Source organism: Thermococcus argininiproducens, from assembly GCF_023746595.1.
Classification (GTDB): domain Archaea; phylum Methanobacteriota_B; class Thermococci; order Thermococcales; family Thermococcaceae; genus Thermococcus_A; species Thermococcus_A argininiproducens.
This window is the reverse complement of record NZ_CP080572.1, coordinates 1-57,671: the sequence shown is the minus strand read 5'-3', so window position 1 is coordinate 57,671 and position 57,671 is coordinate 1. Positions and strand designations below refer to the sequence as shown.

Below are 57,671 nucleotides of genomic sequence, written 5' to 3'. Positions count from 1 at the left end.
AGCTTTATCGCCAATGGCTTTGTTGTTCATAATACTGCAGCAGCCGTTAGGGATGAGTTAACAGGTTCTTGGGTTTTAGAAGCCGGTGTTCTCGTCTTAGCAGATATGGGTGTAGCATGTCTCCATCCTGATTCAAGAGTGCTTGTAAATGGGGAGTACGTCCCAATCAAAAAGTTATTTGATGAATCGAAGTCCTACAAAGCTAGATCAAATGGTGAATTAGTGGATATACAAGAAGAAAACCTTGAGGTTGTCTCATTTGATCTTGAAAAAATGAAAAGTGGCAAATCCATTGCAACAATTATTAGAAGAAAGCCATGGAAAGGGGAGTTAGTTAAAATAAAATTCCGGTCCGGTAATGAACTGGTTCTTACACCAGATCATTGGCTGATTGATGGGAAGACACTAGAGTGGAAAGAAGCTGGAAAATTCGAATCTGGGGATTTAATTCTTGCTCCTCTTAAACTTCCCGAAGTAAAAGATAAAGTCTATATTCTTGATATTCTCCCAGAAAACTGGAGGGTTAAATTAAACAAAGAAGAGAAAGAGGAGCTAAAGAAAGAGGTTTTAGCAAGATTTAAGAGCCTTGCAGAGTTTAATAGGTATTACGGTGTTTCAAAAGACTTTCTATCGGGAAAAGGTGCCATAAAAGTTGGTAAATTTAGAGAAATACTCAAGGATTTTGGCATCTATGAGGCATGGAAAAAGCGAACCTTGGCATATGGACCGTATGCAAGAAGAGAGAGACTCAAAACTTCATATGTAACCCCAGAGATGGCGTATTTCTTTGGTTTCCTGTATGGAGATGGATGGATTCAAAAAATTGGAGATAAGGTTCAGATAAGTATAACTCAATCTGTTGTCAATAAAAAGCAAATTGGTAGACTAAGGGAGGTTTTTGCTTCGTTCTATCCAATAAAACTTAAAGAGCATAAGAGAATCACCTCGAGCGTTCTGGCTGGAAACAAAATTTCTAGTGAAAAAACGATCTTCTACGTGAATTCTCCTTTATTGGGGTATATTTATGAGTATCTAACAAAAGAAAACCTGAGAAACGTATTTAAACTTGATGATGAAGCCCTTAAAGCATTCATTGCTGGAGTTCTTGATTCGGATGGATGTATCTCAATAAAAAGGAGTAAAAAGGGAGAGGTAGTTCATATTGAGTTCCTCATATCTAATGATCTCGAAAAAGACAAGGCATTCGCATTGCTTCTCAGAAGGTTTGACATATATGCAAGAGTCTTAAAGGACAAACGAGAACGTGTAAATAGAATTCAGATAACTGCTAGGAACGATGTTAGAAATCTTTTAGATGCTGTTAGATCATACAGTGTGAAGGTTAAAGAGATCCCTAGGATAAAACGCCTTGTACCTTCAAGAAGTGATAGAGCGCCCATGGAACCAGTTAAACGGCTCGCTAAAAGGATAGTAAACGAAGTTCCAACTTCAATTCTTTTAGAGAATGGGCTCTGGAGTACTCTTTATGCGTATTCTAAAGGCTCTCGTGTTCCTAGCAGAATGCAGCTTCGTAAGATTCTTGAGAGGCTTTCAGAATATTTAAAGCCAGACATCAAAATCAAACTTAAAATATTGGCAACAAGGGACTATTTCCTTGATGAGGTGGTAAGGATAGAGAAAATACCATATGAAGGTCCTGTCTATGATCTTTATGTTCCGGGTTTACATAACTTTGTAGCTGAAGGAGTAATAGTTCACAACTGTATAGATGAGATAGACAAAATGAGCGATAGAGATAGAAGTTCTATTCATGAGGCCCTTGAACAGCAGAGCTACCATAAGGATTTTGAAATTTTCTTAGGTAATGGTCAGAAGGTTAAAATAGGCCAATTCGTCGATAAACTAATTGAAGAAAATCGGGATGAGGTTATACTCGGTAAAGACACTGAAATACTCCCTGTTAATGATGTTTATCTTCTAGCTTACGACCTTGAGAAAAAGGAAGTAATAAAGGTCAAGGCCGATCGTGTAAGCAGGCACAAAGCTCCAAAAGAGTTTATAAAACTGCGCTTCTCAAATGGAAGGGAAATAACGGTAACTCCTGAGCATCCGATAATGGTATGGGAAGATGGGAGAATAAGGGAAAAACCCGCAGAAATGATAGAGAGGGATGATATTGCCATAGGTGTGGTAGGCTATTCATTCAAGGGTTCTTCAGAAGGTGGCAAAGAGCTGGCGTTGTCACTTTTTAGTGAGAAAAATCCATTTAGGTTTAAAAAAGACGTACAAATACCAAAAAGGGTATTCACACTAAAAGAGGAGGAGTTAAAGGAATTTATTCAAGTAATATGGGAACGCAGGAAATGCAAACTTGCCGGGCGGGAATGTATAAGAATACCCACGCGAAAAATGGCTGAGGACCTTCAGGATATATTGTATATTCTAGGAGTACCTACCAAGTTAAGGGAAATAAGGCCTGCTTATGCGTTAATTCCATACACAACTAGGGGTATTAGAAGGTTATCCGAAATACTTGGAGAAGAGGTTATGAGTAATGAAACTGAGTACTTCCCGGGAGATATAATAAAAGACCTTATAAAATCTGCAAGGCTCATTGGAGTAAGAGTCTCAATTAATGAGAGGAATAAACTCACAAGGAGTATAACAAAAAGGGAGCATGTTGAAAGTCTTTTGAAAAGAATTGAGGAAAAGATGGAAGATCTTCAAAGATCATTGGAAACAGATCCTGTGAAGGCATTAGAGATCCTTCCGCAGTCATACGTGTATTGGAGATACAGGATAAGCAAGAATAAATTGAGACGACTCGTAATAAAAAACGACCCATGGGCATTGAGAATACTAAGTAGCGAGATAGAAGCGAGGTTAGGGAAAGTTAGGAATATTGTGATGAAGGTTAAAAGACTCATGGAAGGAAACCTGGTCTTCCTTAAGGTTGTTAGAGTGGAAAGGATTCCAAACACAGACTCGGAGTGGGTATATGACGTTACTGTTGAGCCATATCACCTTTTTGTTTCTCATGGTTTGGTGCTTCACAATACCGTCAGTATATCAAAGGCAGGAATCACGGCAACTTTAAATGCAAGAACTACTGTTATAGCGGCCGCAAATCCAAAATATGGAAGATTTAACAGGATGAAATCTCTCCCAGAACAACTTGATCTTCCTCCTACGTTGTTAAGTAGATTTGATCTTATTTTCGTACTCCTGGATGAACCAGATGAGAAATTTGATTCAGAGATAGCGGAGCATATCCTTAAGGTTAGGAAGGGAGAAGCAGAGTTAGTTGCCCCTAAAGTCCCTTATGATCTTTTGAAGAAGTATATTGCATATGCGAGGAAAAATGTTCAGCCGATTCTTAGCAAAGAGGCTATGGAGGAAATAAAGCGCTACTATGTAAAAATGAGAAGAACGATAGGTAGGGGATCTGAGAGCGAGGGCATTAAGCCTATACCCATCACGGCAAGACAGCTGGAGGCTCTTATAAGACTTAGTGAAGCGCATGCTCGCATGAGATTGAGCGAAGTGGTTACAAAAGAGGATGCAAAAGCAGCTATAGAGCTTGTAGAGTATACTCTGAGGAGAACTGCAATGGATGAGGAGGGTAATATTGATGTCAGCATTTTAGAAGTTGGAAAGTCTTCGAGAAAAATTAACAAAATGGATAGAGTGCTGAGCATAATAAAAGAGCTCCAAGACCTTGAAGATTATGGTGCGCCAAGAGATGAAGTTATAAAGGAAGCTAGCAGGCAGGGGATAAGTAGAACGGAGACTGAGAAAATAATAGAAGAGCTTAAGGCAAATTCAATGATATATGAACCAAGATCCGGGTATTACAAGGTTTTGTGAAAAAGTTAATAAAGCAACTTCAGAAAGTATAGCAGGGTGAGGAAAAATGGAGCATGATTATCATGATTATGAAAAACTATTGGAGAAGGCTTATGAGGAACTTCCTGAGAACGTGAAACATCATGAATCTAGATTTGAAGTTCCTGCTGCAATTGTCACTATAGAGGGTAACAAGACTCTGATAGAAAACTTTAGAGATATCGCTGAGGCCATGAACAGAGACCCGAACCACTTACTTAAATTTGTCTTAAGAGAAGTTGCTACTGCTGGAGTTTTGGAGGGAAGAAGAGCAGTACTTCAAGGTCGTTTTACTCCCTACATGATAGCCAACAAGCTGAAAAAGTATCTTAAAGACTATGTTATCTGTCCTGTTTGTGGTTCACCAGATACAAAGATCACCAAAAAGGATCGCTATCACTTCTTGAAGTGTGAAGCTTGTGGTGCAGAAACTCCAATAGCACATCTCTGAATTTTATTTTATCTCTTCTTTGATCACATGTATTCTTTTGGACATTTTATGGCTATGAAAACTCTTTTAAAGGCCTTTACAAACTACAAAGTAGTTAACCAATGGTTATGGGGGCAGTCTTATGAGCATGGAAGAGAAGGTTAATGAGTTACATAAAAAGAAGGAAAAGATTCTGGAAATGGGTGGAGAAGCTAAAGTTCAAAAGCAACATGAAAAAGGCAAACTCACGGCAAGAGAAAGGATTGAGAAGCTTCTTGATCCAGGGAGTTTTGTTGAAATTGGCATGTTTGTGAAACACAGAAACACGGAATTTGGTCTTGATAAGATGGAGCTTCCAGCTGATGGTGTTGTAACTGGTTATGGTACGATTGATGGAAGATTAGTCTTTGTTTTTGCTCAAGATTTTACAGTGATGGGCGGTAGTTTAGGAGAGATGCATGCGGCTAAGATAAAGCGTGTCATGGAACTGGCTTTAGAAGCAGGTGCTCCGATAATAGGCCTTAATGATTCTGGAGGAGCGAGGATTCAGGAGGGGGTAGATGCTCTTAAGGGATACGGTGAGATCTTTAAGATGAATACTATTTTGAGTGGTGTTGTTCCACAAATAACCGCTATCATGGGTCCATGTGCGGGTGGTGCAGTATACAGCCCAGCAATTGGTGATTTTATTCTGATGGTTGAGAATCCAGCGACTTTCATGTTTATCACAGGACCCCAGGTAGTTAAAGCAGTCACTGGAGTAGAAGTATCTCCAGTTCAACTTGGTGGTGGTATGATTCATGCTCAAAAAAGTGGCCAAGCTCATTTGATCGCTAAAAGTGATGAGGAAGTTCTTATGCTAATCAGAAGGCTTGTGGGGTATCTCCCATCAAACAATATGGAGAAGCCACCAAGGTTTCCGACCAATGATCCACCATTTAGAAAGAGTGAAAAACTTTACGAGATTGTTCCGGATGATCCAAACAAGGGGTATGACGTTAGGCAAGTTATTTATGAAATTGTAGATAGAGATGCAAACGGAAACCCTGATTTCCTTGAAATTCTGCCATATTTCGCTCCAAATGCAGTGGTGGGTTTTGGAAGAATGAACGGTCAAACAGTGGGGGTCATTGCCAATAACCCAATCCACTTGGCAGGTGTTCTTGATATTGACAGTTCAGATAAGATTGCAAGGTTTGTAAGAACCTGTGATGCATTTAACATTCCAATAGTTACCCTTGTGGATGTTCCGGGATATCTTCCGGGAGTGCAACAGGAGTATGGAGGAATCATTAGACATGGTGCTAAGGTTTTATACGCTTATTCAGAGGCAACAGTCCCAATGGTCACAATTATCTTAAGAAAGGCTTATGGTGGAGCTTATCTTGCAATGGGAAGCAAACACCTTGGAGCAGACTTTGTTTTTGCCTGGCCAACAGCAGAGATAGCAGTTATGGGCCCAGAAGGTGCGGCAAATATCATCTTCAGGAAAGAAATTGCTAAAGCCGAAAATCCAGAGGAAGTTAGGCAACAAAAGATCAGAGATTACAGGGAGAGATTTGCCAATCCATACGTTGCTGCGAGCAGGGGTTATATTGATGATGTCATTGACCCCGCAGAAACTAGAGGTAAGATCATAATGGCCCTTGAGGCCTTAGAGAGTAAGAGGGTTAAACTCCCACCAAAGAAACACGGTAACATACCATTGTGAGGTGCAAAAAATGGTTACTTGGGAATTTTTCCTTGAGGGCCTTTATATTACTATTTTAGGAGTAACCGTGGTTTTCTTAGTGCTGAGCATTTTGGCATTAGCAATGTATGGTATTGGGTACTTGGAAAGGACATTAATTGAGAAAGAAAGGCAAGTTATTGAGACTCCACCAAAACCTAAGGAAGAAGTTAAAGTGGAGGAAAAGAGACCCTCTATCGAACCAAAGAAGCTTGCAATTATTACTGCAGCAATTTTGGCCTATGTAGCTGAGAAAAATGCCCAACTCAGGCCGTTACCCTTTAAGAAAAAACCTTCAGACGCTTGGCGTTTATATGGTGTTCAATCTCAAATAGAGGAAGTTGAAAACTTTAATTATGAAATGGGGGCATGGTGAGGATGAAAGGTAAAGTCAAGGTCATTGTTGATGGTGTTCTTTATGAAGTTGAAGTTGAAGAACTTGGAGGAGGAAGGTTTAAAGTCAGCTTTGAGGGAGAAAGCTATGATGTAGAAGCTAAAGATCTTGGAATTCCGATGGGTGTATTTCAAGCACCTGCTCAAAGTGTAAGTGTACCCTCTGCACCTGCACCATCTCTTCCTTCGGCCCCAACTCCCGCAGCTCCAGTTGAAGTGCCTAGCGCTCCTACACCCTCTGTTAGTGGGGAAGGCGTAGTCACTGCTCCAATGCCAGGTAAGATCTTGAAAATTCTCGTTAGGGAAGGAGAGCAGGTCAAATTGGGCCAAGGACTTCTTATTTTGGAAGCCATGAAAATGGAAAATGAGATCCCTTCCCCTAGTGAGGGAGTTGTAAAGAGAATTCTTGTTAAGGAAGGAGATACAGTTGACACAGGACAAGCATTGATAGAACTTGGGTGATGGAGAATGGGATTGGAGCAAGCAATAGTTGACTTTTTTACTAATATTGGTCTTTTTCATCTAACAATAGGAAATGTAATAATGATCTTAGTTGGGTTTACCTTAATGTATCTGGCCATAAGGTATGAAATGGAACCCTTGTTATTGCTCCCAATTGGGATTAGTGCTGTATTGGTAAACCTTCCATTAACAGGAATTTTGAGTGCTGATCCTCATCATCCAGGGTTGTTTTATCTTATCAAGCACTACCTCATCGATACAGAAATAGTGCCATTGCTGATATTCTTTGGATTGGGAGCAATGACAGATTTCGGACCAATGATTGCTGATCCAAAAACGGCTTTACTTGGTGCAGCAGCTCAGATAGGTGTTTTCATTGCAATGCTTACAGCCGTTGCTTTAGGTTTTAACCCCCAAGAAGCAGCTTCAATAGGGATTATTGGTGGAGCTGATGGGCCAACTACAATTTACCTTACAACAAAGCTTGCTCCCCATTTACTTGGAGCTACTGCTGTTGCAGCTTACTCTTATATGAGCCTTGTTCCAATAATCCAGCCACCGGTGATTAAGGCCCTAACGACACCAGAAGAAAGAAAAATAAGAATGGAGCAATTAAGGCCAGTTTCAAAGAGAGAAAAAGTTATCTTCCCAATTGCTTCAATGATAATTATCGGTCTTTTAGTACCTTCAGCTGCCCCGTTAGTTGGAATGCTAATGATAGGAAATCTCTTTAGAGAAAGTGGTGTCGTTGAAAGACTCAGTAAAGCTGCTAGGGAAGAGCTTATGAACATTGTCACGATCTTCCTTGGTCTTGGTGTTGGTTCTACAATGCAGGCAGAAAGCTTTTTGACCTTAAGTACTATAAAGATCCTCCTTCTTGGTGTTATTGCTTTTGCTAGTGCTACTGCAGGAGGAGTCCTCTTAGGAAAGTTCATGATGAAACTTAGTGGTGGAAGGATAAACCCAATGATTGGTGCAGCTGGAGTATCGGCAGTCCCGATGAGTGCAAGAGTTGTCCAAAAACTAGCGACAAAAGAGGATCCTGGGAACTTTATCCTCATGCATGCTATGGGTCCAAACGTTGCTGGAGTTATTGGAACTGCAGTAGCTGCTGGTGTGCTATTGTCAGTTTTAGGATGATTTTTCTTTTTCACTGTATTTTTTCACTAAATTGTCCTGTAAATTCGTTTTTAGAATCAATTAAGGTCTTTTAAAGTTTTAAAAAGAAGAATTGAAAGTAAAGAAGAGAAATCACATCATACCGGGCATTCCGCCCATTCCGCCACCCATTTCGCCGCCTTTACCTTCGCCTTTTGAGAGTTTTGCTGCTATGACATCGTCGATTCTAAGGATCATTATTGCAACTTCACTTGCACTCTTTATTGCCTGTCTCTTTACTCTTGCTGGTTCAATTACTCCTCTTTCGATCATATCTGCTGGTTCGCCACCGAAAACATCGACACCTATTGCCTTTCCTTTGTTCTTGTGTTCGCTTATTGCTTTGACGAGAACGTCGATTGTGTCAAGTCCAGCGTTTTCTGCAAGGGTCTTTGGAATAATCTTCAAAGCTTCTGCAAATGATTCAATGGCAAGTTGTTCTTTTCCACCGACTTGTTTGGCAAATTCATCTATCTTAATGCTGAGCTCAAGCTCAGTAGCTCCTCCACCAGGTAAGATTGCACCATCTTCCATAACATCTTTAACAACTTTTATTGCGTCCTCGAGGGCTCTTTCTACTTCGTCAACGACGTGTTCTGTTCCTCCTCTGATTAGGATTGTGACTGCTTTTGGATTCTTGCACCCTTCAACAAAGATCATGTTTTCTCCAGCAACTTTTCTCTCTTCAACAAGTTCGGCATAACCGAGGTCCTCACTTGTTAAGTCTTTAACGTTTGTGACGATCTTTGCACCAGTTGCCTTGGCAAGCTTCTCCATATCACTCTTCTTAACCCTTCTAACAGCCAATATACCAGCCTTGGCAAGGTAGTGCTGGGCCAAATCATCGATTCCCTTTTGGCAGAAGAGAACGTTTGCACCAGTGGCGGCCACTTGCTCTACCATTTCTTGGAGCATCTTTTCCTCTTGCTCAAGGAAAGCATAAAGCTGATCTGGGCTTGTGATGTTTATTTTTGCATCAGTTTCTGTCTTTTTAACTTCAAGTGCCTCATTAATGAGAGCAATTTTAGCACCTTCTATCTTTTTTGGCATTCTTGGGTGGACTCTCTCTTTGTCAATAACTACACCCCTGATAAGTTGGGTATCCTTAACACTTCCACCCTCTTTCTTCTCAAGCTTAATGTTGTCGATATCAACAACGTATTTGCTGTCAAGTTTTTCAGCAACTTGCTTAACAGCATTAACTGCGAGTTTTGCCAAAAGCTCTTTGTGGCTCTCGGCATTTTTACCTGTTACTGATGTTGAAGCTATCTTTGTGAGAGTTTCCTCATTGTCAGGTTCAACACTGATGGCTATTTTGTCAATTATCTCTTGGGCTTTCTCAGCTGCGAGTGTGTAACCTTTGATGATTATGCTTGGGTGGATATTCTGATCTAAAAGCTCCTCTGCCTTTGCAAGGAGCTCACCTGCAATAACGACAGCTGAAGTTGTCCCATCTCCAGCTTCCTTGTCTTGAGTCTTTGCAATCTCAATAATCATCTTAGCTGCTGGGTGTTGAACGTCAATCTGCTCCAGAATTGTTGCACCATCGTTTGTGATTACTATATCTCCAAGACTGTCAACAAGCATTTTATCCATACCCTTTGGACCAAGAGTAGTCCTTACGGTTTCTGCTATTACTCTGGCAGCCAAAATATTTAGTCTCTGGGCGTCTCTGCCCACATATCTTTGGGTACCTTCTGGAAGAATAACAACGGGTTGTCCTCCTTGTCCTACCATCATCTCAATTACCTCCTTTATTGAACAAGAGCCTTTCGTTAGGGCTCTATAAAAAGATTTCTATTTAAAAGTCAAGTATTAAATTAATTTGTAGTATATATGATAATGATTTCAAGTTATTTTGGACAAAATACAGGAAAAAGGTCCCAAAAGATTCTTAAGTTTAGCTTGTCCTAACTTCCCTTATGGGGAGTTATAAAACGATCAAGAGTTTTGGAAAAGTCGAAAAAACCTATGTAGACTCCCTTTTTATAGGTTACGCAGTATCGGCAAAAAGCGAAAAAGAGGCTAAAGAATTCGTTGCAAAGGTTAAAGAAGCTCATGCTGATGCCGCTCATAATGTTTCTGCTTATCGAGTTAGGGAAGGTAATACTCTTATTATTCACTATGATGATGACGGTGAACCTAGAGGAAGTGCGGGAAGGCCCGTTCTGAAGGTTCTTGAATATAAGGGCTTAGAAAATGTTGTGGTTGTTGTTACAAGGTATTTCGGAGGCACAAAGCTTGGTTATGGTGGGTTGATAAAGGCATACACTGAGACGACAAGCGAGGTCGTAGAGAGTGCAGGTATAGTGGAGGTTATCAAAAAAGAACCTGTGGAGGTGACTTTTCCATATAACCTTTACAACACTGTTGAAAGGACGATTGAGAAATTTAATGGGGAACTCATCCAGCGTGAATTTAGAAGTGATATTAAATTTGTTGTGGATCTCTTTCCAGAGAAGGTAGAGGATTTTGCAAAATACCTTACGGAGATCACTAAAGGAAGAGCAAAAATAAGAAGGTTTTTGGACTACGAAAAGGGATTGAAAAAGTCAATTTTCAAGAACGTCTGATTTACGTTTCTAGAACTTTTATTAATTCTTTTTTGTCAGGTTTTTTGATTAATTTTATTCCCAAAGCATGTTGAATGATGTAATCTGGAATATCCTCATCAAAAAATCCTTTTATACCTTTTTTGGGGATGTAAAAAGCATAAACCCTTACATCCTTCTCTTTACACTTTCCTTTTGCAACCATGAATCCTTTTTCAGCATTTACTCTTATAATCTCCCACGAAAAAGTCTCCGCTAGTGCAAAAAACGCTTCAAAGAGCTTAGCTTTAGCATCCTTTAAGGCCTTGTTCACTGCTTGTCTAGATATTTCGAGAGTTTCGGCTATCTCCACCTCTCTCATTTCTTTAGCTCTCATTGTCCATATCTTCTCCATACTCTCTGGAAGTTTAATCATCACTTAAAGCCTCCATAATCGCTTTAAGGGCTCTTTCTACTTTATCTTTGGGAGCATTAGAAGTTAGGAGGTACCTGCCTTTTCGCGTTTTTAAGACTATATAATCAGTGCTGTCTGTCTCCAAAGTCGCAAAGCTAGCGAGTAATATCCACACTATAAATAATGGCATTGATTCAAAGGAACGTATCTTGAGCCATATAAGGACTATCCCCAAAGAAAAGCAAAATAACAATCCAGCCCATCTATAATAACTTTTTCTAAAAGGTATGCTCCACGAAATTAATATAGCTAATGAGAATACAATTACTCCAATAGACCCCATGTAATAACCTAACAAAAGATCTCTAGGAAATGCAAAGAAGGAATATAAAGCATAAATTAGCAATCCTGCATATAATATTCCGATTTCTGGGAAGTACTTAATAAAAATGCCTCTGTCCAACTTGTTTAGGATTAGAATCTCCTCAATATCTTCCCATTTGATTTTTATCTTTAGTAATCCGAAAGCATACTTAAGGATTAACGTTTTCCCCTCAAGTTCAACTGAAATTCCCCACGATGCGAATATCAGTACCCACGCACCTGTTATAAACTTCAATTGAAGAAAATCCAATGTCCCTAATATAAATATCATGAATGCTAAAACAACCAACAATAAAGCAGGGCCACTGAAGTTCGAGGGTTTAATTCCTTCCAGTCTCATTGTTTTACCCTCTTAAAAGTTGTAATAACCTTTTTCCATTTAGGCAACTGATCACGAAAGTTTCTTTCTCCGTGGCTATTATCACATAATCAACCATTACGTAAAAGACCATAAAAATCAAAAATGTCAATGCACTCAATAATCCAAGAGCAATACTTTTTATGATGAAAATAGATACGGCCATTGATACTCCTAAAGATGTTAAAAAGATTTTCCCAAAGTTTTCTCTTAAGGTATACACCGGTAAAAAGATAACAAGGAGAAAAGCAATCCAAACACTAAACATCCACGTCAGAAAAGTTATGGGGGGTTCTGTCCAAGAGGTGGTGATAAATAACACGACCAAAAGAATGAGTGGGAAGCTAGTTTTCTTTCCAGTGTATTTAAACAATACTACTCCTTTGAGCTCACTTGCAAGCATTACTTCCCTGATCTCGTCAAACGGTATTTTGACCTTTTCAAGTGGATATTTTAGAATTAGCAAATTGTCCCTACTTTCTACACCCGTTCCAGAAGAGAAGATAAAAAATATTATGGCAACCCAAACAAAAATGCTTTTTTCTAAATAAAATGCACCCAAAACAAGGAATACAATTGCCAATATTTCAGAGAGCATAGATATCTTCCCTGACGTGATAGGGTATGCTCCCTCCACCTTCATACTTCCACCTTGGGATCCTAATTTTTGTCAACTTATGTAAGTTGACAAAGTATTTAAGGCTTTTGGTGAGTACCCTAAGGAAACTTTAATACATTACAAAGCAAATAATCTCAGGTGAAGAAAATGGAAGGCATTAAGGTTTATCCTATTAAAGATTCTGAGAGACTCAAAGAAGTTATAAAGAAAGTTAGCAACTATAACCTCTTAGATGTTGAGGTCGAGAACAGAGCCTCACTCCTTGACGATATGCTCAAAAACAAGGATGAACGACTTGAATATGTCCTCCAAAAACTCGAAGAGAACGAAATTGATGAAGCCAAGGTTGTTGTAAGAGATGATAGCGTTATAATAACTTTAAAAATTGAAGACGTTATCTTGATTAGATTTGTGTTCGGGAATCATAATATCCTTAAGGAATTGGGAATTAGTGGGTGAATCTTATGAAATTGATAAAGCAAGGCGCTGAGGCAAAGATATATCTGGCAGGGTTTGAAGAGCTCTACTTTCCATGGAGCAATGAAAAGGTCATCATAAAGCACCGTATTCCAAAGCGCTATCGTATAAGAGAAATAGACGAAAAATTGAGAAAGGAACGGACAGTTAGAGAAGCTAGGATTCTGCATAGGGCCAAACAGTTTGGAGTTAATGTTCCTTACGTTTATGAGGTGGATTTAAAGGAAATGAAAATAGTTATGGAATACATTGAAGGCGAGAGGTTAAAGGAACTTTTGGAGAAAATTCACATGGAAGAGCGTCTGAAGCTGTGTAGAGAAATTGGAAGGCAAGTTGGAAAACTTCACGAGGCTGGAATAGTACATGGTGACCTAACGACTTCCAACATGATTCTTAGAGGTGGTAGGATTTACTTTATAGACTTTGGCCTCGCTGAATTCGAAATAAACCTTGAGACTCAAGGAGTTGATCTGCATCTTTTAAAGAGAGCAATGGAGAGCACTCACTATAAATGGTTTGAAAGAGGTTTTAAAGAAGTTTTAAAGGGTTATGAAGAAATCAGGGGCGAGAAAAAGAGGAAAGAAGTCGAAGAGAGGCTTAAAGAGATAGAAAGTCGTGGAAGATATAGAGAAAGAAGCTGGTCAATAGCTAAATACAGATAATTTTTAAATTCTCTTTCCTATCTTTAACCATGAAGGAAGAGTATTTTACTGAAGACTTTATTTTGAAAGTTAGGGAGAAATATTTTAGACCAAGAAAGTGGGAAAAGGTTAAATCATTTAAAAAAGCTGCTGTTCTGGCCATTGATCTCCAAAAGTACTTTTTAGTTCCTAAGAGTCCTGCGTATCTTCCTTCTTCACAGGCTTTAATATTTCGATTAGAAGAGTTTTATGGAAAGATTAATGCCCTTGGAATTCCCATAATTTTTACTCGCCATTCGCATAAAGAGGGGATAATGGTTTGGTGGTGGGGTAGTGGGATGCATAGGGAAGATCCCCTTAACGAAATTCTTGATAATTTCAAACCGTTTGCTAAGATTATCATTGAGAAAAACACGTATAATGCATTCTATAGAACGAAACTTGAAGAGCTCTTGAGAAAACTTGGTATTGAGACTGTGATAGTTACCGGTGTCATGACACATCTCTGTTGTGAAACTACTGCCCGAGAGGCTTTTGTGAGGGGTTTTAATGTTGTTTTTCCAGTGGATGGAACAATCACTCAGAATCGATTTTTTCATGAGGCTACCTTAAGGAACCTTTCCCATGGCTTCGCAGTGACACCACTTCTTGAGGAGGTGCTTGAATGGCTCTCGTTGGGATAATAGGCGCTGGGATTGGAGGAATAGCAACTGCCGTGCAACTGGCCCGTTACAATATTGAAAGCGTAATCTTTGAGCGCAATAGTGTTGGAGGTCTTATCAGAAATGCTTACTCTGTGGAGAATACTATGTTTTTCCCTGAGGGTATACGAGGTGAGGAAGTGGTTGAAATTCTAAAGAAGTATGTGAGGAAATATGGTCTGAAGATTATTTATGAAGAAGTTAAGTCTATAGAGAAAGTTGATGGCGTTTTTAGGGTTCAAACCAACGTTGAGGACTACAAGTTTAAATATGTGGTTGTAGCAACGGGAACAAAGCCAAAAAAACTTCCATTTGATAGTGTAATGTATCACGTGGCAGAAGTTCCGAAAGGACATTATGAAAGGGTTCTTATTATAGGTGGGGGAGATGTGGCTTTTGATTATGCTTTAAGTATGAGTGAAATGGCTGATGAAGTAATAATACTTATGAGGAGCGAACCTAAAGCTCTACCTTATCTTCAAAACCTTGTTGCAAAACGAGGGAATATCAAGACTTTCATGGGCCAGGTATTAGGCATCCAAAGAGAAGAAAAACTTTTAGCTAAAACCGACGTTGGTGATTTTAAAGTGGATTTGGTCTTAGGCGCTATCGGCAGGGTTCCTAATGTTGAACTCATTGAGGGGCTTAATGATGACAATCTATTCCTAGTTGGTGATGTAAAGAATGGGATTTACCGCCAGAGTGCACTCGCTATTGCTGATGGAATAAAGACTGCTATGATGATTTGGAGGAGGGAGAAATATGGAAATATTGAGTGAAATTGGAGATCCTAATGTTGCCGTTGTTTACATTGGAAAGACTTCAAAAGGAAATATAGTAGAATTTGTTGAATCAGTTCCAACTTCCAACCCTGCTGAAAAGTGGGTGCTTATAGTCTCATCACTTAATGGATGTCCAGTTGGTTGCAAGATGTGTGATGCGGGTTTCTTTTATAAGGGTAAGCTTGGTCTTGATGAGCTCCTTGAGCAAATAGAGTATCCAATAGAGAAGCGCTGGGGTGGAAAACCGAAAACGAGAAGATTTAAGGTACAATTTGCGCGGATGGGGGAACCAAGCTTTAACATGGCTGTTATTGAGGCATTGAGACATTTAGGTGAGCATTATGAGAACTTTTATCCATCTATTTCTACCATAGCTCCAATAGGTACAGACAAATTCTTTGACGCTCTACTAGAGCTTAAAAAAGAGCTTTTTAAGGATAAGTTCCAGCTACAGTTCTCAATACATTCCACTAACCCAGAGCAGAGGGATAAAATAATTCCAGTGAGAAAATGGGAATTTGAGAAGATAGCTGAGTATGGAAAGGCGTTTTATGATGAAGGAGGTAAAAAGATAACACTAAACTTTGCACTCGCAAGAGAGAATGAGGCAGATGCTAGAATAATTGCAGAACATTTCCCGAAGGAATATTTCCTCATTAAGATAACACCGCTCAATCCAACGGTCAGCGTGATGAAAAACTCCCTCACTAATGACATTGATCTAGAAACTGGCCTTCCAATAAAGCACAAGGAATTCGTAGAGAACCTCAGAAAGTTGGGATATAATATCATAATTTCAGTAGGTGATACAAGAGAAAACTTGATAGGCTCGAATTGTGGTCAGTATATTCTGCGGTTCCTCAAAGAAAGACCTGAACTTAAGGAGGCTTATACTTTTCTAAAAACCTCTAACTTCAACATTATTCCTTGAAAGCCTTTAAAATTCTCCTAAAAATTTCTTTTTCCTGTCCTCTTTTAGTATGGTATAGTTTTTCCACAATTAATTCTGGCGTGCTTTTTCCTAGGATTCCAAACTTCGGCTGTCTGTCTACTATTAGGTTGAGATTTTCATCGAGGCCTTTTGCTTCTATCCCATCAACACGCGCAAAGGGAAGCATAGATTTCAGATCCTCACCTAGATGGGATACAATCACGATATAAAAACTCTTTTCGTGCCCTATCTTCAAAAGTTCTCCAATTATTTTTACTGCTGCTCCTGGTTCAGTTATAGCCTCAAATTCATCGATGAGAATAAGTTTTTTACCTTCCCGTATAAGAGAGTGTGCAAAACTTTTCAAGACTGTTTCAAATGTTCCAGCACCATATGAGGAACGTTTTCTTCTGAAGAAGAACAGTTCATCTAGTACTTCTACCCAGGCCTTTTCAGCGTTTACAGGAAGGCCCATATGGGTGAGGATAGTTACTTGGGCGATCAGTTCAAGGAGTGAAGTCTTTCCACCACTGTTTGCTCCAGTTAAAATTATAACCCTTTCCCCATTAGTGCCATCTAGCTCAATAACGTCTCCAATGATATAGCTCACAGGTTGGGGGTTTTTGATAAACAGGTGTTCCCCGTTTATGAATCCAATACCTCCTTCAGCTATCGTTGGAAAAGTGAACCCTTGGGTAAACTCTTTAACAGCTCTTAAAAATTCAAGTTCATATGCCTTTTTCAGTTCTTCTCTTAGTTTTGGTATTAGTGGTCTTATTTTCTTCAGAATTTCACGACTTTTGAGATATAGTTCAAGCTTTATTTCCCTTTCAAGTTCATGCCTCAGCACTTCAATAGCATCACTAGGAACTTCAACAGGATATAGAGTTTCCCTTGAGAACAGTTCAACATCGATTTCCAGTAACTTATTTAGCTTCTCTTCACTTCTTCTTATTTCTCTGAGAATGTCATCTTCTATCTGGGAAAAGTGAGAGAAGATAGTTTCATAGTTGCCATCTTTTAACCTTTTCAGGAATTCTAACAACTCTTTTCCACTGAGGGTTAGGCTAAACTCTTTTAAACGTTCTTCAATCCGAGCGTTGAGGTTATTCTCTTCTTCTCTTATTATCTCATCCAAGTTTATCAAGAGTTCTTTCTTCTTCATAGTGGGTGTTAATTCTTTTAGTTTTGTCAAAATCTCATTTGCAACGCTTTTTTCTCCTAAAAGTGCTTTTATATTAGATAATGCTTTTAAAGTTTCTTTGTTTTCCCATAAGGGCAAAATATAAAGTTCAGGGGCGATCTCACTTATTGAAATCCCCACATCAATTCCATACCCTATAGTACTTAATATCAAGTCGTAACCGTCCTCGGGTTCTAAAGCAACATCACAAATTTCTAAGTTTTTAGCTTTTTCAAATTCTGTTTCATCCACAACTAGAAGTCTATCGTGGAAATAATCTTTTTTAAACCGAATAGGCTTTACTCGACCGAGGAGTTCCTTAAGCCCTGGTTGGATTTTTGAGAGGCTTTCTTTTAAGTAATTTTGGCGTTTTAAGATTTCTTCTTTGTCATTAGTTGGTGTAAAGTTGTCAAGATAGGCTAAACTCTCCTTTAGCTGGATTCTTTTCTTTATCTCCTCTCTAATGCTCTTGTATATTGCTCTAGCTTCGCTGTTAAGTTTCATGGTGTTACAACCCTCTTAGCGATATAAATACAAAAACTTCTTTCAAACACTCTTTTTTGCGTTTGAATCATTTCTTAACTTTTTCAATGACTCTAATATTCTCGATTTTTGTGAATGGATACTGGCCTTTTTCATCTTTCTCTACAGCCTTGACCATGTCCCATACAGTAAGTAATGCAACGCTAACTCCGGTTAGAGCTTCCATTTCAACGCCTGTCTTATAATAGGCCCTCACTTCGCAGGTAGCTTCTATGTAATCCTCTCCAAACTCAAAGTTTATGTCAACCCCAGTTAGTGGTATTGGGTGGCATAGTGGTATTAACTCCCATGTTCTCTTTACAGCTAGGATTCCTGCAATTTGAGCACTTGCTATAACATTGCCTTTTTTGGTCTTCCCTTCCTGAATAAGCTTTATTGTTTCTGGTTTGAGCTTTATTCTACCCTTAGCAATGGCTCTTCTAAAAACAACATCTTTTTGTCCAACTTCTACCATTTTAACACCATTTTCATCCACGTGAGTGAGTTTCATTTTCCCACCATATTTCTAATGTTCAAGAAAAGTATTTAAGCTTTGAAGAGAAGTATTACTTCGAACTTCGAGGTATGAGGTGATGCCGTGTGAATGAAATGATAATTGCTACAACTGAAGAAGTCCCTGGATATAAGGTTGTCAGAGTTTTAGGGATTGCTAGAGGGGCAACTGTCAGGGCAAAACACATTGGAAAAGATATTTTGGCAGGATTGAGGAATATTGCTGGTGGGGAGGTAAAGGAGTACACTGAAATGCTTGCAGAGGCTAGAGAAGTAGCACTTCAAAGAATGATACAACATGCAAAGGAAATGGGTGCAAACGGTATCATTGGAGTGAGGTTCATGACATCGGCAGTTGCTTCTGGAGCTGCTGAGATTTTTGCATATGGGACGGCAGTTGTACTTGAGAAGGAATAAAACACGAATTTAAAGAACTCTGCAACACAACCACTAATTGTCTCTTCTTTTTACTTTAGAGAGGTTTTAAAAGTTCGTCGAAGCTCTTTGTCCCTTCTACGGGAAGCTCCATGAAGGGTCTAGATTTGTTTGTGGTTTGTTTAAGTATCCTACAGAAAGGTTTGTCCTAAATGCTGATTTGGTTGGGACATTCAATATCAATCAAAATGGGCTTCAATGAAGCTCCTCAAACTCCCCACCTTAAAAAATGGGGAGGAGATCAGAAGAACGTCCACAAATAAAGCTTGCTTCTTCGACAATGATCCATGAAATTACGTCCTGATGAGGATTCTGCAGAGCAAATAACCTCACAAGTAATCAGACAATCCCTCCTATAGTTATTAACACTGAAATCTTGGCCCTTATCTTAAAGGACATCCTCACCTCAAGATACACACAAATAAGGGTGCTTCCACTCATTGCATATAGGCAACGTATTTACTATCATTTAAAGTTTCTTCTTATGTTTATTATGAGTTAAACTATACAACTATTAAAAGTAATACTTTTAAGCAAACGATCACATCATCCAACGAGGTGATGGGCATGAAAGTTACAAATATAGCGATAAAGGATTTCGAGGTGAACATCAGAACTAGAAGATTCCAGATAATAGCGTTGCTCTTTATAATAACCTCTTTAGGAATGATTTATAGCTCCAAGAGACTCGGTATAAGTGCAAATTTATATGAAACACCTTTTCAAATGCTCTTCTTATCAAGCTTCTCAAATATTTTCAATTACTTGATATCATTATCAGGAATCCTCATTGGGACAACGGCAATAAGTACAGAACTAGAGAAAGGCACTCTAAGGTTGATAGTTTCGAAGCCAATACATAGGGATAAAGTTCTCTTGGGTAAACTTTTAGGAGGCTTATTGACTCTTAGCATAACTCTATCATTGTTCTATACTTTAACAGTGGTTTTTGCACTTGTTTTAGGGGTTCCCCTAACTAGAACTGATCTGATAAAGTTTTTGGTAACATTACCCTTTAGCTTGCTTTACGGACTAGTTTTTCTAAACCTTGGGGTGCTCATTTCAATATTCGCCAAGAAATCCAAAAACGCAATTCTTCTTGCAGTATTTACATTCCTCTTTTTTGGTTTTTTGCTTTCAATAATTGCCGGGGTAGTAGCATTTGCAGTAGCCGGATTACCTCCTGTTCCAAATATCCCCGAAAATGTTACAAATTTAAGTGAAGAACAACTAGAAGAGCTGTTTCTTAAAGATCCTGCTTATCAATCATGGCTGGTTGGAATGGCAACAACAGCTGAAAAGATTCTCTACATCTCTCCTAATTATCACTATCAAGAGGTCATTAGAATGCTCTTTGGCGGAAAGCCTCAAATTAGTGAAGTAGTTTCTTCCTTGGCATACGAGGAGAGTGTAGTGGAGGATAGACCCATTAGTGAAAGTTTGAGTTTGATATGGCAAAACATCTTGGCGTTAATGGTAATGCTCCTTTTACCCTTTCCATTAGCGTACACAAAATTCATGAAAGCTGATTTGAGGTGATAACATCATGTATGGGATTGAAATTGAGAACTTGACCAAGAAGTATGGAGAGGCTAAGGCAGTTGATAATCTAACTTTAAACGTTGAAAAAGGCTGTACCTTTGGATTTCTAGGTCCAAATGGGGCAGGAAAAACCACAACGATACTCAGTATGTTAGGTTTGATAATTCCTGACAGTGGGAACATAAGAATTCTTGGTCATGATGTTTTCAGAGAATCTATTAAAGTCAAAGAAAAAGTGGGTTATCTCCCAGAAAATGCAACGGTCTATAGTGAACTCACCGCATGGCGTAATCTGGAATTTTTTGCTAACTTCTATAAGATGGGTCAGTTTGAGAAAGAAAGGCGTATAGAAGAACTCCTTAAGATGGTTGGCCTCTGGGATGTTCGTTACAGAAAGGTGAAAACATTCTCAAAAGGCATGAAACAGCGCTTGCTTTTGGCTCAGGCCCTGATAAATGACCCTGAGGTGCTAATACTAGATGAGCCAACAAGTGGCCTCGATCCTGAAGGAGCCCATTTGGTCAAGAGCATAGTAAAGGAAGAGGTAAAAAAGGGAAAAACTGTCTTCTTTTCCTCTCACATACTTAGCGAGGTTGAGGAGCTGAGCAATAAAGTTGGAATTCTCGTAAGTGGAAAGCTTAGGGCTATAGGCACATTGGATGAAATAAGGAAGCAATTTATGGAACTTGAGGGCTATGAAATAAAAATAGAAGCTAAACAAGAGTTGCCAGAAATTGAACTTGATGGCATAGTGAGGATGGAGAAGATCGGCGATAGAAAGGCAATAATATTTGCTAAAGATGATCTCAGAGAGCAGATCTCAGATTATCTATCAAGGAAAGGAATAACATTAATCAATCTTGAAATTGAAGAACCGAGCTTAGAGGATGTTTTTCTCAAAACGATTTACAAGAAGGAGTGATGAAAATGAAAAAGCTTACTTTTGTTCTTACCCTATTTTTATTGGCCTCTATCTCTCCAGTAACAGCTTCTTTACCGTGGATAACGGTATTTGAAGGGAGACTCCAAGTCGGAGAGCGGCTGATTGTAGGAAATTATCAGATCACAATAACCCAAGAAAAGTACACTCTAGACTCCTATGCCATAATTTACAAAGAAGAGAAGATTAGGAGTGTGGTGGAACTTAATGGAACTCTTGAAATTGATAACATAAGGATAATAAGCGGGAGTTTTAATGAGAATGGCATTTTCATAGTTCTCCAATACAAACCAAGCTTTCTTGAGAGAATAGAACCCCAAGAGAGGGCTGTTTTCGATATTGACGGATACTCGGTTTTGATAGTCAACTCTAGTGAAGAGATGGTGTCTTTAAAGATAAATGGGGCTGATCTCACCATAAAGAATAACTCTTCGAGAGTGTATGACAAACTCATTCTTGTATATAATAATGGCATCTTGGATATCTATTCTGCTAATGTTCAAGTAAGACACAAAAAAGAAGAGAATTATGAGATTTATTATCCATTCACGAGTTTGAATATAGATGCAGGAAATAAAGTCCAGCTTCCCATCACCATTGTCAATGGGGGGACTGACAGTTTAGAGCTTAGTTTAAGGATACTTTCAAAGCCAGCAGACTGGGAAGTTGGTTTCTTTGATGAGAATAGCAATTATAGAATCAATGGGCTTATCCTTACCCCTGGAGGTTCTGTAACGGTTAATCTCTTGATAAACATCCCGGAAACGGCAAGAGGGATGTACACCACTGCATTCGCCATTGGAGAGAAAATAGGAAGGATAAACTTGAATGTAACTGAAGCGCCTAGTGGGGGGATAGGTCTCAAATTACCCCTTTTGTCAATAGAGGCAGAGGCGGGTGAGAAAATAATCTTTCCAATACAGTTTACATCCTATACTGATGAAAAAGTGGTCGAACTTCAAATAAGAGGGCTGTCCCCAGAATGGGATGCGTATTTCTCCTTAAATGGCCAGAGAGTCAGATCATTTCTTTTAGATGGGAGCGAAGTTGTTAACCTTGTTGTGAAAAGCCCAAAAAACGCCGAGTTAGGTGAGCACAAAATAACCTTTTCCGTTAATGGAATAGAAAAAAATGTAAGTGTCCTTATCTACAAAACACATAAAGGAGAGCCCGCAAAACTGATCCTTACTATAGTAGATGAAGAAGGAAAGCCCGTATCAAAAGCTAAAGTGCAGATTGGAAATGAAACTTACATTGCAAATGCAAATGGCATTTTGGAAAGAGCGCTTCCAAAAGGGAATTACACAATAGTTGTGAGTAAAGAAGGGTATGAAACCAAAGAAGAAAAGATAAGCCTTGAGGATGGAGAAGAAAAAGGCAAAACAATTACGTTAACGAGACTTTCATATTACTTTGTTGTGGAAATGGAAAGCAATCATTTAACGACGGGTTTCGACTTTCAGCCAGTTTATGAGATTAGAATTGATAATCTCGGTAAAGAGGATGATGAATATGCTTTAAGCATCGAAGGTCTCCCCTCTGATTGGGCCGTGAATTTCCTTAGGGATATGCAAAGTAACCTGGAGATTAAAAGTATAAAAGTGGGTAGCGAAGAGAGTAAGAGCACCTATTTAAGAATAATCCCGTCGTTTAACGCAAAGCCTGGGATCTATAATGCTACATTAAAGATAAAAAGCACTTCTGGAAACGAAATAGAAAAACAATTTGAAGTAGAAGTTATGGGGAGGTATGAACTTCATCTCGAAGCTTCAAACTATCTCGTGTCATTACAGCCTGCTGAAGAGAAGATCATTCCTATAACGCTCAGAAATTTTGGAAACACTGTAACCAATGTTAACATTGAAGTAGACGCTCCACAGGGATGGGACGTTGAGGTAGAACCTCAAAAGCTGGCTAAAATAGAGGAGAAGGCTGTTGAAGCAATAAACCTTCGCATAAGACCATCAAAAACAACGCCAGCTGGGGAATATAGAATAAATATAGAAGTCAAATCTGATCAGACAGAATCACAAATTCAACTTACTGCCAGAGTGAGACAGAGCTCAAGTTCAGTTTATCTTGGAATAATAATCTTGGTGGTAGCATTTGTAGCAGTTATACTAATGATGCGCCGTGTGGGGAGGGGGTAGGGATAAAATGAAGGAGCTAAATATAGCCTTCAAGGAGTTCTACTCATCTATAAGGAGCAAGAGGTTCATAAGTCTGCTTGCTTTCTACCTTTTCATTACATTTTTCTTCAATTACTCGATTAAAGATGAGCTCATAACTCGAGCGGGACAGATAACCGTAGGCTACACTTCCTTCCCGCTGTCTGGAGCAGAAGGTGCTATAGCTGAAACTCCCATATCAATTTCCATAACCGGAAATCTAATGGCACTCCTTGTATTTGGAGCAATAATAGGAATAGCTCTCGGAGCCGATGCAATAAATAAAGAAATTGAAGAGGGGACGGCGAAAGTTTTGATGAGCCATCCAATTTATAAGGATCAGGTAATAAATGGAAAATTTATTGGAAATGGCATGGCATTGTTCTTGATAATCATGACAGGGTACATCTTTTCAATGGCTTACCTTTTATTGCTTGGAATACCTCTCGATATCACTTCTATTCTAAGGGCTCTAATAGCGGCAATCTTTACCCTAATCTACATGATGACATTTTTGAGCATTGGAATTATGCTATCAACACTTCTGAAAAAACCTGAAACTGCAATGTTATTGGCAATAGCTCTAGCAATATTCCTGACTTTAATATACCCTACTATTGTTAATGTTGTGGCTGAGAAAATTGTAGGGGAAGAACCCCATTGTCCTCCCTCAGTTTATAGGGTAGAAAAAGAGCAGCCTGTTTATGAAGCTCCTTTCAATCCATGTCCTGCAATGAAAGAATGGAAGAATAGGAAAGAATTGTGGGAAAACAGGCTATTCATGTTAAATCCGACCCATCACTATGGACAGCTTATAATAAGTGCTTTTGCAGGAGATGAAGTGGTTCAGAACTATTTACCACTAGGAGAATCACTTTCAATAGGATTTAACAGTCTTGCAGTACTTCTAGTAGAGTTGCTGTTGCCATTTACAATAGCGTACATGAGATTTATGACAAGTGATTTAAGCTAACTTCTTTTCTAAGTCCTTCAAATCTCACGACTTCGTTCTTTGCCTTCTCACTACAGAAAACTCTCTATTTAATATTCCCTTCATTTTTCTAATCAGGGGGAGACTCCTTCCGGGAGGGAGTGGATGTAAACACTCTAAAAAGTGAGCACCGAAAAATTTAAATACTCTTGCTAGTAGTAATGAATGGTTCGACAATTTGAAAAGTAGCTGGCGATTCCCTCGTTGGAGAGATAGCCGGTAGTGGTCGCGTGAACCGGCCGGTGAGAGTGAGGCTACCGGCAACGGGACGCCAAATGAACTCTCACAAAGTCCCCTCATAAGGGGGCAGTTCACATAGAAAAGAAAAGCGAAAAAGCTCAAAAATTTCAACCCTTTGCAACTCCAATGGGCCGCATTTTCGCTACAAGGTTAGCTATACCTGCTTCATGGACAACTCTAACCACATTATCAACATTCTTGTAGGCCCCTGGGGCCTCTTCAGCTACAACCCTCATGCTTGCTGCTCTGATGTATATTCCCCTCTGCATGAGCTCGTTTCTAAGCCTATCTCCTCTAAATTGTCTCGTTGCAGCATGTCTGCTTAAAACTCTTCCCGCACCGTGGCACGTGCTTCCGAAGGTCTCTTTCATTGAACCCTCTGATCCGGCTAACACATAGCTTGCTGTGCCCATTGAGCCGGGGATTAAAACTGGCTGCCCCACGTCACGATAGGCTTTTGGCACGGCCTCGTGTCCAGGTGGAAAAGCTCTTGTGGCACCTTTTCTGTGAACCACAACTTTAACTCTCTTTCCATTAACCTCGTGCTCTTCTACCTTTGCTATGTTGTGGGCCACATCGTAAACTATGTGCATCCCTAAATCCTCTGCTTTTTGTTTGAATACTTCTTCAAAGCTTTCCCTTACCCAATGAGTTATCATTTGCCTGTTGGCCCAAGCGAAGTTAGCACCTGCTTTCATAGCTGAGAAGTATCTTTGTCCCTCTTCAGTCTGGAATGGGACACTAACTAGCTCTCTATCTGGCCATGGGACATTGTATTTCCTACTGGCTTTCTCCATAATCCTCAAATAGTCACTGGCTATTTGGTGTCCAAGTCCTCTTGAACCTGTGTGAACCATAACCACGATTTGGCCTTCAAACAGGCCGTAAACTTTGGCTATTTCTTCATCGAAGATCTTGTCTACAACTTGCACCTCTAAGAAGTGGTTCCCTGATCCTAGAGATCCTAATTGTGGGGCTCCCCTTTGCTTTGCTTTTTGACTAACGGCATTTGGATTTGCTCCATCCATCCTTCCGTTTTCTTCTAAATGCTCTAGATCTTCTTTCCATCCATACCCATTGTCTACTGCCCACTTTGCACCATCTACAAGAACATCATCCAACTGTGTCCAGTGAAGTCTGACCCTTCCCTTGCTTCCAAGACCGCTTGGGACATTTTTGAAGAGAGTATCAATGATCTGTTTAATCTTTGGTCTGACCTCTTTCTCTCTTAAATTCGTTCTAATGAGTCTGACGCCGCAGTTCAAATCATAACCCACGCCTCCGGGGCTTATAACGCCTTCTTTCACGTCAAAAGCCGCTACGCCGCCGATTGGAAAACCATAACCTTGGTGACCATCGGGCATTACGATGGAATACTTATAGATTCCGGGAAGCATGGCTACGTTGGTGGCCTGCAGAAGGGTTTTATCTTGGCGCATCTTTTGGATTAGGGTATCATCAGCATAAATTCGTCCAGGAACTCTCATCCTTCTATCAAATTTTGGGATCTCCCATCTAATTTTGTCAACCCTTTTCAAGGGTATCTCCATCCTCCTCACCTCACTATTAACTAACTCCCAAAACTTTAAAAGATTGTGCTATTTGAGATTAATTCTCCGCTCTTTAGGCACATAATTTTTAATAGTGCCTCCTTTTGCTTTTCCACATCCGAGATAGTATTCACCCCATTTTAATATTATCCAACCATTTAGCTCTTTGTTAATCTTCAGATCCATACCAGCTAACCAGAGCTTTGCTTCCTCTTTACTTACCTCAATGATGTTCTTTTTGGCCTTGGGTCCCACAAGAAATGCTCCCTCTATGGTTAGTCTTATTCCATCACTCTCAATTTTCCCAAAGTAAATGCCTTTTTCAGTATATGCCCTAGGGTTAAATGAGCAGGGTTTGTAAGCGTAAACCCTTCTATTTGGCTTAACTTCAAAAACTAGATCTGGTGCATATCCATACTGTTCTATGAGCCTCTTTTTTACTTTTTTATTCATGGCTTCCTTATCTTTGCCACAAAAAACGCCTCTGTGTTGTTGTCTTGTGGATGTAGCCTCAGGCACTTTTTCACCTCCTCAGAGTATTTCTTTCCTCCGAATTCCAAAACTGGTGGGGTAGATTTCAAGGGGAGATCTATTCTTTCGAGCTTTGCATCCGTTTTACGAAGAAGGTAATCTACTATTTCTTCATTCTCAAAGGGATCCACTGTGCATGTGGAGTACACAAGTATCCCACCAGGCTTTAAAGCTTTATAAGCGGCCAATATAAGCTTCTTTTGAATATTGGAGTACATGATCACTTTTCTCATGCTCCAATCATTCAGGAACTTGAAACTTTTTCGTATCATACCTACACTTGAACAAGGGGCATCTAAAAGTACTTTATCAAAAGTATTTTCAAAACGCTTAAAGTACACTCCATCTTTAACAGTAACTCTTGTGTTCAGTACGCCAAAACGATTTAGATTAGCTATCAGCACATTAACACGCCATTTTTTCATGTCGTTGGCTATTATACAACCATCGTTCTTCATAAGCTGGGCTAATTGAGTTGTCTTTGCGCCAGGAGCAGCGGCCATATCAAGCACGAGTTCTCCAGGTTTGGGATCTAAGACTACAGGGGGTATCATGGATGATGCTTCTTGAGGAAATACAAGTCCTAATGAATACTCCATCATATTTCCAAACTCTTGAGTATTTATGAAGAATCCTTCTTTTACCCAAGGGATTGGCTCAAGTTCGTATCTTTCCTCTAATCTAGCTTTGATGTAATCTAATGGTGCTTTTAAAGTGTTTATTCGTATGCTTTGTCTTAAAGGAGTAAGCAAGAGATTCCAGAATTCTTCCCTCTCATCAAGTTGGGAATATCTCTCGTAGAATGGTCTATTTATTTTCAATACTTCTTCCATCCTTTCACCTCTCTTGGGGGCTGGCAGCTCAAATATCTGGGACAAGCTGGGCCATCCATTTACCATCTTCAAGCTGTTTTATTTCCATTTCATGATAAGTTATTGCTTTAACTTCTTCCTTTGGTTCATGTTTCTCACTTAAAGGCTCTCCATAGACTACTGCTTTTAACTTATATCCTTCTTTACTCTTTTCGATTTTTACGTCAAAGTCTCTAAAAACCAGACCTTCTACCTCGTGGATGATTAGAAGTCTTTCAAGGAAATCATATAAGAGTGACTGTAAATCTTCCCCTTCAGCTTCGATGTGCCTCGCTTCTTTTTTCTCAACTTTTCTCACATCTACCATAACGTCAAAAAGGGCTATGGCAACTGCTTCAAAGGCTTCTTCTAGAGTATCCCCATAACCTCTTATTCCAATGTCTGCAGTATGTTCATAATGTTCCCACTTTTTCATATCTCTCACCCGATAGGTTAATATTTCCCCAAGTTTATTAGGGTTTAGGGGAGAGCATCATGAGACAAATAACAGTGAAAAAGATTATGGAAATGAAAGGGAAAGAGAAGATAGTAATGGTTACAGCATATGACTATCCTTCTGCACTCATAGCGGACAAAGCTGGAATTGACATTATTTTTGTAGGAGATTCTCTTGGAATGGTGGTTTATGGAGATGAAAATACCTTAAATGTCACTATGGACCAGATGCTTTATCACACTAGGGCTGTAGCCAAAGCTGTTAAACGGGGCTTAGTTCTGGCTGATATGCCATTTATGAGTTATGAAGTGAGTATTGAAGAAGGTATGAAAAATGCGGCCCGATTGATTCAAGCAGGAGCAGACGCAGTGAAAATTGAAGGGGGTTACGATCATAGAAAACTCGTTAAGAGACTTGTTAGAGCTGGAATACCTGTTATGGGCCATACTGGACTTACACCACAAAGATACCTTCGTTTGGGAGGGTATCACATAACTGGGGAGACAGAAGAAGAAATTGAAGAAATTATTAAAGATGCAAAGGCTTTGGAAAAAGCTGGAGCATTTGCAGTTGTTTTGGAGTTTGTGCTCTCTGATGTGGCCAAACTTGTTACAGAGGAAGTCAATATACCAACTATTGGAATAGGATCTGGTCCTCATTGTGATGGCCAAGTTTTGGTTTGGCATGATTTACTAGGGGTATATGAACATGCACCCCCGTTTGTTAAGAAATATGCTGATCTAAGGAGCATAATCCAATTAGCATTGGAAAATTATAGAGAAGAAGTAAAAGAAGGGAGATTTCCAAGTGGAAAGTATTACTGGGAGTTCTTGGATAAGGAGGATTTCGAAAAGAAAAAGCGAAGGGTAATGGAAAAATTGCTAGAGGATGAATTGGAAGAGTGATCAGTGTGAAGTGGAGAGATAAAATCCGAAGGGAACTTTTTGATATTGAACTTCCAAGGGGTTATGCTGATAAACTCCTACATAAAGACGATATACTTGACTGCTCCCTTGGGACAAATCCATTTGGGACTCCAGAAATAGTAAAAAGAAAGCTAAAAACTATTGAGATAAACATTTCTAAATATCCTGATGTTAAGTATACTGAACTTAGAAATGCTCTATCTGAGTATTGGGGTATTGAAAAGGGAAGTATTTTCTTTGGATACGGTTCCATGGGGTGTTTTGAAAAGGTAAACAAGTTTGTAATAAAAAATGGATCTAAAGTTCTTGGAGTTTCTCCTCAATACACTAGATATGTCAGTGATGTAGTTGCCATGGGAGGAATTTATACTCCAGTGTTTTTGAAAAAGGAAAATAATTTTAGAATTGATTTAGATGAGCTTATTCACTCAATAACTGAGGATCATGTTCTGCTTTATCTCGATAATCCACACAATCCCACTGGCCAAGTGTTAAAACTCAAAGAAGTGGAGGAGATCGTGGAGGAAGCTAGTCGAAAAGGTGTCTTGGTGTTGATAGATGAGGCCTATGGGGATTTTGTTGAAAAGAAAGAATCAGCCATAAACTTAAGCTCGGATAATCTAATTGTCTTGCGTTCGTTTTCTAAGGGCTTTGGCTTGGCTTCAATGAGAGTAGGATATGCAGTTATAAAGAATAAAGAGCTTGGGAAGCTTTATGAAAAGGTGGATCTTCCTTTTCCAATAAGTGCAATTGGTGAGGTATTAGCAGTCGAAGCACTTAAAGATCAAAATTTCTTGGAAAATAGCAGAAGGCAAATAGCAACTATAAAACAGAAGATAATCCACACCCTCAGAAAGGTGTTTCAAATAGCTGAAACCCATCCACAAACTCCAATAATGCTTGTTAGTGGAAAGGGAGATATTTACCATTATTTTTTGGAAAGAAAGGTATTGACAGTTCCAGGATCAGCATTCAAGCCATTGGATAACTCGTATGTTAGATTAAGGGTTCCAAAAAATGAAGAGGATCTTTTAAGTAGACTCTTTTAGTTCACTTTTTATTTTGCTTACCATGAGAGTTCCTACAGTTATTAGAATGAAGCCAACCATATGGTAGGTTGTGAACTTTTCTCCTAGGATTAAGGATACTCCAATTGCCACGGCTGGGGCAGGAGTAATTATTGCGGTGGCTTTTGAGAGGTTTATACGTTTTATTGATAGATACCATATTACTTGCCCCATGGAAAGTATGATAGCTTCGGCTATTGCAAATTTTGAGAATTCGAGGCCTTGGGGGAGGGCGAGTATGAAAAGTAAAATTCCTCCAAAGGTATTTCGAAAAGCTGCTATGAGAAATGGATTGTAAGGAAGCTTCTTTGCTATCACATGTCCACTTTGCCAAAATAACGGGACTAGCAGAAGAAGTAAATCTCCTTTTTTAGGAACAACAGGTTTACCTTGAGTTATCACTAAGACGAGTCCTAAAAGGATCAAAACAGACCAAAGGATCTGTTTTCTTGTTATTCTTTCTCGTAATAAGATATAAGCGAGCACAAAGGAAAAAAGGACTTCGGCTCTTGTTATTAGTGAGGCATTTATTGCAGTACTAAGCTGGGCTCCGTAGGAATATGCTATGTATGCTAAGGCAGTTCCAAATATTCCTACAAGGACAGCTTTGGGTATGTATTGTGGATTTTCTTTAACATCTTTCCAGCTTGAGGTTGAAAAAACAATTGGCCAAAGAATAAAAGAGGCAATAATGGCAGAAAACGCTGCAAAACTCATAGGGTTCGCTGGATTTGCTTTTATAACTACAGGTTCTATTCCATATAGAAACATTCCTATAAAAGCTAAAAGAGTGCCTTCAACCTCCTCGTTCATCCCATCCACCTAAGAGAATAAGGTTTCTCTTGTACAATTCAAGAATGAACGTTACAAGACGCTCATATAATGGTTCAGCGTTTTCACCAAACTTTTCTTTGACTTTCTTTCCAATTTGTTCTATTGTTCTTGTTCCATCGCATAGTTCCCATACAAAAGCTCCCACTTCATCAAGTTCGAGTCGTCTATATTCTCCGTGGAGCTTTCTTGCGAGAAAATCCAATCGAGAACTCATAGGGATTAAAAGGTAATATTTATTATCAATTTTTCTCAGCTCAATTTTATCTAGTCTCTTTGGAATAAGCTTGAGGTAGTCTTCCATGACACTTCACCAAGGTGGATGAGAAAAGAGGACTTATAAGAGTGTTGGCGCCGGGGCAGGGATTTGAACCCTGGCGGGCTTAACGCCCACGGACTCTCCAGGCCCGCGCCTTCCCAGGCTAGGCTACCCCGGCGCTAAAAATAATGAGAATCATGAGACGAGCTCAATTTCAATAGTAACATCCTCAGGAACACGAATTCTCATAATTTGCCTCATAGCTCTCTCGTCAGCTTCAATGTCAATAAGTCTCTTGTGGACCCTAAGCTCAAACCTATCAAAAGTTGCACTTCCCTCGCCGTCTGGGCTCTTTCTTGTGGTGATTCTTATTCTCTTTGTTGGCAATGGTATTGGTCCGCTCATTCTAACACCAGTTCTCTCTGCAATTTGCTTGATTTGATCTGTAACCTCATTAAGAGCACTTATGTTTGTGCTCGCCAGTTTAATTCTTGCCTTTTGCATTTTTGTCACCTCTATAAGCTCTAATGATAAAATTAATAATGTTAAAGGAAAAGGCTAGAGAAGGGCTTCACTCGCCCTTCTGGATGGATATAACCATACCAGCTGCAACTGTTTGACCCATATCTCTGATAGCGAATCTACCGAGTTGTGGTAACTCCTTAACTGGCTCAATTACCATTGGCTTAGTTGGTCTGAGGAGAACGATAGCTGAGTCACCGGTCTTGATGAATTGTGGGTTCTCTTCTACGATGTTACCTGTTCTTGGGTCGAGCTTAGCAAGGAGTTGCTCGAATCTAACTGCAACCTGTGTTGTGTGGGCGTGGAGAACTGGTGTGTAACCGATTGTGATTGCTGTTGGGTGGTTGAGGACGATGATTTGGGCCTTGAATGTGTCTTTTGGCCTGACAACTGTTGGTGGGTTGTTTGAGTGGCCTGCAACGTCACCTCTCTTTATGTCGTTCTTACCGACACCTCTGACGTTGAAACCAATGTTGTCACCTGGAAGAGCTTCTGGCATTGACTCATGGTGCATTTCAATGCTCTTAACTTCACCTTGTATTGGCTTGTGGAAGATTGTTGATGCTGGCTCGAAGATAACAACGTCACCGACTTTGAGTTTTCCAGTCTCAACTCTACCAACTGGAACTGTACCAACACCCTTAATTGAGTAAACGTCTTGGATTGGGATTCTAAGTGGCTTGTCGATTGGTTTCTCTGGCTCTGGAACTTGGTCAAGGGCCTCGATGAGTGTTGGTCCCTTGTACCAGGGTGTATTTTCGCTCTTCTTGACTACGTTGTCGCCCTCCCAAGCGCTGATTGGGATGATTGGGAAGTTCTTGTAACCGAGCATCATTAGAAGCTTCTTGACTTGCTCGGCAACCTCCTTGAACTTCTTCTCATCGTATTTGACCATATCCATCTTGTTGATCGCAACGATGATGTTGCTGATACCAAGAGTTCTCGCAAGGAAAGCGTGCTCCTTGGTTTGTGGCATGACACCATCGGTAGCGGCAACAACAAGGATTGCGGTATCAGCTTGGCTTGCACCAGTGATCATGTTCTTAACGAAATCTCTGTGGCCTGGAGCGTCGATAATGGTAATGTATCTGTGTGGAGTCTCGAACTTGGTGTGAGCAACGTCGATTGTAATACCTCTTTCTCTCTCCTCTTTTAGTCTGTCCATAACCCAAGCGAACTTGAATGACTTACCCTTTTCACCCATTTCCTCGAACTTCTTGATGATTTGCTCTGGAATGTTGGCTGTGTCGAAGAGCAATCTTCCGATTGTTGTACTCTTTCCGTGGTCTACGTGTCCGATAAACACTACATTAACGTGTGGCTTCTCTTTTGCCATCTTAACACACCTCCAAAGTTATACCTAAGTCTATTCATTAGGGTGGGTTTTTAAAGCTTTCTCTAAACCTCGGCTCTCTCATGCGGGAAACCCGCATTTTTTGAGAGAGCCTCATGAGCTCATGTGGGGATGAAGAATAGGGTTTAAAAAATTAACTATAAGATTTTCAAGTGGAATTTTATCCAATAGGTTGAAAACTGGTGGAAATCAACTTCAAACCAATCGTCTACTTTTAACGTTTTTCTTTCCAGTAGGAGAGTGTTATCTTGGAGTATTCTAGATCTGGGTCGTATGTGACTACAACTTTATATTTGCCTTCCCATGGAAGATACCAGTCCTCCATTCCATTTTGTTCGGGCTTTCCTCCCTTGGTTGAAGAATCTCGAGATTTTCATTTGAGGGAGGTAGAAGTGAAGGTCTTGGGCCTGTATACTTGATCCGGGTTCCGTTTTCGAAGTAAATTTCAATGTGTAGGCTTATCCATCGCATGGGAGCAAGCACTCTAACCTCTGTGTTTCCAATATTTTTCAACATAACTGTTATGTTAAAGCTCTCATTGGGAGTCAGAACCTTTGGAGAAATGGATATGGATAGGGAGAGGTTTCCTTTAGAGGTGGGATTGACATATGAATCCAGTTCAGGGCCATTCTTTGGCTTCATTGATATGAAAAATAACCCAAAGAATAGGATAAAGACAATAATGGGGAAGGTTAAGGCTTGTTTTTTCATATTTGCTCACCTAGCCTAATTTGAAAATATGTTTTGAATATTTAAAGCCCGTGTGTACCGAAGAGTGGACACTCAAAGCAAGGAGTATACTCTCTGACCTCCTCCCCGTTTTTTAAGGTGGGGAGGTTTGAGGGGTTTCATTCAAACCCAGCATAAAGTGGGTCTTCGACCCCTCTGGGAGGGTCTTCCCCCAATTACCCCTACCCGCCGTTAAACCCGGCAGGCTCGGGGTTATCGTTCTAACAATCTTCTTTAAAATGTTGAAGGCTCCAACCAAGTCAGCATTCATTACAAGCCCTCCCGCGGGACACTTAAACAAACCACGAACAAGGCGGGCCCCTTCATGGGGCTTCCCGCAGAAGGGGCAAGTTTGTGAAGTAAAAGCCTCATCAACAACCACAACACTAATATCGTACTCTTCAGCGACTTCACTCAAGCGTTTAATAACAGTATTGAACCTCCAAACGTGGGAAAGAATGAAATTCTGCTTTCTACCCTTCTCAGAATTTCGAGTGATTCCCTTTGGATAACCAACCACAATTCGTGAAACTCCAAGATGATAGAGTTTTTTCACGGTTTGTCTTACTATAGTGTTGATGTAGTGTCTCGCTTGGAGTTTTGCTTTTTCATGCATTCTTCTAAGTTTTCTACTCTTCTTTGCTCCGCTCTTATTGAGTTTTGACTGGTAATCGGCAATCCGCTTTTGCCAGTAGAAAGCAATGCTCTTCAGGGGATGACCATTCACCAGAAAACTTTCCCCGCTTTCAACGTAAACAGCCATTAAGTTATTCACGCCCAAATCAATGCCAGCAGTTAAATTGCCTAACGGTTTTCTTGGAAGTTTAATCCAGCCATTCTTAGTTAACTTTTCCTCAACCTTTGAAATGGTGACGTGAGCGTACCACTTGCGTTTAACGGGATTATAAATTAATTCTAACCTCCCTTGCTTGCCCCTCAAGTGAATTCTACCCTTGAATTGAACTTCAAGCCTTTTGAATTTTCCAAGGCCCTTGAGGATTAATTTATTCCCCTCAATTCTATATTGAGTGTTCCTGAGGATTATGAGTGGTTTTCCCTCTTTTTTATAGCCTGGAGGTTTTGGTTTTAACCACTTGGGGAGTTCCTTACTCTTCTTCATTCTGATTTGCGAGAAGAAATCCCGCCAGGCTTCAGCATTTTTTCTGCAAACTTGTTGGACTGTTGCAGAGCCGATTTCACGCTTGTATTTTTCATAAACTATTTTCTCAGTCTTGTTAAAATCCACAATTTCATGGTTAAAGAATTGTTGCCTTCTCAAGTAGTTCACTTCATTCCAAACTTTAGCTCCAAGATCAGCTAATTCGAAGAGTGCTTTCTCTTGCTCTTTTGAAGGGTGGAGTTTAACTGTTATCGTCCTCTTCATATCAACTTGTAGTATGATTCTTAGGCTTTAAAAAAGTAACGCTTTCCAGCTCAAAAGCTTGCTTTAAAATTTCTGCATCCCCGCCCTAAAGGGGCGAGGCTTTCAAAAGGTAAACGCATAGCCCTCTTTTTTCCTCTCCCGGGGGATTTGCCCTCGTGAAAGTCTCGTTCTTTAGAGTAGGATATGGTGAACTGCCCAAGAAAACCTTTAAACTACCGAAACTTTTTTAAACTTATTAGCGTAATATGGGCCTCGGAGAGGCTGCTCCAAGGGCAACCATTAGTGAGGGTTTCATCGTGTCCCTCCGCCCTCGGAGGGAAGACGCCGTAAGGCGTCCTTTATAATACCACCGCTGAGGTGGTTGAAACCTCCAAAAGTGGCCTCTAAAACGATAACCCCGAACCGCTTTGCGGTAGGGGTAACGGGCCGAAGACCCGGCCTGCGGGCTGAACCGAAAGGGGTAACCCGAGTAAGTGATGGGCCCGCAAACCAATGAAAGCCTTGAAGGGTGAGGGTTATGACTCCCGAGAGGAGCCCTCGCCCTTCACGGCGGAGAGGAGGTCAGCTCTCTTACTTTAATTTTCACTGAACATTGTTTGAAGTTTTGTTCCGTCAACATTGGAGAGTTTTCACTATTTGTTTCAAGGATAATCGCTCTTGAGAAGAATAACCCATAGAGGATAACAACTAGACCAGCTCCGAGAAGGAGCTTTCGGATATTCATTTCATCCCCTCCACATATGAACTTACAACCACCATATAGTTAATAACATTAAGAATCAAATATATTGTGGTGACAAAAATGGGCGTCTATATTTTCACTCCAGATGACCTTTTGAGATATGGGACTGTAACCAAGGACCAACTAGAAGTGATTAAAGAGGTAATACTAAAAAAAGAGGACATACTGGTGGTTGGAACAAGCAGGGCTGGTAAAACAAAACTTATTGAAGCCATGATACATCTAATCCCTGATGAATGGAAGATTGCAGTGGTCACAGCTTATGGTGAATTTAAGCCCTTTAAGGAGAATATTCATGTAATTGACACAGAATTTAATGAAAAAAGCACTAAACAGAGAACCAAAGATATAATCAAGAAAATTAAGGAGCTTAATCCTGATTATGTCATTATAGACACACTTCACACGATAGATATCCCTTATCTCTTAGATAAGATTATTGATGATTACCCTTTCATAATTTCATCTCTCGTTCTTTCTAGGGATCTTCTAGATGAAATAAAGCACTGGCTTAGAATTGATGATAACACTCTTGCCAGGTTTGAGCTACTCATTGAGCTTTATAGGGACATAAAAAGTGGTCTCAGAAGGGTGAACACAATCTACAGGATTGTCCAAAAAGAGGGAAGAATAGAATTGGAAAAGACGGTCTAAATTTTTGCTTTTAATTCATCTATCACTTCTTTTAAGTTTTTGAGCATTTCTTGAATGTCCTCAGAGGTCATGTAACCCATGTTGCCGATTCTAAAGGTCTTCTCTTTGATTCCCTCGCCGTAACCTTTTGCTAACTCAAAGCCTCTCTCACGCATTGCGTTGTAAACTTGATCTCCTTTGATACCTTCTGGCGTAAGTACAGCTGTTATTGTGGGACTTTCATATCCTGGTTCTGCAAGGATCTCTAGACCAATATCTTTTACTCCGTTCCTTATCATTTCGCTTCTCTTTTTATACATAGCAAGCCATTTTTCTTTCCCGCCCATTTTCTCGATTATTCTCAGGACAACATTGAGCCCAAACTCTTGAGGCATTGCTGGTGTTGATGGTGGTCCCTGTTTTTCGTTTTGGACTTTTATATATCTTGGAACATCAAAGTACCAACCCTTCTCCTCAGCTTTGTTTGCTATCTCTATGAAACGTTCACTGAATGCTCCGATTGCTAAACCTGGTGGAACTCCAAAAGCCTTTTGAGAGCTTCCAAAAACAACATCTATTCCCCACTTAGTGAATTTAATGTCTGCACCACCCATGGCACTTACAGCATCAACAAAAACAAGCTTATCGTGCTCTTTGGCGACTTTGGCAAGTTCTGGCAATGGGTTGAGAACACCAGTAGATGTTTCGTTGTAAGTTATAGTGACAGCTTCAACATCTGGATTTTTCTTAAGAATTTCATCGAGGTCTTCAGGCTTAACGGCCTTTCCAGGTTCGTATTCTAAAGTTATGGCTGTTCTTCCATTACTCTCAACAACCTGTTTATATCTTTTTCCAAAGGCACCTATGATTGTGACGAGAACTTTCCCCTTTTTACTAATACCGTTTCTTATGCTTGCTTCCATAACTCCAGTTCCGGAGCTTGGGAATAAGAGAACTTCACCTTTTTCAACTTCGAGGAATTTTTTAAGTCTTTCAACGGTATCTACGTGCATTTGCTTATATTCTTTGGCCCTGTGGCTGAACATTTGGACTTTCATTATTTCAAGAACCTCTGGAAAACATGCAACTGGACCAGCAGTAAAAAGCTTGTACTTTGGTTTTACTATTTCATATACTTCCTTATAAGCGTCCTCAAATTGCATAATACCACCCAATTGTATGATACTTCACGAATATAAAAACCTTTATATAACAAGCACCAAAAAGCTTTCAAGTCAAGAATCCAAAACTTTTATAAGTTGAGGAAAGTGCTTACCTTTAGATTACGCTCATTTGGGAGGTGAGATATATGGCTTTGAGACCAGCTAAGATTGACAGATACGTTGACAAACCTGCTTACACAAGAAGGGAGTACATTAGAGGTGCTCCTGGTCCGAGAATTACCATATTTGACATGGGAAATCCTGCTGGAGACTTTGAGTTTGAAGTTAGCCTTCATACAGCAGAACCGGTTCAGATTAGACAAAATGCCCTTGAAGCTGCAAGAACTCAACTTAACAGATTCCTTAGCAAGAACGTTGGTAGAAGCAACTTCCACTATAAGATTAGAGTTTACCCATTCCAAATACTCAGAGAGAACCCAATGGCAACTGGAAGAAAGGCCGACCGTTATGGAAATGGTATGAGAAGACCATTTGGAAAGCCAATTGGGCTTGCCGCAAGACTGAAAAAGGACCAAAAGATCCTTACAGTTAGAGTTAACAGACAACACCTCAAATTTGCCCTTGCTGCCATGAAAAGGGCAAGCATGAAATTCCCATGCAAGTGCTATTACAGAATCTATGATAAAGAAGGGAATGATGTTACAACCAAAGTACTTTCAACACTTTAGTTTGTTTTTCTTACATTATTTTTAGCTTAGATGTCTAATAGGTTTGTTTTGCGATACTTCAGTGCTTAATCTCTGGGATTTTTTAAATGACAATGGTCTTACTGAGAAACCATTTGGATAAATTATCCAATAAATTTATATACTCTCTTTTTTTATTGTAGATGGACAAAATATCCAAGGTGAGAAATATGAAGAAAACCATGTTTATAGCGCTGTTGCTCGTGTTCGGAGTGTTCATTGCTGGATGTGTGAATCAAGCTCCTAGTACGGGGACACAAACCACTCAGGAGCAAACCACTTCACAAGAAACTCAAACCACAACCACTCCCATTGAAAGGTACCCTCTAAAAGTTGTGGACTTTGCCAATAGAGAGGTAACAATAGAAAGCGAACCAGAGCGTATTGTATCTCTTGCCCCAAGCATTACAGAGACTCTCTATTTTATTGGAGCGCTGGATAAAGTTATTGGAATCACAAAATGGGATAATTATCCAGAAAATGTTCAAGAAGGTCGAACAGTGGTTGGAGATATGGATCCTAACATTGAAGTAATTGCCTCTTTAAATCCAGACCTAATAATTGCTCTCTCTTACCACATCAGGTATTTGGATCAATTGGAGAAAATAGCACCTGTGCTGATAATAGAGCCTCAGAGTATAGAAGGAATCTATAATGCTCTTGAACTTCTTGGAAATGTTACAAATAGGCCAGAGCAAGCTCAAGAAGTGATTATTGACATGAAAAATAAAATAGAAGACATACAGAAAAAAGTAGAGGGTAAGAGAAAACCCAAGGTGTTTTACATTGTATGGGGAGACCCTCTGATGACAGCAGGCAATGGAACCTTCATTAACGAGTTATTAGCTCTTGCAGGTGGGGATAATATCTTTGGTGACGTTCAGGGATGGGCCCAAGTGAGTATTGAGGAAGTCATTGCTAGGAATCCTGAGGTGATAATCCTTCCTCCAAGCGCTGGTATAACGGCAAATGAGTTATGCCAAGGAGCTCTTGCCAATACAGACGCGGTGAAAAATGGGAATGTTTATACTTTAAGTAATGACGACATAATCGCACGACAAAGTCCGAGAATAGTAGAAGGCTTAGAAGAGATTGCAATGTTTTTGTACCCAGAAGAGTTTAATTTCCAGGGCCAACCATTAGTTTGTGAAGCTAGTGCTGGCTAATTTTTCTTTTCTTAATTTTCCCAGAATCTTTAAAAACTCAAACAATTATTTCCAAAAGGTGGGACCATGGAAAGAAAGAAGATTTATCGGTTATTGCTCCCGATAGTTATAATTTTAGCTGTTTTATATACCTTGGGCCTTATAGGGATTGTAGCGTTCACCGTGAGTTATTACGTTACAATTTTCATGATATTCTTGTTTATTTTCCTGCGCTGGGAGGCAAGAATGAAAAGATGAATATTTAAGCGGTTTCCACCTTTTATATCATCCCACTTATTCTGGCCTCTTCATATTCCTCTCTCACTTTTTGAAGCTCATCCTCTCCTACATATGGAATTATTGCGCCACAATTAAGACAAAGCCAGGGATATGCTTTCACAGTTCCCTTAATTGCCCCTCTAAATCCCTTTTTCCAAGGAGCTTTCCAAAAATAGAGGGCATAACCTTCTGTTGGACTTTTTCCTTTTATCATGTCCCCACCGCAGAGAGGGCACTTTTTCGTTTCCATCAAGACCACCAAAATTATAAGCACGTTGATTGTTTTATCTTTTATGTTGCTAAGATTTGAAGGTTTGAGAAAGATTGGTGAGATTTATATAAATCCCAAGAACTTTAAAGTCATGCCTCTTGTTCTGAGAGATTGGCGAGATTTACTTGCTTTAGATGAAAAAACTTATGGGCTTTACTCAAGAACAATATACAACCCCAATGAGAGATTTTTAGTTAAAACCCTAGAAGATGAGAAAAAAGTCCTGCAACTTGTGAACCTTTATAATGAATTCATTAATAATCCTTTGAAATTTTGTCATGATGAGTATTACCAATATCAGGTTAGTATAAAGGGCTTTGATGGCCTCCCCTTTGCAAACGGGTGGGTTGGATCAAAAGTGGTTTTAGTAGGTGAAGCACCAGGGAGAAAGGGGTGTGGTTTGACAGGAATATGTTTTTATAGGGATGCCTCGGGGATGCTTCTTCGAAAGGTGCTCTTTTCTCTTGGAGTGAATCCAGATTTTGTGTACATAACGAACGTTGTGAAATGCAATCCTCCTGAAAATAAGTTTAAAGGCTTTAGTAAGAAAGAACTATCTCTCTTAGAGAAAGAACTTAAAATAGTAAAACCAAAAGGGATTTTTGCTATTGGGCGGACTGCGTATAAGGCTCTAAAGAAGCTGGGTGTTAAGTCCACATATCTAAAGCATCCAGCGTGGTATGTGCGTAGAGGGATTAGGGATGTAACTGATCAAATGAGTGTAGAGTATGAAACTATCAGAAGATTTTTAGAAGACTTATAGAACGCTTTGAGAGTATTCTTCTTTAATAAGGCAATTTTTATAAAGAAAAATAAGATGGATAAAATGCAAAAGAAATAGTTTATATATTATGGATTCCTAACATCGAATAGTTGATATAAAACAAGATTATCTTTACTATATATCAAGTAATATCTTTGTAATCAGTGCATAAGTTAGGGAGGTGACTCTAATGCTTACAAAACATGAAATTGAAAGGCAGGATAGGGAGATTAAATTATTAGGGGTTGAAGCGCAGGAGAAACTAAAATCTGCAAAAGTAGCTATTGTGGGTCTTGGAGGATTGGGGTGCCCTGTGGCTTATTATTTAGCGGCAGCTGGTGTAGGTACTCTTCTGCTCATTGACTGTGAGAAGCCAGAATTGAGCAATTTAGATCGGCAAATTCTCTATTGGGAAGAGGAAGTTGGAAAAGACTCCAAAGTTAATTTAGCTAAACGAAAACTTGAGCATTTTAATTCTCACATAAAAGTAGAAACCTCTGATGAGAGATTGTCAGAAGAGAATGTGATTGAAGTGTTAAAAGAAGTTGATGTGGTAGTCGATTGTGTAGACAACTTTGAAACCCGATATATCATAGATAGATATTGTCAAAAAGCAAAAGTCCCATTAGTGCATGGAGGAGTTAACGGACTTTATGGTGAAGTTACCACAATTATTCCCGAAGAAACTCAGAGTTTAGAAGATATTTTTTCAGGGGTTAAGGACACGGATAATGAAAAAATGCCTATTTTTGGATCACTTGCAGGAATTGTGGGTACTATAGAGGCTGCTGAAGTTGTGAAAATCATAACTAATTGTGGAAATCTTTTAACAAATAAACTGCTCATTGTTGATCTGGCAAGAGATTCGTTTGAAACAATAGAACTCAGCAAGCCTTTACATAAGAAATGAAAAAATTAAGCTCCAAATTTCTCTGTCCTTCCCATTAAATCCATCATCATTGGCACTATGTATTTTCCTCTTACTCTTCCTATTCCCCCGCGCATGCATTCTCGTTCTCCAAAGCTTTCTGTGTAATCAGTCCTAACTCCGCCTCCTGCTATTAAGAGAGGTACTGGATCAGCACTGTGGTTTTTGACTTCACATGGTGTTGAATGATCTCCTGTAATAGCTATTATAGTTTCTTCTAAGTTGATATTTTTAATAATGTATCCTATCATTTTATCGGCCATTTCTATCATTTCTATTTTTCTCTTTGGGTTGTTGTCATGCCCCGCAGCATCTGTTGGCTTGAAGTGGAGGAATATAAAGTCATAATCGTTGAGAAGCTCTACTACCTTTTTGGCTTTGGCGATTGCATCGGTATTATATTCACCGGTTGCACCATCGGGAGTATAAACATCAAATCCTATGGCTCTTGCGACACCCTTAACTAACGCCGTGGCAACTACGGCAGCTGCTTTGACTTTCCATTGCTTTGTAAATTTCATCGGTATATTTGGATAGGTTCCTGCTCCCCTTATTAGGAGGTAGTTAGCAACGGGTTTGCCTTCTTCTTTTCTTTTTTTGTTTATTGGATGTTCTTTGAGAACTTTGTGGGATTTCTCTACAAATTCTTCTAAGATTTTAGCAACTTTTTTACTCTCCTCGTCTTCATACTCAAACTTATAGGGAGGCTTTCCTTCTACGTGGGGGTCGTTTTCTCCTACTCTGTAACCTTTGGCCATACCTTTAAGCACTAGAACTGCCCTGTGGCCAGTTGCACCGACAAAGATAAAATCTGCGCTGATTTTCACGTTTTCTTGAATGGCCTTTGCTAGTTCATGAGCCTCTTCTGTACTAATTCTTCCGGCTCTTCTGTCTATTATTGTTCTGTCTTCAATTGTTGCGAAGTTGACTCTAAATGCTAGGTCATCTTCATCCAGGTTTAGGCCTACCCCTAAGGCCTCAAAAAACCCTCTGCCTCTGTATGTTTGATAAGGATCATAACCAAATATTGCAAGATGTGCAGTGTCACTCCCAGCAGGTTGTCCAGGGGCGATTGGGTCTTGTTGTCCAAGAATTCCAATTTTTGCAAGTTTGTCCATATTTGGGGTCTTTGCATATTCAAGAGGCGTTTTCCCCTCGAGTTCTTTCACTGGCCTATCTCCAAGTCCATCGAGAATGATAAGAATTCCCTTTCTTTTCATCTTCTACCACCTACAGTGAATATCTGAAATGAAATAAAAAGTTTATGAGAAACCTTTTTAATCCTCAAGCTTTTCCCCAATTGAGGTGAGGACATGAGACTCCTATGGGCACCATGGCGCATTGAGTACATAAGATCCCCTAAACACAATGGCTGTATATTTTGTGATTTTCCAAAGGAAAACAAAGATGAAGAGAGATTGATCCTTTACAAGGGAAAGAACGCGTTCATAATTATGAACAATTATCCATATAACCCAGGTCATGTCATGATAGCTCCTTACAGACATGTTGGAAAGTGGGAAGATCTCACCGATGAGGAGCTTTTGGAAATTATGAAGCTATCCCAGCTTATAATAAAGGCATTGAAAAAAGCCATGAATCCTGATGGTTTTAATATGGGAGTGAATCTTGGAAGAGTTGCTGGGGCCGGAATTGATGATCACGTTCATCTTCATGTAGTCCCAAGATGGAATGGGGATACAAATTTCATGCCGGTATTAACCAATACAAAAGTTATTCCAGAGTCACTTGAAGAAGCGTATAAAGAGCTTAAAAAAGCAATAGATGAGGTTTTAGCGAGTGAATGATACTGTATAAACCTCTTCTATAATATTTTTTATAGCTAAAAAATTTAAAGATAGAGGGATCATTCCTCTCCTATAACGGCTCCCTTGGGAATGGCGCCGCCTTTTCCTTTGAGATCTTCTTCTACAAGATACAATGGTACTTTTCCATGAGGAATACCAACTTTCTTGCCGTACCATTCACTTAGGAGATAGTGGAACCCTATTAGTAGAGGTATTGCAATAGCTAGTAATAACCAGCCGTTTGTTAGTCCTATAGCAAACAATAGCAGCATCAAAGCTCCAACAACCGCTGCAGTGAGTGAGTATGGAATTTGCGTGCTGACGTGATCTATATGATCACAACCAGAGAACATTGAGCTCATGATTGTGGTATCGCTTATTGGTGAGCAGTGGTCTCCAAAGACACCACCAGCAAAAACTGAGGCTATGCTTGCATAAACTACTGGGCCAAAACTTCCACTCAGCTGATAAGCTAGAGGTACCGCTATTGGCATCATTATAGCGAAGGTTCCCCATGAGGTTCCGGTAGTAAATGAGATGAAGGCTGCAACAATGAAAATTACCAATGGGACTAATCCGGGTGAGAGGATATTTGAAGCTACTCTTACAACATAATCTGCAGTTCCTACGGCATCACTTGCACTTTTAATACTCCAGGCAAGGATGAGGATCATCATGGCAAAGTGCATCTGTTTCATACCTGCAACTACAGTTTCTTCAACTTCTTTGAGATCCATGATTTTCATTCCAATAACAAGGGCCATTGCGACAACAACCATTGCAAATGAACCCCATACAAGGGCCCAAGTTGAGTCTGCATTTGAAAGAACAGCTTGGAAGCCCCCTTCAGCGTAAGCCGCACTTCCTCCGCCAGTGACCCATAATCCAAGGAATGTCATTGCCACCAATGCTAGCACGGGAAGTATGAATACCCACACATTTTCTTTGCCTTCTATGGGCATTCCAACATCAACTTCGGTGGTCATCATAGGTTGGGCCCCATCTCTGATTACCTTGCCTTCCCTTCTTGCTCTGTATTCAGCTTTAAGCATGGGTCCATAATGTCTGTGAGTAATCGCTACGAGGTAAACTAGGATTATTGCTAATATTGGGTAGAATCTATAGGGCCAGCTTGCAAACCATGCTGAATAGGCACTTATGCTTTCTCCTACACTTGCTATTGCATTTTTCAAGAGTCCAAGCTCATATCCTATCCAAGTTGAAACAACGGCTAAAACTGCTACGGGGGCAGCTGTGGAATCATCAGCATACGCCAAAAATTCTCTTGATACTCTCGCCCTATCTGTTATTGGTCTCATTGTGTTACCAACTATAATGGTGTTTGTATAATCATCGAAGAAAATCATAGTTCCGAAGATTGCTGCCATTAAAGAAGCGGCCTTACTGCTTTTAATCTTCTTTGTTACGGCCTTTGCAATAGCATTCATTCCACCTGCTTTGTAGATTAAAGCTACACCTGCACCAATCAATGCGTCGAATAGCAATATCCTTGTGTTCCAGAGATCAGTAACCAGTTGACCGTTTTCTTCCCATGCTGAGGCTATATTAAAAACAATCCATTTAAGTGTTTGAGTTGTTGCCCCTATTGGGTCTCCCCCTGCAACTAAGAGTCCACCAACCCATACTCCGAAGAATAATGCAAATAGTACCCTTTTTGTCAATATTGCTAGACCTATGGCCACCAATGGTGGCAAAAGAGATAGTATTCCATAATCTGCCATATTCTAAACCTCCCTTATTGTACTAAGTGGGGGATGTATCAAGAAAATTTCACTAAAGTTACATATAAAAGTCTTTTTAGAGCTTTTTTGGCTATTTATGGTGATAAAAATGCTTTACAGTTGAGAAGAGGCCAACAAAGGTTTTAATCGGGCATTAATGCAATTCTAAGAGGGTTGTTATACAAATATTTTTTCTTATTTTAAGGACCACTTTTAAAAATTTTATGAAATAAGATTCATACTTCCATTAACTTTTTCCACTTATCCTTTGTCATTTTTAAGCATCCAAGCGGCATGAGTTCTTTCTCGGGACAGTATCCTAGTGCTATACATCGAGGGCCTAGTTTAGCCCATTCTATTATGGGTCGTAGTTCCTTTATTTTGGCGATTTCCTCTAGCATTTTCCATGCGATATGATTAATTTCCCATTGTGCTCTTGCACACGCTCTAAATCCAAGAAAGTGCTTGAGCTCTCTCAGGTTCATTGTCACGACTATTTTGGTTCTCACAGCCTGTGGTAGAATGAAGCGTGCATCCTCTTGATGTATACCTTTGGCGTAGCTCTCTTCGTAAAGTTTAATAGTTTCCTCCATAAGTTTTTTCCACTTCTCATAGAGTTCTGGATCTTTCTTCACACTCTCCGGAATCACGAAAGTCTCTTCAACATCTTCAAGATTTATTTTGATGTACCGCATTGATTGCTGTGTGTAGCTTGCTAATCTATGGCGAACAAGTTGATGACTACAAGTTCTTGAACATCCTTCAATAGCGAAGGTAAAGGTGGCATGTTCTAGGATGCTTTCATGTCCATAAGAGAGAACCCTTGGCAAATGCTTTTCTACATCATCTTTTGTTATCCTTTCGAATGCTTCGCTTTCCCACTCGTCCCAATAGCTTATCAAAGCTGCCCAAGTTATGGTTTCTAAGGGTCTTGGAGTGTAATTTATGAGCTTAACTTTTATCCCTTTCATATGTTCACACCGAAAATAAGACGAACACCTCCCTTATTAGCATTGTTGAAAACTTCAGCAAGATATTGTTTTGTAGAGATTTACGTTTATCCATTAATCCTCAGGAATTTTTCGAAAATTTTCGTTATAGCTTATTTTTCAACGACGAAATAGTTATTAACGGCAATGTGGAGCTTTAGACGGTGATGCACATGGTAGTAAGTTTGGCTGGAAGAGATATTTTATGTCTCCAAGACTTTACTAGAGAGGAACTTGAAACAATTCTTAAAACAGCTGAAATGATGAAAATATGGAACAAAATAGGGAAGCCACATCGTGTTCTTGAGGGTAAAACGTTAGCTATGATTTTTCAAAAGCCATCGACGAGAACAAGAATAAGCTTTGAAGTTGGCATTTACCAGCTTGGTGGTTATGGACTGTATTTGAATGCCCAAGATCTCCAATTGAGAAGAGGAGAAACAATAGCTGACACTGCAAGAGTGTTAAGCAGGTATGTTGATGGTATTATGGCAAGAGTTTATGCCCACAAGGATGTCGAAGATCTCGCTAAATACGCAAGCGTCCCAGTCATCAATGGACTTAGCGACTTCTCACACCCATGTCAGGCCTTGGCAGATTACATGACTATTAAAGAGAAGAAAGGAAGAATTGAAGGTCTTAAGATTGTTTACGTCGGTGATGGAAACAATGTTGCTCATTCGTTAATGATTGCCGGTACAAAGTTAGGTGCTGATGTGGTTGTGGCAACCCCCGAGGGCTATGAACCCGATGCAAAGGTGATTAAGTGGGCAGAGCAAAACGTTGCAGAAAGCGGAGGAAGCTTTGAGCTTTTACATGACCCGGTAAAGGCGGTTAAAGACGCCGATGTAATCTACACTGATGTTTGGGCTTCAATGGGTCAAGAAGCTGAAGCTGAGGAAAGAAGGAAGGTATTCATGCCATTCCAAGTAAACAAAGATCTCGTTAAGCATGCAAAGCCAGATTACATCTTCATGCACTGCCTCCCAGCTCACAGGGGAGAGGAAGTTACCGACGATGTGGTGGACTCGCCAAATAGTGTAGTCTTTGACGAGGCAGAGAACAGATTGCATGCACAAAAGGCAGCCATGGCTCTTATCATGGGTGGCATAAAGTTTTAATCTCTCTTTTTATTTAAAATTTTAGGAATTAGAACTGGGACAGAATTTCTAAAAGGTCTTCAATGCTTTTAACCATGAATCCCCTCTCGTGAATTCGTTCAACCTTTTCTGCATCTTTGTTTATCCAACATGCATAAAGACCCGCATTAAGGGCCCCTTCAAAATCCTCTGCTTTCGTATCTCCAATGTGTATGGCTTCTGCTGGGGAAATGTTGAAGTAGTTCAAGGGGGCTAAGAATGCTTCTTTCATCGGTTTGTATGCTTTAATTTCATCGGAATAGAATTGTTTGGTTATATACTCTGCTAGGCCAAATCTCTCTAAAATAAGCCTTGTGTAAGCTGAGGACCAGAACATGACATTGCCTGTTGTAGTGATTATATATTTTCCGCGGAGCTCTTTTAGAGTGTCTTTAACTCCGGGTAAAATGATGTTTTCGTCGACATTTAATGTGGCTTTTGTTGTAGCTCTTTTTATGATTTCAACATCGACATTAAACACTTTGGCCAAGAGTTCCTGACTCTCTTCAAGGGCTTTCTCTGGGTCGCCGCTTTGAGATTTTCTTATTTCTTTAATTTTTTCTCGTGTCTTAATGACTTTTTTCATGGTCTCTTCTTCTGGAATTTTTAAAATTTCTGATAGTGCTTTTACGAGACTTTCAAGCATGAGGTTGATATCTAAAAGAGTATTCCAGACGTCAAGAGATACCAGTCTGATCATTTTATCACCTATAGAAATCTTAAGAAGGTGAGTTAATAAATATTATAATTTTGGTAAAAGATGTGAGGGGTTCGAAACTCTGGAGCCCAGTTAAATGGTAGCCCCGCGGGGATTCGAACCCCGGTCACGGGATCCAAAGTCCCGTATGCTTGGCCACTACACCACGGGGCTGTGCCCATTGTGTAGTTTATGCTTGTATTTATAAATTTTACTCCCAAAGAAAAGCTAAAATAGGATTTCTTCTTCCCCAAGGGCCAATGAGAATCTTGATAATACTCTATCAAACTCACTTTCGCCTGCATAAACAAATCCACAGGTGTGACACTTCAAATACCCATCCTCTATCATAAGCTCAGAAAAGCATATAGGGCATCTATACTCATTTCTTTCAAGATCACTGAAGACTTCATCCCTCATAACAAGCATTTTTAAATCGCTTTCCCAGTCCTCATGCACCATTCCCCAATAAGGAGTAGAGATTGGGTAATAGTCCTCAAGTATGAGAGGATTAACGCCTATGCTCTTGATTCCAGGAGGAAGTTTTTGAGCAGGCTCGATGGAGACCACAAACTGGTCATAGAATTCAATGTACTGTGCTCTAACGCTTACACCAGAGCCGATCCTCTTTTTGAAGGGATACACTTGGAGGAATAGAAGGTCATTTGAGGGTTCAAAATAAGCCGAGATTCCGATATCTTTTCTTTTAAAGAAATATGTATAGTTATCATCATCGATATCTTCACCTGCAAGAGAAAATCCTAACTTCTTCAAGGCCCTTTCCATAAAAGAAGGTTTTGGAATAGATTTACGAATAATCAGATGTTCACCTACCCAACCAGCTAGGGCCATAGAGTATCCCACATAAAACTGCTTCTGGATTCTAAGGTAAGCCACACTTGGTACTAATTTCATCCCTATCAAAGAAGATAGTGTGGTTCAACTATTTATCTTTTTTGTTAAGTTGAGAAAAGTTAAAGGTTCTAGGAGAAGAAGTCTTCCAGGCTAATTACTTTCTTTCCTTCTTTTTTCTTCTTGGGCTTTTTGATTTCCTTTTTCTCACTTCTAGGCGCTTGGGACTTGAGTGTTGATTGTTCTTTTTCAGCTCTTTTGTATTTCCCATTTTCCCTAAGTTCATCAAGATACCCATTATTTTTCACAGCTCTTCCAGTTCTCTTAGCTATCATTCTCTCACATATGTCCTTGTGGCTTAGGGCTAAGAGAGTTCTTTGGGTCTCTGGGAAGACATTTTGGAACAATATTTTAATGTCCTTTTCAGTAAGACAGATTCTCTGCCTTGTATAGTCAATAACACTGTACTTTGTAACCAACATTTTTGCAGTGGGCAAATACTTTTCGATAGCCCCCTTTGAGACAGTTAGAACTATTTTGCCTCCGCATTTTGTACATTTGCCACTTAATGGAGGTCTTCTATACTTAGTATTGCACTTAACACATCTGAATTCTTGTCTTGTGAAGCTCCTAAGGTTTCCTCTTAAATCGGGCACTATGTGGGAGTTTATTATGGTCTCTGCGACGTGATGTTCATTTACTGCTCTAATCCTCTCGGCCAAGGCTAGTTGTCGGCTAACTTTGTCCACCATGTCTCCCAACTGCTTGTAGAGACTCATCTTTGGACCAAGAGCTATATCGTCTGTATCATGAGTGAATTTTAACCCTTCATACATCTCAGGCTTTCCTAAGCGGTCTTCTACCCGTTCTATAGTTCCAGTTAACTCTTTGGGGGATTTGAGTTCATAAGTAGCATTATAAAATTCGAGCGGATAGTATCTAGCTATGTCCATGTTGTGAACTTCGCTATCCACCTCTCTTGGGTCAAGTCGTGTAGTAACGACCAATGGAGCATCCATTTTTCCACCACGTTTCTCTGGGAGATAGTATTTGCTGAAATTGAGCAATGCATCGAGTAAAAGCATAACACTGTCCTCATCGCCGTCGCAGTTTCTCCTCTTCGCTGCATGATAATACGGATGAGCATAACCTACTAAAGCATCAACAAAACCAATAATCCTTCCTATAATTCCAGCCGAGGTATGGGGAGCTAAACCTATAACGAGATGACCTATTAGATCTTCCATTTTTTCAACATTGTAAAATCTTGGTAAACCATAAAACCTTTCGAGAAGATCATCTATAAACTTAGCAACTCTAACAAGGTATTTCCCAGCTTCCTTTGAGAGGATTATGTCCTGAACTTTGAGTTCAAGGATTTGGTCTTCGCTTACAAGGGGCTTTCCTTCGAAGTCGTGAGTATAACCCAGTTCTTGGAGCCTCTCTACGCTGACTCCTATTTCCTTAGGTTTAAAATGGGTTATAGGCGCATCCGTCGCATCAAATCTTATTGTTCCATCTTTGAACACATACACATCATTTCTTGCTCGTAGTATCCCTTTTTCAAGGGGCTCTGGTATCTTATGGGCAGAGCTCATACCCATTACGCCTTTGAGCTTATCGAGGGTATAAATTCCAACATTTTTCATTGCCTGGTTTAAGAGTTCTGATGGGTTTATCCTTCTCTTTTTGTATGCTTTCATTTCTATGTCACACTTTGGACAGGTGGTATCTAAGATAGATTCAAAGCCACACTTGGGACAGTGATAGAGAAGCTTTGCATCACTCCCACATTGAGGGCAACGAGGGAAGATATCCACATGGCCACAGTTGGTGCACTTAAAGTGTGCAATTTCTACTTCGGATGTTTTGCCTTCTTGAGCGGCCTTGTAGATGTCTCTTGAATTTCCTCCAGCTAGACCAATTGGGAAAAGAACATGAACAGGGGGTTTCATTTTTCTCTCCTTTGCCTTTTCAGGTCTTCCCATTCTCGCACCTATCCAGCTTATCCCTCTATCTCTCAGCTTAATCTCACTTATCTCATTTATGAGGTCGATTGGGGTGTAAAATTCCTTAAACTCAAGTTTTTTCTCCAAATTTGTCAAAGGTGTTAGAAGTGCAGCGGCCCAAGGATATTCAACGATTACAATATCTCCTTCGACTTTGTGCTCTACTCCAAGAAGTTCTAGGTAACGTTTTGCATTGCCTAGAGATTGGAGGCTTATTTCAAGTTTTCTTGCATATTTAAGCCCTCTATACTCATCCCACTCGATGATGGCATTTACCAATGCAGTTTGAAGTCTTATCAGTTCCTCCACGGTGAGTGTGTTCCAGTAGAGAGTATAATATGGGTGTAGGGGTATTCTTAATATGCGTGAGAGATGAACAGCTTCTTCAATAGAAGGTTTGGTTCTAAGGGGGTCATAGAGAAGTTTTGCTAAGAAGTCAGGGTCGAGGTCTAAATAATCGGCCGCTTCTTCTACCATCTCTTTATTATTCTCTTGGAAGGGTCTCAGTTCAACCTCATAAATCTTGTTAACTGCCTCTACAAACTCTTGTATCCACCACTCTTCAACATAGTTAGCAGGTAAAAGTGTTTGATTGTTCTCAACAAAATCTCCAAAGGCTATAAGAGCATCACCCAGATAGAGTATCTCATCTACTTGATCTTTGAGCTCTAGGGCTTTGTAATAATCATTAACTCGTACGACACTTCCATCTTTTAACTTGACTATAGGTCCCTCAATTGTACTTGCAGGTGTGGCAATAGAACCTTTTCCAGGTCTTTCCGTTTTCATCTGAGTTCCTACTGCTAGGAATTCATCTACCATTATCATGACTGCGGGATTCACAGACCAAGTTGCAAATCCACTTACCCTGCTTCTGCCATACCGAAGCCTAAAGCCTCCATTTGTGGAAGGTTCTGCAAATAATGGTCTTCCTCCAATAATCTCTTTTGTGTATTTTGTGTTTGGTGCTATGTTTGCTTTAAATTTCTCGTAGAGTTCATAATAGAAGCCTTTCTTGATTTTTACCTTTGTTTCTTCCAAGTATTGTTCTGTTTTTTCATTAGTTGTGCTTTTTTCTTTCTTATTTTCAGTTTTGCCCTTTTCTTTTGCTTCGACAGATTCTTTTAGCCATTCCCATCCTTCTATCCCCATTTTGTCAATGTATTTGATTAATTTTTTTGCTTTCTGGAGGACACCTTCTGCAATAACTAAAATTGCACCTCCCCTTAGGTAGTTTGTTTCGACTCCTGGAACGTTTCTGTGGCTAACTTCAACATTGTCGGTAGTTTCTCCAGTTATCTCTATTGGTATGTTTCTAACTGCTAGACGGACTTCATCTGCTGAGGGATGATATTGAAGTCTTGTAACAGCTCTGTGATATAGGTCTATTTCCTCTACATACCTCTCAATGTGCTCTTCAGTAGGTTTAAACCTATCTAGGCCAAGCTTTTTCCTGACGTAGTCTCCAACAAGAACACTAAGAGCTTGAGCAGTACCACCACTACTTCTAATAGGTCCTGCATAATAAATAGCAAGATACTCTGTGCCATCGGGATTTTTCTTTATTTTAACATCTGCGATACCCTCAAGTGGTGCAGAAACAATACCCTCTGTGAGAATAGCTAAGGCTGTTCTAACGGATTGATCAGCAAGTTTTTCTTTACTCTCAAACTTTCCAAATCTCCCTTCTATTATCTCATCAACAATTTTCAAAGCAGCGAGTTCTTTTCCATATTCTTTTACAAGTGTTCTTATTCTCTCCGCAACTCCTTTAGGTCCTACAAGACTCTCAACTCTTCCAGCCATATCTGTTGCTTGGGGAACTTCAATCTCTTTTGAGGGGTCTTTCCCCTGAGAACGGGCCTTTTGAGCTATTTCATAGGCCTTATTAATCTCTCTCTGCAAAGAGTCGAAGTATTTTTTCATATCCTCACTGTAAATTTCCATATTATTTCACCTCAAACGTCACACCATTTAGTGAAATCAACTATCATTCTTAGCCTGGCGGTTTCTACATCTATGATTGGCACTTTTGCTGGTGTAGGAACTATGTTAACCATCTTCTGGAACTCAGTTTGGGCTTGCCATGTTCCAGAGTTTATTAGGAATACTCCTCTATAGATCTGGTAATCAAGAACGTGAACGTGGCCCATTTGTACTAAGTCTGGAACACTTTCAATCACAAGTAGATCCTCGGAATCGGGAGCTATAGGAACTTTTGCCCCGAAGGTGGGTGCAACGTGTCTAAGTTTTAGGAGTTCCAGCATGGGTTTTACCGGGTGGTGATGGCTCATATTAGGAATATAACTAACAATATCTTCTATCCCCCTACCGTGAACTATCAAAAATTCTCTACCATGGAGATCAATTACTGCTGGGTTGCTTATTATAATGGCATTTTTTAACTCATAAAGAGGCTTTGCATATTCTTTATAGAATTCCGGTTGAGGTAAAGCGGTTCTTGCAGCATCGTGATTTCCGGGTCCTATAAACATAGTAATATGTTCGGGAACATTTGAAAGAAGATTTGCAAGAGCTTCGTATTGGTCAAAAATATCAGGAATATTAAGCTCGTTATACTGGCCCGGGTATATACCGATTCCATCAACTACGTCTCCAGCTATTATAAGGTATTTTATCCTGCTTACTATTTCTTCTTCTGCTTTGCTGTTCACATGCCCATTAAGCCATTCTATAAATTTCATAAATGCCTTTTCGCAGAACTTGTTGCTACCTACGTGAATGTCACTTATTAGAACAGCATATACCTTTTCTTCTAGAGGAGGTTTCTCTTTTTTGTAGAGTGGGACATCAGGCAGATAAATCCTGTCTGCGAAGAAGATCCCTCTATTTGAGTATCTTCCTTTAAATGCAATGACGCTATCGGGTACTATCTCAAAAGCCTTTGCATAATCTTCTTTGTCTCTTCCGATGAATACTTTTATTATTCCAGTGTTGTCTTCCACCTCAAACATGTATCCATTTCGTGTTTCCCTTTTTGAGTTTATAAGGCCGATTATTGTGATGTCTCCCTCTGGATTGATGTAGCTGAGCTTTCCAATATCAATAACTCCTGAAACTTCAGGATTCTCACGAAGAATTTTCCTCATCTTTTTTAACCTGCTTTTAAAATAGTTCTCATAAACTTTTACTATAATCTCTCCTTCTTTGGTAGTCCCGCTTTTAGCCTTGGGGGGTGTGATCTTAACTTTTCGTACATCAAATTTAATATTAAACTCGGATTTTATTGACTTCGCTAGGAATTCAAATCCTTCCTTCGGAGAAACTTTGAAATCATCATAGACAGAATAGGCTTTTTTCTCCTCTGGAATCTCTTCTTCCTCGGCAACTATAGGCACACCATATTCTTCAAAGATGATTTTTCTTTTTATTTCTCCATTTTCTCCGTTTTCTTCACCATTGCTCTCGCTTTCAAAGGTTTCTGTGATTTCTTGGGGTTCTTCGATCTCTGTTGATATTTCCTCAACTTCTTCTACGCTCTTAGGAAGCGTTGTTTCTTCAAGGCCTCTAGGTTCTGTTATAACTTCACTTTCTTCAGAAGGAAATGACGTTTCAATGACTTCCTCCATATCTGTACTTATACTTTTGGCCTCAATGGGACCACTTGGAGTTTTTGAAACTTCATATGCAGTTTCTTCGAGCTTTCTTATAGTTCTTTCTTGAACTTCTTCAGCTTCTTTGGGTTTCTCTTTAGTGGATAGAAACTTCTCTAAATGACTTGGAGCAGTAATTATTTCCTTAGACTTCAGAAACTCTTCAGCTGTTATTTCATCAATTATAAACGTTCCTCTTGCTTTTGCAAATTTTATGAGTTCAGGAAGGGTAAACTCTTTTTTATAGTATTCAGATAAAAGAAAATATGCTGGGGGAGTTATTAAGTAGTTGTTTGATATTAGCCCCCTCACCAGTTCATCCATAAAATAACCTCCTCTGCTTAAGCATGCTCACTGAGATTAATGGCCTCAATGTTTCTTCAAAGCGGTATATGTTTTTAACTTTATAAGGTGTTACGTTGAGCCTTATCTCTTTTGTCCTCCCATATCTACCTTTGCTCACGACCTTGGCATTTACTATGCCTAACATGTCAAGTTCATTTATTAAATCGCTTATCCTCCTTTGTGTTAAGGGCTCCAGGTCAAGATAATCACAGAGCTCTTTGTATACGGAATATACATCTCCAGTGTTTGCTGGCAATTCTCCATTTTCATCAAGTAAAACTATAGCGTACAGGAGGATTTTTGAATGTAATGGTAAAGTTTTGATAACTTCTTCCATGGTATCTTGTTCTATCTTTTCTTGAGCTTTCCACACGTGCCTCTCGGTGACTTTAGGGGACATTTCTCTTTCCGCTATCTCCCCACTAACTCTAAGTAGGTCAAGGGCCCTTCTTGCATCTCCATGCTCTCTAGCTGCTAGGGCGGCACAAAGAGGAACAACCGCATCATCCAAAACTCCATCATAAAACGCTTCTTGTGCTCTTTGCATTAGAATATCTCTAAGTTGATTAGCATCATATGGGGGGAATACCACCTCCTCCTCACTCAGGCTTGACAGTACTCTTGGGTCTAGATACTCCTTAAACCGTAGATCGTTGGAAATCCCTATAATACTAACTTTTGCTTTATTGAGTTCAGTGTTTATTCTTGTGAGGCTATAAAGAATATCGTCACCACTTTTCTTAACGAGTTTGTCTATCTCGTCTAGAACTATTATTACAAAACGCTCTTTCATGTCAACGACTTTTTTCAGTTGTGTATAGACTTCGTCAGTGGGCCATCCAACAAGAGGAACTTCTATCTTACTTTCGTCTTTAAAATGGTTGACTATATTGGCTAACACCCTATATTGGGTATCCACTATCTCACAGTTAAGGTAAATAACATCTACAGGTATGTTGTACTTTTGAGATATCTTCATCAGATCATCTGTTACGTACCTCACAGTAACAGTCTTTCCAGTCCCTGTTTTTCCATATACAAAAATGTTAGAAGGAGTTTCTCCCCGTAAGACCGGAACCAAGATGTGTACAAGAGTTTCTATTTGTTCTCGTCTATGTGGGAGTTCTTTAGGTGTATAACTATGTCGCAATACATCTTTATTTTTAAATATTCTTTCATTGTGCATGTATTTTTCAAAAAGTGAATTGAGATCAGTTTGTCCTTCCTGTAGCATTTTTGTTCCCTCCATTGGAAATGTATTGATGTTTATCAATTTGACCCATTTTCAATGTTCATATGATTATTATAGCACATTTCTGTGCATAATTGTTATCTTTATTGTTATATTTTATCCCTATAATTTTAACATCTTTTAAAAAGGTTTCCACCGGAACCAGTAGATGCAAAGGAAATGCATTCTATAAGTTATGGAAGGGAGTATATATGCTTTGTTGAGCAGATTTATGATTAAACTTGAAGGGGGCTTTAAAAAGAGTTAAACTTTAGGAAGAATTATAAAAAAAGACACTCATTGAAGCATTCCTTCGAGCTGTTTGACATATTCGGTACTTCTTTTTACATCTGAGAAATATTCTTTTGCTTTTTCCACATGTTCTCTACTAACCTTCTCTCTTCCTGCCAGAACACTTGCAGGTGCCAAAAGTTGTACTGCATACCTTAAACTTGTCTTTTCTCCTAGTTCTGCGAGATACTCTATAGCGTCCTCTGAGATTTCAATTCCCTCTTCTTTGGCTCTTATCTTTATGATCTCTTTAATTGCATCTCTTCTATAGGGTTCTGTGTTTATTATCAGTAACCTATCTAACATGTCTATTGGGATTCCGTGGGGGGCTTCTAGGTCAGTTCCTCTTATTTTTGTTATTCCTCTGTTGGTTGCCAGAATTAAGATGGGAGCCAGTTCATTCTCCATGGCTCGTGCTAGAAATGAAAATGCTTCAATATCTAGCATGTGGCACTCATCTATGAAGAGCACACCAGGAACAAGCGTGGCCTTTCCTTCTTCTATCCATTGCTTCACGGTCTCATCAACTTTTTCTCTTATTTCATCTGTAATTTCTAGACCTCCGCCAAAAAATATGCTAAATATTCCCCCTGCACGACTGTTAACTAAATCTAAGTCATGTAAAGTAACGGTGTATGTGAACTCCTTTATCTTAAGAACAGGACCACTAGGAATCTCTACTATTTTTTTAAAGAACAGGCCCTCTTCTCCTTTTGTTGTCCCTAGTTTTGAAACTTTGCCGGTTTCGGCATCCAATTGGATTACATCAGCCTCCTCAATCCCCATCTCCAAGAGCTGATATGCTATTTCTCGTCCTGCTCTGATAGTTTTTTCATCATCTTTAGTTTTAAGGGTGATTTTTACAGATTCTGGAATTTCCACATATGGATTGAATGGATGCTTGGTCTTATTAATTTGGATTCTTTCTACTTTTCCTTCATAGACTCTTCTTTCCTCACTTATTCTGACTCCAATGGCTCTTCTTAATGCCTGTTTTAGAAATTCTGTCTTTTTAATTTCCGCTGAATAAATTTCGCTTCCTGAAATCTGAACGAATGGGACGTCTTCTCCAAGTTCCTTTGCGATCCCCATTGCAATAGCAGTTTTTCCGCTACCTGTTGGTCCAACTAATAAGATCCCCTTTCCTGCTAGTTTCCCCTTTTTTATGAGTTTTACTGCAATCCCCGCAGCTTCCCTGGCTTTTGTTTGTCCTACCATGCCATCCCCTATAAATCTCGCCTTTCCTGTTTCATCTAACCCAAGACCATGAATGTGTGAATGGCTCCCTATCCTCTCGAATCTGTGGGTTGCAACTTCTTCAATCAATGGCATGGAGTCACCCCCTCCATGTTTTAGGAACCATTAGTAGGTAAAATATACACCACTTTAAAAGTTTATCCTTTAAAGGAAACGGAAGAGTGTATACTTGTCTCAATCTGCCACATCATAATATAAAATTCTACTGGAAAGG

Annotated in this window: 55 protein-coding genes and 2 tRNA genes (1 of these 57 running past the window's edge); 27 read left to right on the top strand and 30 right to left on the bottom strand. The window is 39.6% G+C overall.

Translation table 11 applies throughout. From position 1 onward, the window contains the following. The 6 genes from K1720_RS00290 to K1720_RS00265 all read left to right on the top strand — a co-directional run. Nucleotides 1–3,828, top strand: partial view of an LAGLIDADG family homing endonuclease gene (locus tag K1720_RS00290; RefSeq protein WP_251949232.1) — the 3' end only. 4,377 nt of this gene lie to the left of the window's left edge; the window shows 3,828 of its 8,205 coding nt (coding positions 4,378–8,205); its start codon lies off the left edge, out of view; its stop codon occupies nt 3,826–3,828. 46 nt (nt 3,829–3,874) lie between these two features. After that, nucleotides 3,875–4,297, top strand: coding sequence for a translation initiation factor IF-2 subunit beta (locus K1720_RS00285; protein ID WP_251949231.1), 423 nt, complete (start codon nt 3,875–3,877; stop codon nt 4,295–4,297). 121 nt (nt 4,298–4,418) lie between these two features. Then, nucleotides 4,419–5,987 (top strand): carboxyl transferase domain-containing protein, encoded by a 1,569-nt coding sequence (locus tag K1720_RS00280; protein ID WP_251949230.1) that lies wholly within the window; start codon nt 4,419–4,421, stop codon nt 5,985–5,987. 10 nt (nt 5,988–5,997) lie between these two features. Further along, on the top strand, nt 5,998–6,381 hold the full coding sequence (locus K1720_RS00275) for an OadG family protein (protein WP_251949229.1): 384 nt from the start codon (nt 5,998–6,000) through the stop codon (nt 6,379–6,381). 2 nt (nt 6,382–6,383) lie between these two features. After that, entirely contained in the window at nt 6,384–6,860 is a 477-nt protein-coding gene (locus K1720_RS00270; protein ID WP_251949228.1) for an acetyl-CoA carboxylase biotin carboxyl carrier protein subunit, read from the top strand. 6 nt (nt 6,861–6,866) lie between these two features. Then, the gene (locus K1720_RS00265; RefSeq protein ID WP_251949227.1) at nt 6,867–8,000 is read left to right on the top strand and encodes a sodium ion-translocating decarboxylase subunit beta; all 1,134 of its coding nucleotides are present in this window, start codon (nt 6,867–6,869) and stop codon (nt 7,998–8,000) included. A 111-nt stretch (nt 8,001–8,111) separates the two neighbouring features. On the opposite strand, the gene thsB is transcribed toward K1720_RS00265, so the two are convergent. Then, a complete protein-coding gene (gene thsB / locus K1720_RS00260) occupies nt 8,112–9,755 on the bottom strand; it encodes a thermosome subunit beta (RefSeq protein ID WP_423837333.1) in 1,644 nt (547 codons plus the stop codon). 185 nt (nt 9,756–9,940) lie between these two features. Between thsB and K1720_RS00255 the strand changes: the two genes are divergently transcribed. Further along, on the top strand, nt 9,941–10,591 hold the full coding sequence (locus K1720_RS00255) for a YigZ family protein (protein ID WP_251949225.1): 651 nt from the start codon (nt 9,941–9,943) through the stop codon (nt 10,589–10,591). A 1-nt stretch (nt 10,592) separates the two neighbouring features. Here K1720_RS00255 and K1720_RS00250 read toward each other — a convergent pair whose 3' ends face one another. From K1720_RS00250 to K1720_RS00240, 3 genes are read right to left on the bottom strand one after another with little or no spacing between them, the layout of a single operon-like run. Next, the gene (locus K1720_RS00250; RefSeq protein WP_251949224.1) at nt 10,593–10,985 is read right to left on the bottom strand and encodes a hypothetical protein; all 393 of its coding nucleotides are present in this window, start codon (nt 10,983–10,985) and stop codon (nt 10,593–10,595) included. Further along, nucleotides 10,978–11,688 carry a hypothetical protein gene (locus K1720_RS00245; protein ID WP_251949223.1) on the bottom strand — a complete coding sequence of 237 codons (711 nt, stop codon included), beginning with the start codon at nt 11,686–11,688 and terminating at the stop codon, nt 10,978–10,980. Before K1720_RS00245 ends, K1720_RS00250 begins: the two co-directional genes overlap by 8 nt. Nucleotides 11,689–11,692: 4 nt before the next feature. Continuing rightward, the gene (locus K1720_RS00240) at nt 11,693–12,349 is read right to left on the bottom strand and encodes a hypothetical protein (RefSeq protein ID WP_251949222.1); all 657 of its coding nucleotides are present in this window, start codon (nt 12,347–12,349) and stop codon (nt 11,693–11,695) included. Nucleotides 12,350–12,463: 114 nt separating this feature from the next. Here K1720_RS00240 and K1720_RS00235 point away from each other — a divergent pair, with 114 nt between their 5' ends. The 5 genes from K1720_RS00235 to K1720_RS00215 are packed head-to-tail and all read left to right on the top strand — an operon-like array spanning nt 12,464 to nt 15,857. Next, nucleotides 12,464–12,784 (top strand): hypothetical protein, encoded by a 321-nt coding sequence (locus K1720_RS00235; RefSeq protein ID WP_251949221.1) that lies wholly within the window; start codon nt 12,464–12,466, stop codon nt 12,782–12,784. Nucleotides 12,785–12,789: 5 nt separating this feature from the next. Beyond that, nucleotides 12,790–13,464, top strand: coding sequence for a Kae1-associated kinase Bud32 (locus K1720_RS00230; RefSeq protein WP_251949220.1), 675 nt, complete (start codon nt 12,790–12,792; stop codon nt 13,462–13,464). 29 nt (nt 13,465–13,493) lie between these two features. Beyond that, nucleotides 13,494–14,126 carry an isochorismatase family protein gene (locus K1720_RS00225; protein ID WP_251949219.1) on the top strand — a complete coding sequence of 211 codons (633 nt, stop codon included), beginning with the start codon at nt 13,494–13,496 and terminating at the stop codon, nt 14,124–14,126. Further along, nucleotides 14,108–14,923, top strand: coding sequence for an NAD(P)/FAD-dependent oxidoreductase (locus K1720_RS00220; protein WP_251949218.1), 816 nt, complete (start codon nt 14,108–14,110; stop codon nt 14,921–14,923). The genes K1720_RS00225 and K1720_RS00220 overlap by 19 nt, the downstream gene beginning before the upstream one ends. Then, the gene (locus K1720_RS00215; RefSeq protein WP_251949217.1) at nt 14,907–15,857 is read left to right on the top strand and encodes a radical SAM protein; all 951 of its coding nucleotides are present in this window, start codon (nt 14,907–14,909) and stop codon (nt 15,855–15,857) included. Before K1720_RS00220 ends, K1720_RS00215 begins: the two co-directional genes overlap by 17 nt. Here the strand turns inward: K1720_RS00215 and K1720_RS00210 are convergent. Beyond that, complete coding sequence (locus tag K1720_RS00210) at nt 15,847–17,544, bottom strand: P-loop NTPase family protein (RefSeq protein WP_251949216.1); 1,698 nt, start codon at nt 17,542–17,544, stop codon at nt 15,847–15,849. The genes K1720_RS00215 and K1720_RS00210 overlap by 11 nt on opposite strands. Before the next feature lie 67 nt (nt 17,545–17,611). Further along, a complete protein-coding gene (moaC, locus tag K1720_RS00205; RefSeq protein WP_251949215.1) occupies nt 17,612–18,073 on the bottom strand; it encodes a cyclic pyranopterin monophosphate synthase MoaC in 462 nt (153 codons plus the stop codon). Nucleotides 18,074–18,171: 98 nt separating this feature from the next. Between moaC and K1720_RS00200 the strand changes: the two genes are divergently transcribed. The 5 genes from K1720_RS00200 (at nt 18,172) to K1720_RS00180 (ending at nt 24,133) form a co-directional block, all read left to right on the top strand. After that, complete coding sequence (locus tag K1720_RS00200; protein WP_423837332.1) at nt 18,172–18,492, top strand: YbjQ family protein; 321 nt, start codon at nt 18,172–18,174, stop codon at nt 18,490–18,492. Between the two features lie 585 nt (nt 18,493–19,077). Next, complete coding sequence (locus K1720_RS00195) at nt 19,078–20,049, top strand: ABC transporter permease (RefSeq protein ID WP_251949213.1); 972 nt, start codon at nt 19,078–19,080, stop codon at nt 20,047–20,049. A gap of 7 nt (nt 20,050–20,056) precedes the next feature. Further along, nucleotides 20,057–20,974, top strand: coding sequence for an ABC transporter ATP-binding protein (locus K1720_RS00190; protein WP_251949212.1), 918 nt, complete (start codon nt 20,057–20,059; stop codon nt 20,972–20,974). Between the two features lie 5 nt (nt 20,975–20,979). Then, a complete protein-coding gene (locus tag K1720_RS00185) occupies nt 20,980–23,142 on the top strand; it encodes a COG1470 family protein (protein WP_251949211.1) in 2,163 nt (720 codons plus the stop codon). A gap of 7 nt (nt 23,143–23,149) precedes the next feature. Continuing rightward, on the top strand, nt 23,150–24,133 hold the full coding sequence (locus tag K1720_RS00180; RefSeq protein ID WP_251949210.1) for an ABC transporter permease: 984 nt from the start codon (nt 23,150–23,152) through the stop codon (nt 24,131–24,133). A 365-nt stretch (nt 24,134–24,498) separates the two neighbouring features. Here the strand turns inward: K1720_RS00180 and K1720_RS00175 are convergent, their stop codons facing one another. The 4 genes from K1720_RS00175 to K1720_RS00160 all read right to left on the bottom strand — a co-directional run bounded on the left by K1720_RS00175 (nt 24,499) and on the right by K1720_RS00160 (nt 27,759). Then, the gene (locus K1720_RS00175; protein WP_423837331.1) at nt 24,499–25,830 is read right to left on the bottom strand and encodes an RtcB family protein; all 1,332 of its coding nucleotides are present in this window, start codon (nt 25,828–25,830) and stop codon (nt 24,499–24,501) included. A 159-nt stretch (nt 25,831–25,989) separates the two neighbouring features. After that, on the bottom strand, nt 25,990–26,394 hold the full coding sequence (locus K1720_RS00170; RefSeq protein ID WP_251950771.1) for a methyltransferase RsmF C-terminal domain-like protein: 405 nt from the start codon (nt 26,392–26,394) through the stop codon (nt 25,990–25,992). Continuing rightward, nucleotides 26,391–27,305: a tRNA (cytosine(49)-C(5))-methyltransferase gene (locus tag K1720_RS00165; RefSeq protein WP_251949208.1), complete on the bottom strand. Its 915-nt coding sequence runs from the start codon at nt 27,303–27,305 to the stop codon at nt 26,391–26,393. Before K1720_RS00165 ends, K1720_RS00170 begins: the two co-directional genes overlap by 4 nt. A 28-nt stretch (nt 27,306–27,333) precedes the next feature. Then, nucleotides 27,334–27,759, bottom strand: a complete 426-nt coding sequence (locus K1720_RS00160; RefSeq protein WP_251949207.1) for an archease — start codon at nt 27,757–27,759, stop codon at nt 27,334–27,336. 59 nt (nt 27,760–27,818) lie between these two features. Between K1720_RS00160 and panB the strand changes: the two genes are divergently transcribed. Both panB and K1720_RS00150 read left to right on the top strand, forming a co-directional pair. Continuing rightward, nucleotides 27,819–28,685, top strand: coding sequence for a 3-methyl-2-oxobutanoate hydroxymethyltransferase (panB, locus tag K1720_RS00155; RefSeq protein WP_251949206.1), 867 nt, complete (start codon nt 27,819–27,821; stop codon nt 28,683–28,685). A gap of 5 nt (nt 28,686–28,690) precedes the next feature. Next, a complete protein-coding gene (locus K1720_RS00150; protein WP_251949205.1) occupies nt 28,691–29,755 on the top strand; it encodes a pyridoxal phosphate-dependent aminotransferase in 1,065 nt (354 codons plus the stop codon). Here K1720_RS00150 and K1720_RS00145 read toward each other — a convergent pair. From K1720_RS00145 to K1720_RS00110, 8 genes are all read right to left on the bottom strand, one after another. Next, the gene (locus tag K1720_RS00145; RefSeq protein ID WP_251949204.1) at nt 29,738–30,586 is read right to left on the bottom strand and encodes a DMT family transporter; all 849 of its coding nucleotides are present in this window, start codon (nt 30,584–30,586) and stop codon (nt 29,738–29,740) included. The two genes, K1720_RS00150 and K1720_RS00145, sit on opposite strands and share 18 nt — an antisense overlap. Further along, nucleotides 30,570–30,908 (bottom strand): PqqD family protein, encoded by a 339-nt coding sequence (locus K1720_RS00140; protein WP_251949203.1) that lies wholly within the window; start codon nt 30,906–30,908, stop codon nt 30,570–30,572. Before K1720_RS00140 ends, K1720_RS00145 begins: the two co-directional genes overlap by 17 nt. Before the next feature lie 45 nt (nt 30,909–30,953). Next, a tRNA-Ser gene (locus tag K1720_RS00135) sits at nt 30,954–31,041 on the bottom strand. Nucleotides 31,042–31,058: 17 nt separating this feature from the next. Continuing rightward, nucleotides 31,059–31,367: a 30S ribosomal protein S10 gene (gene rpsJ / locus K1720_RS00130; RefSeq protein WP_055283697.1), complete on the bottom strand. Its 309-nt coding sequence runs from the start codon at nt 31,365–31,367 to the stop codon at nt 31,059–31,061. A gap of 67 nt (nt 31,368–31,434) precedes the next feature. After that, on the bottom strand, nt 31,435–32,721 hold the full coding sequence (gene tuf, locus K1720_RS00125) for a translation elongation factor EF-1 subunit alpha (protein ID WP_251949202.1): 1,287 nt from the start codon (nt 32,719–32,721) through the stop codon (nt 31,435–31,437). Nucleotides 32,722–33,018: 297 nt separating this feature from the next. Continuing rightward, nucleotides 33,019–33,450, bottom strand: a complete 432-nt coding sequence (locus tag K1720_RS00120; protein WP_251949201.1) for a hypothetical protein — start codon at nt 33,448–33,450, stop codon at nt 33,019–33,021. Nucleotides 33,451–33,562: 112 nt separating this feature from the next. Then, nucleotides 33,563–34,852 carry an RNA-guided endonuclease InsQ/TnpB family protein gene (locus K1720_RS00115; protein WP_251949200.1) on the bottom strand — a complete coding sequence of 430 codons (1,290 nt, stop codon included), beginning with the start codon at nt 34,850–34,852 and terminating at the stop codon, nt 33,563–33,565. A gap of 544 nt (nt 34,853–35,396) precedes the next feature. Then, nucleotides 35,397–35,576 (bottom strand): hypothetical protein, encoded by a 180-nt coding sequence (locus K1720_RS00110; protein ID WP_251949199.1) that lies wholly within the window; start codon nt 35,574–35,576, stop codon nt 35,397–35,399. 78 nt (nt 35,577–35,654) lie between these two features. On the opposite strand from K1720_RS00110, the gene K1720_RS00105 reads away from it, so the two are divergent. After that, on the top strand, nt 35,655–36,248 hold the full coding sequence (locus K1720_RS00105; RefSeq protein WP_251949198.1) for an ATPase: 594 nt from the start codon (nt 35,655–35,657) through the stop codon (nt 36,246–36,248). Here the strand turns inward: K1720_RS00105 and K1720_RS00100 are convergent. Further along, nucleotides 36,245–37,390, bottom strand: a complete 1,146-nt coding sequence (locus tag K1720_RS00100; protein WP_251949197.1) for an alanine--glyoxylate aminotransferase family protein — start codon at nt 37,388–37,390, stop codon at nt 36,245–36,247. The two genes, K1720_RS00105 and K1720_RS00100, sit on opposite strands and share 4 nt — an antisense overlap. 146 nt (nt 37,391–37,536) lie before the next feature. Between K1720_RS00100 and K1720_RS00095 the strand changes: the two genes are divergently transcribed. The 3 genes from K1720_RS00095 (at nt 37,537) to K1720_RS00085 (ending at nt 39,500) form a co-directional block, all read left to right on the top strand. Further along, on the top strand, nt 37,537–38,079 hold the full coding sequence (locus tag K1720_RS00095; RefSeq protein WP_055283684.1) for a 50S ribosomal protein L16: 543 nt from the start codon (nt 37,537–37,539) through the stop codon (nt 38,077–38,079). Nucleotides 38,080–38,267: 188 nt separating this feature from the next. Continuing rightward, nucleotides 38,268–39,263, top strand: coding sequence for an ABC transporter substrate-binding protein (locus K1720_RS00090; protein WP_251949196.1), 996 nt, complete (start codon nt 38,268–38,270; stop codon nt 39,261–39,263). 66 nt (nt 39,264–39,329) lie between these two features. Next, the gene (locus K1720_RS00085; RefSeq protein WP_251949195.1) at nt 39,330–39,500 is read left to right on the top strand and encodes a hypothetical protein; all 171 of its coding nucleotides are present in this window, start codon (nt 39,330–39,332) and stop codon (nt 39,498–39,500) included. A gap of 22 nt (nt 39,501–39,522) precedes the next feature. Here K1720_RS00085 and K1720_RS00080 read toward each other — a convergent pair whose 3' ends face one another. Beyond that, nucleotides 39,523–39,771: a hypothetical protein gene (locus K1720_RS00080; RefSeq protein ID WP_251949194.1), complete on the bottom strand. Its 249-nt coding sequence runs from the start codon at nt 39,769–39,771 to the stop codon at nt 39,523–39,525. 43 nt (nt 39,772–39,814) lie between these two features. Here K1720_RS00080 and K1720_RS00075 point away from each other — a divergent pair, with 43 nt between their 5' ends. Both K1720_RS00075 and K1720_RS00070 read left to right on the top strand, forming a co-directional pair. Next, the gene (locus K1720_RS00075; RefSeq protein ID WP_251949193.1) at nt 39,815–40,555 is read left to right on the top strand and encodes a uracil-DNA glycosylase family protein; all 741 of its coding nucleotides are present in this window, start codon (nt 39,815–39,817) and stop codon (nt 40,553–40,555) included. A gap of 190 nt (nt 40,556–40,745) precedes the next feature. After that, complete coding sequence (locus tag K1720_RS00070; RefSeq protein WP_251949192.1) at nt 40,746–41,465, top strand: ThiF family adenylyltransferase; 720 nt, start codon at nt 40,746–40,748, stop codon at nt 41,463–41,465. A 5-nt stretch (nt 41,466–41,470) separates the two neighbouring features. Here K1720_RS00070 and K1720_RS00065 read toward each other — a convergent pair whose 3' ends face one another. After that, complete coding sequence (locus tag K1720_RS00065; RefSeq protein WP_251949191.1) at nt 41,471–42,703, bottom strand: 2,3-bisphosphoglycerate-independent phosphoglycerate mutase; 1,233 nt, start codon at nt 42,701–42,703, stop codon at nt 41,471–41,473. Nucleotides 42,704–42,796: 93 nt separating this feature from the next. On the opposite strand from K1720_RS00065, the gene K1720_RS00060 reads away from it, so the two are divergent. Continuing rightward, nucleotides 42,797–43,291, top strand: a complete 495-nt coding sequence (locus K1720_RS00060; RefSeq protein ID WP_251949190.1) for an HIT family protein — start codon at nt 42,797–42,799, stop codon at nt 43,289–43,291. Between the two features lie 59 nt (nt 43,292–43,350). On the opposite strand, the gene K1720_RS00055 is transcribed toward K1720_RS00060, so the two are convergent. Both K1720_RS00055 and thyX read right to left on the bottom strand, forming a co-directional pair. Further along, a complete protein-coding gene (locus tag K1720_RS00055; protein WP_251949189.1) occupies nt 43,351–45,033 on the bottom strand; it encodes a Na+/H+ antiporter NhaC family protein in 1,683 nt (560 codons plus the stop codon). A gap of 236 nt (nt 45,034–45,269) precedes the next feature. Further along, complete coding sequence (gene thyX, locus K1720_RS00050) at nt 45,270–46,004, bottom strand: FAD-dependent thymidylate synthase (protein WP_251949188.1); 735 nt, start codon at nt 46,002–46,004, stop codon at nt 45,270–45,272. A 191-nt stretch (nt 46,005–46,195) separates the two neighbouring features. Between thyX and argF the strand changes: the two genes are divergently transcribed. Then, nucleotides 46,196–47,143, top strand: coding sequence for an ornithine carbamoyltransferase (gene argF / locus K1720_RS00045; protein WP_251950768.1), 948 nt, complete (start codon nt 46,196–46,198; stop codon nt 47,141–47,143). 28 nt (nt 47,144–47,171) lie between these two features. On the opposite strand, the gene K1720_RS00040 is transcribed toward argF, so the two are convergent. The 7 genes from K1720_RS00040 to K1720_RS00005 all read right to left on the bottom strand — a co-directional run bounded on the left by K1720_RS00040 (nt 47,172) and on the right by K1720_RS00005 (nt 57,532). Then, nucleotides 47,172–47,861, bottom strand: coding sequence for an HAD family hydrolase (locus K1720_RS00040; RefSeq protein ID WP_251949187.1), 690 nt, complete (start codon nt 47,859–47,861; stop codon nt 47,172–47,174). Between the two features lie 95 nt (nt 47,862–47,956). After that, nucleotides 47,957–48,032, bottom strand: a tRNA-Gln gene (locus K1720_RS00035). 54 nt (nt 48,033–48,086) lie between these two features. After that, on the bottom strand, nt 48,087–48,773 hold the full coding sequence (locus K1720_RS00030; protein WP_251950765.1) for a hypothetical protein: 687 nt from the start codon (nt 48,771–48,773) through the stop codon (nt 48,087–48,089). Nucleotides 48,774–48,841: 68 nt separating this feature from the next. Continuing rightward, a complete protein-coding gene (locus tag K1720_RS00025; protein WP_251949186.1) occupies nt 48,842–52,666 on the bottom strand; it encodes a DNA polymerase II large subunit in 3,825 nt (1,274 codons plus the stop codon). An 11-nt stretch (nt 52,667–52,677) separates the two neighbouring features. Continuing rightward, complete coding sequence (locus tag K1720_RS00020; RefSeq protein ID WP_251949185.1) at nt 52,678–54,657, bottom strand: DNA-directed DNA polymerase II small subunit; 1,980 nt, start codon at nt 54,655–54,657, stop codon at nt 52,678–52,680. Beyond that, nucleotides 54,650–55,912: an ORC1-type DNA replication protein gene (locus K1720_RS00015; RefSeq protein WP_251949184.1), complete on the bottom strand. Its 1,263-nt coding sequence runs from the start codon at nt 55,910–55,912 to the stop codon at nt 54,650–54,652. Before K1720_RS00015 ends, K1720_RS00020 begins: the two co-directional genes overlap by 8 nt. A 294-nt stretch (nt 55,913–56,206) precedes the next feature. Then, a complete protein-coding gene (locus K1720_RS00005) occupies nt 56,207–57,532 on the bottom strand; it encodes a RuvB-like helicase (protein ID WP_279347048.1) in 1,326 nt (441 codons plus the stop codon). Nucleotides 57,533–57,671 lie beyond the last annotated feature (139 nt).

Coding starts and splice junctions, on each gene's coding strand:
- K1720_RS00140 (WP_251949203.1), bottom strand. CDS start 30,908: ATGGAAGACTACCTCAAGCTTATTCCAAAGAGACTAGATAAAATTGAG.
- K1720_RS00040 (WP_251949187.1), bottom strand. CDS start 47,861: ATGATCAGACTGGTATCTCTTGACGTCTGGAATACTCTTTTAGATATC.
- K1720_RS00025 (WP_251949186.1), bottom strand. CDS start 52,666: ATGGAAATTTACAGTGAGGATATGAAAAAATACTTCGACTCTTTGCAG.
- K1720_RS00015 (WP_251949184.1), bottom strand. CDS start 55,912: ATGCTACAGGAAGGACAAACTGATCTCAATTCACTTTTTGAAAAATAC.
- K1720_RS00060 (WP_251949190.1), top strand. CDS start 42,797: ATGAGACTCCTATGGGCACCATGGCGCATTGAGTACATAAGATCCCCT.
- K1720_RS00255 (WP_251949225.1), top strand. CDS start 9,941: ATGGGGAGTTATAAAACGATCAAGAGTTTTGGAAAAGTCGAAAAAACC.
- K1720_RS00230 (WP_251949220.1), top strand. CDS start 12,790: ATGAAATTGATAAAGCAAGGCGCTGAGGCAAAGATATATCTGGCAGGG.
- K1720_RS00030 (WP_251950765.1), bottom strand. CDS start 48,773: ATGAAATTAGTACCAAGTGTGGCTTACCTTAGAATCCAGAAGCAGTTT.
- K1720_RS00070 (WP_251949192.1), top strand. CDS start 40,746: ATGCTTACAAAACATGAAATTGAAAGGCAGGATAGGGAGATTAAATTA.
- K1720_RS00280 (WP_251949230.1), top strand. CDS start 4,419: ATGAGCATGGAAGAGAAGGTTAATGAGTTACATAAAAAGAAGGAAAAG.
- K1720_RS00160 (WP_251949207.1), bottom strand. CDS start 27,759: ATGAAAAAGTGGGAACATTATGAACATACTGCAGACATTGGAATAAGA.
- K1720_RS00250 (WP_251949224.1), bottom strand. CDS start 10,985: ATGATTAAACTTCCAGAGAGTATGGAGAAGATATGGACAATGAGAGCT.
- K1720_RS00220 (WP_251949218.1), top strand. CDS start 14,108: ATGGCTCTCGTTGGGATAATAGGCGCTGGGATTGGAGGAATAGCAACT.
- K1720_RS00185 (WP_251949211.1), top strand. CDS start 20,980: ATGAAAAAGCTTACTTTTGTTCTTACCCTATTTTTATTGGCCTCTATC.
- thsB (WP_423837333.1), bottom strand. CDS start 9,755: ATGGTAGGACAAGGAGGACAACCCGTTGTTATTCTTCCAGAAGGTACC.
- K1720_RS00120 (WP_251949201.1), bottom strand. CDS start 33,450: ATGAAAAAACAAGCCTTAACCTTCCCCATTATTGTCTTTATCCTATTC.
- K1720_RS00145 (WP_251949204.1), bottom strand. CDS start 30,586: ATGAACGAGGAGGTTGAAGGCACTCTTTTAGCTTTTATAGGAATGTTT.
- K1720_RS00085 (WP_251949195.1), top strand. CDS start 39,330: ATGGAAAGAAAGAAGATTTATCGGTTATTGCTCCCGATAGTTATAATT.
- K1720_RS00105 (WP_251949198.1), top strand. CDS start 35,655: ATGGGCGTCTATATTTTCACTCCAGATGACCTTTTGAGATATGGGACT.
- K1720_RS00005 (WP_279347048.1), bottom strand. CDS start 57,532: ATGCCATTGATTGAAGAAGTTGCAACCCACAGATTCGAGAGGATAGGG.
- K1720_RS00210 (WP_251949216.1), bottom strand. CDS start 17,544: ATGAAACTTAACAGCGAAGCTAGAGCAATATACAAGAGCATTAGAGAG.
- moaC (WP_251949215.1), bottom strand. CDS start 18,073: ATGAAACTCACTCACGTGGATGAAAATGGTGTTAAAATGGTAGAAGTT.
- K1720_RS00195 (WP_251949213.1), top strand. CDS start 19,078: ATGAAAGTTACAAATATAGCGATAAAGGATTTCGAGGTGAACATCAGA.
- panB (WP_251949206.1), top strand. CDS start 27,819: ATGAGACAAATAACAGTGAAAAAGATTATGGAAATGAAAGGGAAAGAG.
- thyX (WP_251949188.1), bottom strand. CDS start 46,004: ATGAAAGGGATAAAAGTTAAGCTCATAAATTACACTCCAAGACCCTTA.
- K1720_RS00020 (WP_251949185.1), bottom strand. CDS start 54,657: ATGGATGAACTGGTGAGGGGGCTAATATCAAACAACTACTTAATAACT.
- K1720_RS00225 (WP_251949219.1), top strand. CDS start 13,494: ATGAAGGAAGAGTATTTTACTGAAGACTTTATTTTGAAAGTTAGGGAG.
- K1720_RS00265 (WP_251949227.1), top strand. CDS start 6,867: ATGGGATTGGAGCAAGCAATAGTTGACTTTTTTACTAATATTGGTCTT.
- K1720_RS00075 (WP_251949193.1), top strand. CDS start 39,815: ATGTTGCTAAGATTTGAAGGTTTGAGAAAGATTGGTGAGATTTATATA.
- K1720_RS00090 (WP_251949196.1), top strand. CDS start 38,268: ATGAAGAAAACCATGTTTATAGCGCTGTTGCTCGTGTTCGGAGTGTTC.
- K1720_RS00275 (WP_251949229.1), top strand. CDS start 5,998: ATGGTTACTTGGGAATTTTTCCTTGAGGGCCTTTATATTACTATTTTA.
- K1720_RS00065 (WP_251949191.1), bottom strand. CDS start 42,703: ATGAAAAGAAAGGGAATTCTTATCATTCTCGATGGACTTGGAGATAGG.
- K1720_RS00100 (WP_251949197.1), bottom strand. CDS start 37,390: ATGCAATTTGAGGACGCTTATAAGGAAGTATATGAAATAGTAAAACCA.
- K1720_RS00170 (WP_251950771.1), bottom strand. CDS start 26,394: ATGAATAAAAAAGTAAAAAAGAGGCTCATAGAACAGTATGGATATGCA.
- tuf (WP_251949202.1), bottom strand. CDS start 32,721: ATGGCAAAAGAGAAGCCACACGTTAATGTAGTGTTTATCGGACACGTA.
- K1720_RS00055 (WP_251949189.1), bottom strand. CDS start 45,033: ATGGCAGATTATGGAATACTATCTCTTTTGCCACCATTGGTGGCCATA.
- K1720_RS00215 (WP_251949217.1), top strand. CDS start 14,907: ATGGAAATATTGAGTGAAATTGGAGATCCTAATGTTGCCGTTGTTTAC.
- K1720_RS00270 (WP_251949228.1), top strand. CDS start 6,384: ATGAAAGGTAAAGTCAAGGTCATTGTTGATGGTGTTCTTTATGAAGTT.
- argF (WP_251950768.1), top strand. CDS start 46,196: ATGGTAGTAAGTTTGGCTGGAAGAGATATTTTATGTCTCCAAGACTTT.
- K1720_RS00200 (WP_423837332.1), top strand. CDS start 18,172: ATGATAATTGCTACAACTGAAGAAGTCCCTGGATATAAGGTTGTCAGA.
- K1720_RS00180 (WP_251949210.1), top strand. CDS start 23,150: ATGAAGGAGCTAAATATAGCCTTCAAGGAGTTCTACTCATCTATAAGG.
- K1720_RS00285 (WP_251949231.1), top strand. CDS start 3,875: ATGGAGCATGATTATCATGATTATGAAAAACTATTGGAGAAGGCTTAT.
- K1720_RS00245 (WP_251949223.1), bottom strand. CDS start 11,688: ATGAGACTGGAAGGAATTAAACCCTCGAACTTCAGTGGCCCTGCTTTA.
- K1720_RS00190 (WP_251949212.1), top strand. CDS start 20,057: ATGTATGGGATTGAAATTGAGAACTTGACCAAGAAGTATGGAGAGGCT.
- K1720_RS00110 (WP_251949199.1), bottom strand. CDS start 35,576: ATGAATATCCGAAAGCTCCTTCTCGGAGCTGGTCTAGTTGTTATCCTC.
- K1720_RS00165 (WP_251949208.1), bottom strand. CDS start 27,305: ATGGAAGAAGTATTGAAAATAAATAGACCATTCTACGAGAGATATTCC.
- K1720_RS00095 (WP_055283684.1), top strand. CDS start 37,537: ATGGCTTTGAGACCAGCTAAGATTGACAGATACGTTGACAAACCTGCT.
- K1720_RS00115 (WP_251949200.1), bottom strand. CDS start 34,852: ATGAAGAGGACGATAACAGTTAAACTCCACCCTTCAAAAGAGCAAGAG.
- K1720_RS00080 (WP_251949194.1), bottom strand. CDS start 39,771: ATGGAAACGAAAAAGTGCCCTCTCTGCGGTGGGGACATGATAAAAGGA.
- K1720_RS00240 (WP_251949222.1), bottom strand. CDS start 12,349: ATGAAGGTGGAGGGAGCATACCCTATCACGTCAGGGAAGATATCTATG.
- rpsJ (WP_055283697.1), bottom strand. CDS start 31,367: ATGCAAAAGGCAAGAATTAAACTGGCGAGCACAAACATAAGTGCTCTT.
- K1720_RS00175 (WP_423837331.1), bottom strand. CDS start 25,830: ATGCGCCAAGATAAAACCCTTCTGCAGGCCACCAACGTAGCCATGCTT.